Annotated in this window: 45 protein-coding genes, 2 tRNA genes and 1 pseudogene (1 of these 48 running past the window's edge); 21 read left to right on the top strand and 27 right to left on the bottom strand. The window is 37.7% G+C overall.

Annotation, left to right across the window (positions count from 1 at the left end):
• The 13 genes from OQX64_RS12890 to OQX64_RS12830 all read right to left on the bottom strand — a co-directional run.
• Positions 1–1398, bottom strand: partial view of an ABC transporter ATP-binding protein gene (locus tag OQX64_RS12890; RefSeq protein ID WP_265819080.1) — the 5' portion only. It extends 300 nt beyond the left edge of the window; 1398 of the gene's 1698 nt are visible here — the first part of the coding sequence; it begins with the start codon at positions 1396–1398; its stop codon lies off the left edge, out of view.
• A gap of 17 nt (positions 1399–1415) precedes the next feature.
• Positions 1416–1991, bottom strand: a complete 576-nt coding sequence (locus tag OQX64_RS12885) for a 2OG-Fe(II) oxygenase (RefSeq protein WP_265819079.1) — start codon at positions 1989–1991, stop codon at positions 1416–1418.
• Positions 1992–2034: 43 nt separating this feature from the next.
• Positions 2035–2757 carry a head GIN domain-containing protein gene (locus tag OQX64_RS12880; RefSeq protein WP_265819078.1) on the bottom strand — a complete coding sequence of 241 codons (723 nt, stop codon included), beginning with the start codon at positions 2755–2757 and terminating at the stop codon, positions 2035–2037.
• Between the two features lie 18 nt (positions 2758–2775).
• Entirely contained in the window at positions 2776–3150 is a 375-nt protein-coding gene (gene acpS / locus OQX64_RS12875) for a holo-ACP synthase (protein ID WP_265819077.1), read from the bottom strand.
• Between the two features lie 5 nt (positions 3151–3155).
• Positions 3156–5624 (bottom strand): TonB-dependent receptor domain-containing protein, encoded by a 2469-nt coding sequence (locus tag OQX64_RS12870; protein ID WP_265819076.1) that lies wholly within the window; start codon positions 5622–5624, stop codon positions 3156–3158.
• A 21-nt stretch (positions 5625–5645) separates the two neighbouring features.
• Positions 5646–5915: a hypothetical protein gene (locus OQX64_RS12865; RefSeq protein ID WP_265819075.1), complete on the bottom strand. Its 270-nt coding sequence runs from the start codon at positions 5913–5915 to the stop codon at positions 5646–5648.
• Positions 5916–5931: 16 nt separating this feature from the next.
• On the bottom strand, positions 5932–6744 hold the full coding sequence (locus OQX64_RS12860; protein ID WP_265819074.1) for a cupin-like domain-containing protein: 813 nt from the start codon (positions 6742–6744) through the stop codon (positions 5932–5934).
• On the bottom strand, positions 6734–8656 hold the full coding sequence (locus OQX64_RS12855; protein WP_265819073.1) for a S8 family serine peptidase: 1923 nt from the start codon (positions 8654–8656) through the stop codon (positions 6734–6736). Before OQX64_RS12855 ends, OQX64_RS12860 begins: the two co-directional genes overlap by 11 nt.
• Before the next feature lie 9 nt (positions 8657–8665).
• Entirely contained in the window at positions 8666–9541 is an 876-nt protein-coding gene (locus OQX64_RS12850) for a hypothetical protein (protein WP_265819072.1), read from the bottom strand.
• A 33-nt stretch (positions 9542–9574) separates the two neighbouring features.
• Entirely contained in the window at positions 9575–11038 is a 1464-nt protein-coding gene (locus tag OQX64_RS12845) for a radical SAM/SPASM domain-containing protein (RefSeq protein ID WP_265819071.1), read from the bottom strand.
• Between the two features lie 90 nt (positions 11039–11128).
• A complete protein-coding gene (locus OQX64_RS12840; protein ID WP_265819070.1) occupies positions 11129–11317 on the bottom strand; it encodes a hypothetical protein in 189 nt (62 codons plus the stop codon).
• Positions 11318–11855: 538 nt separating this feature from the next.
• The gene (locus tag OQX64_RS12835; protein WP_265819069.1) at positions 11856–12548 is read right to left on the bottom strand and encodes a glycosyltransferase family 32 protein; all 693 of its coding nucleotides are present in this window, start codon (positions 12546–12548) and stop codon (positions 11856–11858) included.
• A 4-nt stretch (positions 12549–12552) separates the two neighbouring features.
• Positions 12553–13950, bottom strand: coding sequence for a condensation domain-containing protein (locus tag OQX64_RS12830; protein ID WP_265819068.1), 1398 nt, complete (start codon positions 13948–13950; stop codon positions 12553–12555).
• Between the two features lie 229 nt (positions 13951–14179).
• Between OQX64_RS12830 and OQX64_RS12825 the strand changes: the two genes are divergently transcribed.
• Positions 14180–14956 carry a glycosyltransferase gene (locus OQX64_RS12825; protein WP_265819067.1) on the top strand — a complete coding sequence of 259 codons (777 nt, stop codon included), beginning with the start codon at positions 14180–14182 and terminating at the stop codon, positions 14954–14956.
• Positions 14957–14992: 36 nt separating this feature from the next.
• Positions 14993–16177, top strand: a complete 1185-nt coding sequence (locus OQX64_RS12820; RefSeq protein ID WP_265819066.1) for a glycosyltransferase — start codon at positions 14993–14995, stop codon at positions 16175–16177.
• Between the two features lie 276 nt (positions 16178–16453).
• Here the strand turns inward: OQX64_RS12820 and OQX64_RS12815 are convergent, their stop codons facing one another.
• Positions 16454–17353: a glycosyltransferase family 10 domain-containing protein gene (locus OQX64_RS12815; RefSeq protein WP_265819065.1), complete on the bottom strand. Its 900-nt coding sequence runs from the start codon at positions 17351–17353 to the stop codon at positions 16454–16456.
• 779 nt (positions 17354–18132) lie between these two features.
• Between OQX64_RS12815 and OQX64_RS12810 the strand changes: the two genes are divergently transcribed.
• The gene (locus tag OQX64_RS12810; protein ID WP_265819064.1) at positions 18133–18585 is read left to right on the top strand and encodes a hypothetical protein; all 453 of its coding nucleotides are present in this window, start codon (positions 18133–18135) and stop codon (positions 18583–18585) included.
• 273 nt (positions 18586–18858) lie between these two features.
• Positions 18859–19119 (top strand): helix-turn-helix domain-containing protein, encoded by a 261-nt coding sequence (locus OQX64_RS12805; RefSeq protein WP_265819063.1) that lies wholly within the window; start codon positions 18859–18861, stop codon positions 19117–19119.
• A gap of 1051 nt (positions 19120–20170) precedes the next feature.
• On the opposite strand, the gene OQX64_RS12800 is transcribed toward OQX64_RS12805, so the two are convergent.
• The 4 genes from OQX64_RS12800 to OQX64_RS12785 all read right to left on the bottom strand — a co-directional run bounded on the left by OQX64_RS12800 (position 20171) and on the right by OQX64_RS12785 (position 22883).
• Positions 20171–20244: transfer RNA gene (locus OQX64_RS12800), tRNA-Asp, on the bottom strand.
• A gap of 163 nt (positions 20245–20407) precedes the next feature.
• Positions 20408–20492, bottom strand: a tRNA-Ser gene (locus tag OQX64_RS12795).
• Positions 20493–20882: 390 nt separating this feature from the next.
• Positions 20883–22313, bottom strand: a complete 1431-nt coding sequence (gene pyk, locus OQX64_RS12790) for a pyruvate kinase (protein ID WP_088299560.1) — start codon at positions 22311–22313, stop codon at positions 20883–20885.
• A gap of 150 nt (positions 22314–22463) precedes the next feature.
• Positions 22464–22883, bottom strand: coding sequence for an IPExxxVDY family protein (locus tag OQX64_RS12785; RefSeq protein ID WP_088299559.1), 420 nt, complete (start codon positions 22881–22883; stop codon positions 22464–22466).
• A 157-nt stretch (positions 22884–23040) separates the two neighbouring features.
• On the opposite strand from OQX64_RS12785, the gene OQX64_RS12780 reads away from it, so the two are divergent.
• The 3 genes from OQX64_RS12780 to rnc all read left to right on the top strand — a co-directional run bounded on the left by OQX64_RS12780 (position 23041) and on the right by rnc (position 25375).
• Positions 23041–23277 (top strand): acyl carrier protein, encoded by a 237-nt coding sequence (locus OQX64_RS12780; protein WP_008508386.1) that lies wholly within the window; start codon positions 23041–23043, stop codon positions 23275–23277.
• A 21-nt stretch (positions 23278–23298) separates the two neighbouring features.
• Positions 23299–24552, top strand: a complete 1254-nt coding sequence (gene fabF, locus OQX64_RS12775; RefSeq protein ID WP_088299558.1) for a beta-ketoacyl-ACP synthase II — start codon at positions 23299–23301, stop codon at positions 24550–24552.
• A gap of 94 nt (positions 24553–24646) precedes the next feature.
• Positions 24647–25375 carry a ribonuclease III gene (gene rnc / locus OQX64_RS12770; protein WP_088299557.1) on the top strand — a complete coding sequence of 243 codons (729 nt, stop codon included), beginning with the start codon at positions 24647–24649 and terminating at the stop codon, positions 25373–25375.
• Here the strand turns inward: rnc and OQX64_RS12765 are convergent, their stop codons facing one another.
• A complete protein-coding gene (locus OQX64_RS12765; RefSeq protein WP_140418618.1) occupies positions 25376–26098 on the bottom strand; it encodes a hypothetical protein in 723 nt (240 codons plus the stop codon).
• Positions 26099–26471: 373 nt separating this feature from the next.
• On the opposite strand from OQX64_RS12765, the gene OQX64_RS12760 reads away from it, so the two are divergent.
• The 4 genes and pseudogenes from OQX64_RS12760 to nadD all read left to right on the top strand — a co-directional run bounded on the left by OQX64_RS12760 (position 26472) and on the right by nadD (position 28958).
• Positions 26472–27335, top strand: coding sequence for a YicC/YloC family endoribonuclease (locus OQX64_RS12760; protein WP_265819062.1), 864 nt, complete (start codon positions 26472–26474; stop codon positions 27333–27335).
• Positions 27336–27393: 58 nt separating this feature from the next.
• The gene (gene gmk / locus OQX64_RS12755; protein WP_088299554.1) at positions 27394–27960 is read left to right on the top strand and encodes a guanylate kinase; all 567 of its coding nucleotides are present in this window, start codon (positions 27394–27396) and stop codon (positions 27958–27960) included.
• Positions 27961–28088: 128 nt separating this feature from the next.
• Positions 28089–28223: pseudogene (locus OQX64_RS22565) on the top strand (four helix bundle protein); the annotation flags it as partial.
• 141 nt (positions 28224–28364) lie between these two features.
• Complete coding sequence (nadD, locus tag OQX64_RS12750) at positions 28365–28958, top strand: nicotinate (nicotinamide) nucleotide adenylyltransferase (protein ID WP_265819061.1); 594 nt, start codon at positions 28365–28367, stop codon at positions 28956–28958.
• Between the two features lie 72 nt (positions 28959–29030).
• On the opposite strand, the gene OQX64_RS12745 is transcribed toward nadD, so the two are convergent.
• The 4 genes from OQX64_RS12745 to dapF form a co-directional block, all read right to left on the bottom strand.
• Positions 29031–30431: an efflux transporter outer membrane subunit gene (locus OQX64_RS12745; RefSeq protein ID WP_088299552.1), complete on the bottom strand. Its 1401-nt coding sequence runs from the start codon at positions 30429–30431 to the stop codon at positions 29031–29033.
• 14 nt (positions 30432–30445) lie between these two features.
• Positions 30446–33628, bottom strand: a complete 3183-nt coding sequence (locus tag OQX64_RS12740; RefSeq protein WP_088299551.1) for an efflux RND transporter permease subunit — start codon at positions 33626–33628, stop codon at positions 30446–30448.
• Between the two features lie 52 nt (positions 33629–33680).
• The gene (locus tag OQX64_RS12735; RefSeq protein ID WP_253248934.1) at positions 33681–34976 is read right to left on the bottom strand and encodes an efflux RND transporter periplasmic adaptor subunit; all 1296 of its coding nucleotides are present in this window, start codon (positions 34974–34976) and stop codon (positions 33681–33683) included.
• Positions 34977–35293: 317 nt separating this feature from the next.
• Entirely contained in the window at positions 35294–36085 is a 792-nt protein-coding gene (gene dapF / locus OQX64_RS12730; protein WP_265819060.1) for a diaminopimelate epimerase, read from the bottom strand.
• A 397-nt stretch (positions 36086–36482) separates the two neighbouring features.
• Between dapF and OQX64_RS12725 the strand changes: the two genes are divergently transcribed.
• A complete protein-coding gene (locus OQX64_RS12725; RefSeq protein ID WP_265819059.1) occupies positions 36483–38033 on the top strand; it encodes a trypsin-like peptidase domain-containing protein in 1551 nt (516 codons plus the stop codon).
• A gap of 113 nt (positions 38034–38146) precedes the next feature.
• On the opposite strand, the gene OQX64_RS12720 is transcribed toward OQX64_RS12725, so the two are convergent.
• Positions 38147–39436 (bottom strand): aminopeptidase P family protein, encoded by a 1290-nt coding sequence (locus OQX64_RS12720; RefSeq protein ID WP_265819058.1) that lies wholly within the window; start codon positions 39434–39436, stop codon positions 38147–38149.
• Between the two features lie 171 nt (positions 39437–39607).
• Here OQX64_RS12720 and OQX64_RS12715 point away from each other — a divergent pair, with 171 nt between their 5' ends.
• From OQX64_RS12715 to OQX64_RS12685, 8 genes are all read left to right on the top strand, one after another.
• Positions 39608–40957: an OmpA family protein gene (locus OQX64_RS12715; protein ID WP_088299547.1), complete on the top strand. Its 1350-nt coding sequence runs from the start codon at positions 39608–39610 to the stop codon at positions 40955–40957.
• Between the two features lie 100 nt (positions 40958–41057).
• Positions 41058–41195 carry a DUF6728 family protein gene (locus OQX64_RS22450; protein ID WP_308424134.1) on the top strand — a complete coding sequence of 46 codons (138 nt, stop codon included), beginning with the start codon at positions 41058–41060 and terminating at the stop codon, positions 41193–41195.
• Between the two features lie 9 nt (positions 41196–41204).
• A complete protein-coding gene (locus OQX64_RS12710) occupies positions 41205–41585 on the top strand; it encodes a RidA family protein (protein ID WP_088299546.1) in 381 nt (126 codons plus the stop codon).
• Positions 41586–42488, top strand: coding sequence for an EamA family transporter (locus tag OQX64_RS12705; RefSeq protein ID WP_265819057.1), 903 nt, complete (start codon positions 41586–41588; stop codon positions 42486–42488). It abuts the gene before it with no gap.
• A gap of 5 nt (positions 42489–42493) precedes the next feature.
• On the top strand, positions 42494–44599 hold the full coding sequence (gene recG, locus OQX64_RS12700) for an ATP-dependent DNA helicase RecG (RefSeq protein ID WP_265819056.1): 2106 nt from the start codon (positions 42494–42496) through the stop codon (positions 44597–44599).
• Between the two features lie 429 nt (positions 44600–45028).
• Positions 45029–48304 carry a SusC/RagA family TonB-linked outer membrane protein gene (locus tag OQX64_RS12695; protein ID WP_265819055.1) on the top strand — a complete coding sequence of 1092 codons (3276 nt, stop codon included), beginning with the start codon at positions 45029–45031 and terminating at the stop codon, positions 48302–48304.
• 34 nt (positions 48305–48338) lie between these two features.
• A complete protein-coding gene (locus OQX64_RS12690) occupies positions 48339–50207 on the top strand; it encodes a RagB/SusD family nutrient uptake outer membrane protein (RefSeq protein WP_265819054.1) in 1869 nt (622 codons plus the stop codon).
• Between the two features lie 224 nt (positions 50208–50431).
• Positions 50432–51718 (top strand): MFS transporter, encoded by a 1287-nt coding sequence (locus tag OQX64_RS12685; RefSeq protein WP_088299926.1) that lies wholly within the window; start codon positions 50432–50434, stop codon positions 51716–51718.
• Between the two features lie 179 nt (positions 51719–51897).
• Here OQX64_RS12685 and OQX64_RS12680 read toward each other — a convergent pair whose 3' ends face one another.
• From OQX64_RS12680 to OQX64_RS12670, 3 genes are all read right to left on the bottom strand, one after another.
• On the bottom strand, positions 51898–52113 hold the full coding sequence (locus OQX64_RS12680; protein ID WP_088299542.1) for a PLDc N-terminal domain-containing protein: 216 nt from the start codon (positions 52111–52113) through the stop codon (positions 51898–51900).
• A 14-nt stretch (positions 52114–52127) separates the two neighbouring features.
• Positions 52128–53879, bottom strand: a complete 1752-nt coding sequence (locus OQX64_RS12675) for an ABC transporter ATP-binding protein (protein WP_088299541.1) — start codon at positions 53877–53879, stop codon at positions 52128–52130.
• 104 nt (positions 53880–53983) lie between these two features.
• Complete coding sequence (locus OQX64_RS12670) at positions 53984–57139, bottom strand: TonB-dependent receptor (protein ID WP_265819053.1); 3156 nt, start codon at positions 57137–57139, stop codon at positions 53984–53986.
• A 241-nt stretch (positions 57140–57380) separates the two neighbouring features.
• Here OQX64_RS12670 and OQX64_RS12665 point away from each other — a divergent pair.
• A partial coding sequence (locus OQX64_RS12665) for an FAD-dependent oxidoreductase (RefSeq protein WP_322974956.1) occupies positions 57381–57671 on the top strand: 291 nt, incomplete at its 3' end.

The following is a 57671-nucleotide window of genomic DNA, read 5'->3' as shown; positions in this document are numbered from 1 at the left end:
CTGAGTCGCTCCGCCATGTGGGATTTTTTCAATAACAGGCGTGAGCATCGCATGGGTACTGGCCATTTCTAAATCAGAAAGCTCCATTTCAAAGCTCCCATACCTAACGTTTGCAAAAATAGAGTCATTGAAAAGTTGGTTTTCTTTTTCGATAAGGCCTAAAAAGCTTTTCCAGTTCTTTATCTCCTCAATTGCAACCCCCTGATTTACGACTATTTCTCCAGAGTCCGGCTTGAGGAAACCACAAATTAAATTTATTATAGAGCTTTTACCAGATCCGCTTTCACCCTTTAAAGCATAAATTTTTCCCTTTTTAAATTCCATATTAACGCTATGCAGAATGGGTATCTGGTCTATTGACAAAGAGACATCTTTTAACTTCAGCAGATTGACAGATCCCACATCCCTAAAATTGTTAGTGGTCTCGCTTTTATCGGTATAAATATAATTTATGACCCTTTCCATCGAAACCACCGATTTAAGAAGCTCATTGTAGTTATTCATTACATTAATCACTGGAGCATAGAGCCTGTTTAGATATTGAATGAATGCGATAAGGGAACCAATAGTGATTGCTTTGGAAAAGACATCATGTCCCCCAAATATAAGCGCTATTACTGGCCCGATAGCCGCAAGAAAAGTAATTATGTTCGAGTTGAGAGAAGTTAAGATTGCATTGGTCTTATATAGCCGAATAAGATTTGATGAGATGGATTTTAATTTCTCCTGTTCGAATCGATTGGTATCATAACTTTTCACCACCCTGATATTACGAAGTTTTTCCAAGAAAAAACCGCTAAGACTACCTTCCTCTTCCTGAACAAACCTAAAATTTCTCTGTATAAGCGGGGTAAACCATTTGATTGAAAAAATAATAAAGGGAATTATTGTCAAACTATATAGCGTGAGCTTTAAGTTCAAAATGGATAGCATTACAACAATGCCGATGATTGTAAAGCTGTCATTAAGGAAGTTCAGAAATACTCCTGAGAGTGCATTATGTATTACATGGACGTCATTTGTTAGTGTATATATAATGTCCCCATGCTTTGCATGCTTGAAAAACCCAATAGGTTTATCTAGAATATTTGATAACATGTCCTTACGGATATCAGAAACGATTTTTTGGCTAACTGTAGAGTTTAGTATCTGGGAAAGCATAGCAAAAAAAATCCTTAATATATATATACCAAGCAACCCTAACAAGATATGGATTAGATCCTTAAAGTTTCCAGACGGAAAGATATCGTCAATAATGATTTTTAAGACGTAGGGAGTAGCAAGAGACCCCACAGAGCCTAGGACCATAAGAACGAGCAGCGATAGCTGGCTCCATATATATGGAGCAAAATAACGCGAAAATTTACTTATCAAAATCAGTGGCCCGAATACTTTCATCTATGTACAGGTGACTATTAAGCGGTTAAATTTTGTGCTACAGCTCCCTTTAACCTATATTTAAGTGCGAATGAAAACCTAGATGTAGTACATTCCCTAGTGGGAATCGACCCCATATGCTCTATATTACCGTGAAATAAAACAAATCTCCCTGGTTTTGGAAGTACAAGAACCCTGGGATCCTTCTCGGAATAAAATATGGTTTCCCCTCCCCAAATGTAATCCCAGATTTCATTTACATAATAAACAATTGTAAGATCATTTTCTTCATCAGAACAGTCTTTGTGAGGGTACTCCATATCCCCATAATGGGTCATATTGATATACGATCTATACAGACGGTAGTCCAGATCTGGATAGAAGCGATTGATTAGCTCTCTTGATTTCAACCCGACCGCGGTCTTGCCATCGACTTTGTCAGGGATAAAATCTACACTAAAAATCGGATACTGGTCATTTTCATGATCTTTCTCCGTCCTAGTGAAGGATAACCCTTTAACAAGGGTATAAAAATTTTTTATCTCCTCATCGCTTAAACATTTATCTACAATAAATATCTTTCGGCCATCAATATCATCTGTTCTTATTATCATGATTGTCTATTTTTAGATTTTCCTCACCCATAACGAATACAGGTTATTGATTTATTGGACTTATAGTTCCTTTATTGCCTTTGGATTTATTTACCACAGCACTACCGCTTATAAACAAGCTTGAGCCAGCCTTTAGATCAACGGATACCGAATCGCTATAGTTCGCTTTTATCACAACACTTCCAGATGAGCTTATATCACCACTCTTTGCTTTAAGGTTAGAGGCATCAACTAAACCGCTACCTTTGGAATCGATGTATAGTTTCTTGCTTTCCCCAGAGAGAGTAACAGATGATGAACCCGATTTCTCGATTTTTAAGACATCTGAATGGGTAAATATTGTTATGCTACCCGATCCGGCCGAACGGATCGAAAGGTTTTTATCCATTAGTTCTAAATCCCCAGAGCGGATATGGCCACTCCCAATGTTTGAAATTATGTTCAATTGCTCAACCGGAACATAGATCTCCAAAGGCCCCTTTAAATTAAACCAAACATTATTTTTCGTTCCAATAACCAACGTGTTGTTTTTTGTTTCACAGCTGATCTGGGAAGTAAAATTTTTATCTCCTACGATCTTGATCGTATGGCCGCCTTTGGCGAGTATGACAGTCGCAGCTCCACCAACCTCGATAGCTGAAAAGCTGGCAACCTTAACAGCCACTGTATCTGACTGCCCGGAAGGATTGATGGCCTGGCAAAGGGCACTATTGTAGATAAATAAAATAGCTGGCAGAATTTTAAGAGTTGAAAATAATCGTATCATTTTTTTGAATTTTAAGGATTAGCTGGAGAACATTACAGATGCAATGGCATATGATTTGGAATGTGATAACGAAATGCTGTGGGTTTTAAAACCCTGTTCGTTGAAAATCTGGAGTGCCCTCCCAGAAAGAATCAATAAGGGATTGCCTTGAACGGTGTTAAAGACTTCAATATTTTTCCATTGCACCCCTTCATTCCATCCAGTACCAAGTGCTTTGAAACCCGCCTCCTTTGCTGCCATTCTAGCAGCCAGGTGGATAACCCTATGGGGCTTTTTATTGCAATACTCAATTTCATCTTGAGAAAAAAGCCTGTTTACGAGTCTTTGTCCACCACGCTCTAACAGGAGTCTAAACCCCTCTATTTCAACAAGATCTATACCATTTCTTAACATAACTATTATAATCTTCTGTTTTCTTCTTCTGAACCTACATTTCGCTCTCTAGCCTTCTTCACCCCGCTTTTACCGAATTTATAATAGAATCCAATTTTAAGGATCCGAGTTTCGGGAGTTTGTGTACTGTATATCGCAAGATTCTTAAAATTACTGAAACTCGACAGTTTCATCTTGTGGAATACATCAGAATAGTTAACGCTTATCCTTCCATGATCTCCGAATATTTTCTTTTGTAGGCCAAGGCTAATCTGGCTTATGCTCTTGTTTACAAAAGTCCCAAAGACTTCAGGACTCCGGTAGAAAAAAGACACCTCCGAGGAAATAGTCGGGCTAATCTTAAAAGTATTCTGCCCATTCCACATAAATGTAATTTTTGAATTTGAAAGATCGGCTTGGTTAACCAAGCCTTCATAGTTTGCCCTGTAAGTATTGATACCTGTGTATAAGCTCCACCATTTAGCAATCTTTATATTACTGGAAACACTTAGACCGATATTAGTCCCTGAGGCAATATTCTGAGGAATGTATGTGATCTTATTTCTATCAACCGAATCCATTATTAGGGCGACAACATCATTAGTCTTTAAATAGTTGACAGAGGCGATCAAATACTGTTTGAACGAATATGACAATTGGAAACTATGGGACATCTGAGGTTTTAAAAACGGATTTCCTCTGCTAAAGGTCAACTCATCAAGCCTGGCTTCAAACGGGTTAAGTGACAGGTAATCCGGTCTTTGAATACGACGACTGTAAGATAAGCTAAAAGCATGATCATCATCTAATTTATACGAAGCGGAAGCGCTTGGAAAAAAATTCAGGTATGTATTGTCAACCACTCTGCTATCAACGGTGGTTTTAGCATCCAGATTACCTTTGGAGATGGTTTGTTCGGCTCTCACGCCTACCTGATAGCTCCACCTTTTAAAGTCTTTACTGAAATTCACATAACCAGCAATGATATTCTCGTCATAATCAAACGAATTTGTTCTCTCATCATCAGGTATATAAATGTTACCATAGACGTTGTAAAAATCAAATTTATTTGCAGAATTCACAAAAGATGCCTTACTGCCGACACTGAAAGTTCCACCAAATAATGGACTGGTATAGTCAATTTTTGCAACCCCTATCTTAACATCTGAGGGGGAAGTATTATAATAGGTATTATTGGTCTGCAACTGGGTACCGCCTAAGCTGAGGTAAACATTCGGCTGGTAGCTGTTTTCTTGTCTACGAAAATCGATATAACTGAGATCTATGCTTAGTTCCCTTCCCAAAGTATCCGCAAATTTGTAGTTTAAATTCAATGTTTTACTATGCCTATCACGATCTGTCGTATTTTCAGATCTCAATACCGAATCAATAACACCAGTCATTCCAGAAATATCTGTACTGGAAACTATGAGGTTTTGGTTATCAGAATCAAATCCATTAAAAAGAAAACCCAAGGTATTCTCTTTATTGATCAGCCAATCAATACCAGCCTTATACGACCTGGTTTTACGAAGGTCGTTCTCTGTTGAGCTCTGGTTATAACTGATGGGAGAGGTTTGGAAGACAGTTCTGTCAATTGTCCTCAGTGTTTCATAATCATCATAGCTATAACCGTAGTTTCCATAAACATTCAATTTGCCAGATCTATAATTGATGTCCCCTTGTCCATTGAATTTTCCATTTTTACCATAAAGACCGTTTGCGGAAATGGAACTGTTCAATCCATTATTGGGATTTCTTTTTATCTTGATGTTTATTACCCCAGCAGTACCACTGGCATCGTATTGCGCAGAGGGACTTCCAATTATTTCAATCGCAGAAATATTGGAGGCGGAAATTGATTTTAAATAACTATTTAAATCGGCACCCGACAATTGAGTATTTCGCCCATTAATCAGTATCTGGACCCCACCATTCCCTTTGAGACTGATACTTTCATCTACACCTACGGATACACCGGGTGCTTTCCTAAGTGCTTCCAGAGCATTATCTCCGACAGAAGATATGGAGTTCTCAACATTAAAAATAATCTTGTCATTTTTTAGTTCAATGACTTTCTTTTCAGCAACTATATGTATATCATTTAGTACAATGGTCTCAGGTTTAAGTTTGATTAGGGGTAAAACCTTAACAGTGTCACCATTTTTTATTTCAAAAAAAACTGTATCAGCCTGATAACCTGTCGACCTTGCGATGATTTTTAAACTGCCAATCAGGACATTTTCAAATCTATATGATCCATTTTGCTCTGTGACTGCAGTTTTTAACACTTTATTTTCTGGAAGCGAAAACAGAATAATCGTAGCACCAGCAATTGGATTTGATTGAGCGTTATTTACACTTCCCACTAAGGAAACATTCGAAGCAGTTATCACTGCTTTTTCCTGTGCCACTAAAATATTGTAAAGGGAAGAAATAATCAAAAATGCTATTGTAGAAAATATAATTAGAAGTGTCCTTTTTTTCTTTGTCATAGGTTAAAGTCTCGCGATAAGTTATTGGCTCTTGTTGGTTATGTTTACATTTAGCCTTTCGATCATGGTATTAATATCGATAAAAAAATCAAGGTCGATATCATCGTCATCAAGTTCTATGTCGAATTCATCTTCTACAGTGGTTACAAATTCAAGAGCTTGACTAGATTCACTGATAATAATATTCATTTTATCCGCAATGGACATTTCATTAAAGTTAAGACCCGGGTCCCGGCTTAGTATTTCGTTGATAATCGAATCGATCTTTTGCTGGATTTCACTCTTATTCATAATATGTTCAATTGGATTAGCTGTTGTTTTCTATCAATTTTTGAATTGTTTTATAGCTTGGCGGACTTAAATTTTTAAAGTACTCCAGGACACGAGTGGAATTGGTATTATTAATAAAATTTTCTGTAATAGAAAAACCTCTTTCTAAATTTAAAACCGCGTGCCACCATCCGCTAGGTGTAAATACCATTTCACCTTTACTCTGAAAACATACCTCGGGCCTCGCTTTGTCAAATAAGGGGTAGGTACTGAAGTCAGGATTAAAAGGGTTCACTCTTCCATTGTAAAGATACCTATATTGGTCAGGCGAAAAAAACATCCACAATTTCTCCCCGTTTATCACCCCATTCCAAGCACTGGTCCCCCAAAGATCTAAATGCAAGGGAGAAATAGAGTACTTTGGAGCAATATAGATCCATGATAATGTCGATTTTCTCTCTTCCTGTTTAATTTTTTTATACCAGCAACTAAAGACTTCAGGCTCTTGGTAATCCTCTTCGAGACTAGTCCCTAAATGAAGCTGACAGTCAGTCAGATAAAAAGGAATTTCGTCAGACTCATCCTTAAGGTAGATAAAATATTCTTGAAGGGAGAACTTTTTGATTTCTTTCATACCGTTGATATACCGTTTTGCTAAAATTTCCTCTTGGCTGAAAAGTGATAAAAAATAGTCCTCATTCCATAAATCCATTGCTTTCCATTCCTCCATTGAATCCAATATCTTCAAAGGCTTATCCAGTGCCATGGTGACTTTGCTGGTGTCATCAAATTTTTTGAGGTTGATTTCTTTGACTACACCATATTCTTTATAAATACTATCAACTTTCATAGTTCAACGATTTCTCAACAGAAAAAAACTGTTCTATGGTTTCAAGTATCATTGGAGAATTTTCAGGGTCCATTATATCAATTACAGGAATGCCAAGTTCTTCAGAAAACTTTTCCATAACTGGCTGCATTTCCTCTGGGCTGAGATTTCTGAATTTTTTAAGATTCCCTTTTGGAGTTTCCTGAAACTCCCTTATTGAAGGAGTCATCATGAATAAAATACAAGGGCATTTGCAATAATTAAAAACTGTTTGAATAGTTTGTTTGATGTGCTGGATACTGTCATCCGGGTTAATTGTGCACAAAACTGCATCTGGTTTTACTCCTGAAAGAAAATGCATAGACGCAAAGACCGATTGACTTCTAGGTGTCCTGATTGCGCCACTTCTGGGCAGGATGCCACCCTGAATCCCGGTCAGTATTATTGACGGTTTGTTAAAGTATTCTATCCCTCTCATAATGATATCCAATTTATTTTCCCATTCACTTAACGTTATTGCAACATTTGAATTGTAGCCATAAGGGAAGGTAAATGCGGCCCGAAAAAGCATACCCTGCGGTTCTGTAGATAATAGAGTCACTTTATGCCCGGCATTTTCCAATATATTTTGCAGCCGTATTTGGGTTGTAAACTTCCCCTGCTTACTTCCTGTTCCTACTACAGCTAATACCGGGGAAGAAACAGGGGGTAAATGTAGAAATGAGCTTAAGCGAGAAGCTAACTTTCTTTCAACAGAAGTAAATTTCACTTTTCCAGTATAACTCGGATGATTTTCAAGCTTTTTTTTCACCACATGAAATACATCATTGTCAAATATGACCATATTTTTATTGCGGCTAATGCAATTTTCAATAAGCCGTTGACCAAATATTATGTTTGACTCTATTGGGGTATCCATGAAATAGCCGACTACAAAAGTGTCAAAAAGATCATATTCCAGTTCGGAAGGCTCTCTTGCAATAACACTTCTTTCAAATGATTGTGCCCGTTTAAGAATGTTTGCAAAATTCCTAGGATAATCAATTACCAATTTGAGGCTGACAGTGCTTTCCTTTTGAAGCTCTACAATCGTGTTAATTTCCTTATCCGAAGCAGGAAATACTGCTATGCTGCTAGACCCTAAAAATCTGTCTGGTTTAAAAATTTCTTTTCCTAGAGCCAGGTTAGAGTCCCGATCTACAACCTCGGATGTGGAGCCTATTAACTTATAATCCCGCTGTATGTATATAAATTCGGCAACAGTGGGATTGAATTTTTGTTTAATCAAATCTTGCCCTTGGTCATACGAAACGTTGTCAATCAACATATAGCGTCGTAAAATAGCAGAAAAGTGTGCAGTAGCGAAGCTTGTCCCTGAAGCAATCTTGAAAGTACCATTTTTCCAAGCTATACGTTGAGTACATCCCTTTGCTAAAATTTTATTACCATCATAACCAAATTCTAACTTGGTGCTAACTAATCCGCAGCCAACAGAGATTACTGAGGGTAAATCAGATGGAAAGCATGAAAGATTGCCAAAGTTGTGACTGGCAGCAACAACAAATATCTTTCTGCTATGAAGGTCCAGACAGGCACTCTCCAAGTCATAGGAAGCCCGATCATTAGCAATTCCCATGCTAATATTCACCAAAGAAATATTTTCTAATGTGGCACAGAAACGAATAGCTGCACAAAGTAGCGGCTCGGTTATCACCCCTTTGGTAGATGTCAATTTTACGGACATAATCTCTTCATCCGGTATAATCCTATGAATAATTGATGCTATCGCTGTCCCGTGGCCGGAGTCGTCGGTGAAATCACTCGACCCAACAGTAATTACACCTTCATCTTCAGCTATCGTCACGCCTAAAAGAGAACAGTTTTTCAGTTTTGGATGCGATTTCTCAACACCTTGGTCTATAATTGCAATCATATAAAAACATTATTCCGGTAAGACAAAGGCATGGTTTTTTTCCCGGTGATATACATCATCAAGAATGTCCATTAGTAATAAATATCGTTTGTAATTCTTGAATCCTTGAGAAAGTGTAGTGTTCTTAGCGACATGGTAAGAGTAATCTCCCGAATTTGACATATTCAAGGCACTAGATCCCATATCTACAAAGTGCTCGACAGTCCTAATGACAGCCTCATTACTGGGACTTTCTACAGTATCATAATTAAAAAAGACGCTGAACAATGGATATTCTTCTGTAGAAACAGTCTCAAAAGGCAGCTCTTTCTTAGCAACCTCTATACGCTCAACGAATTTAAATACATCTGGATTCTCGGCAAAATAATTAAAGAGTGAAGATAACATATTAGATGAATCTGATTCCGAGGAATAATTATTCAACCTAACAAAGGCTCTGAAAGGTTTGGGTATATTTTTGAATGCGTAAGGTATTACCTCATATTTAGGGCTTTTAAGCTTAAACAATAGTAAAGGATCTAACTTCTCCAATACTGCTATGGATTCCTTTGCAAAGTCATAGGTCAAAAAGGAATTTCCATTGGCTATTGCATTACCCCACTTTTCTAAAACAACTTCGATCGATTCAACCCTTGAATAGTCATGATGAGTATTGTTTCTAATGTCAGCTAAGCATATCTTCATAAAAGCACAGAGATTATAGCTAGCGATATTAAGGAAATTAAGGTCTTTCTTTTTTTTTGCAATCAGAGGAGAAAGATCTATGCTTTTATTTACCAGTTCTATCGTATAATTATTTTGATAGGTAGGGTGAAACAACCCCTGATAATATTTCAGTGCCTGAATATTCTTCTGCTGAATAATATTTGTTATCGAACCTTTCATCTAACTATGTACCTTGTAATCTGATAATAAATTCTATTTATTAGAATGTCCGGTATTTTCTGCTGTAAGATGATTAGGCGCTACAATGAGCTCTGGATTATGCTTGAGTAACAAGTACTGAGCAACAAGACTGTCCTCTGTTTTTGTCTTCCACCATGTACATTCGGGTTTGCCTTCTTTCTCCGCTTGGTGAGAGCAGGATAGTTTTTCGCAAACTGGCATGTACTTGCATGAGACACAAATATCATTTAATTCAACCCGATCATATTTCATGAATTTCCGGTGCTTTTCCAGATCAAAACCTTCTGACACATGACTTATCGCCTCTGAGCTCTCATGGATGGTTTCCCAGCATTTGTGGACATTCCCATCCGGATCAACTACTAAACTGTAAGGTGAAACCCAGGTTGCACATTCATCCTGCAATTCTGGCAATTTCCAGTTTAGCTTGCCGAGCGACAAGCCATTTTCCTCTGCAAATTTATTGTATATTTTGACTTGCTTGATCCTGAAGTCTTGCTGAAATTGAAAAAATTCATCGACGTCAAATCTCATCGAAGTATCTTCTTCATTTGCCTCTTCGTAAGTCCTGAGCCACGCAGGGTTAAAACTTATCTGTTTATATAAATTTGGCCATAACTGGTATACCTGAAAATCTAAAAGCATTTGATCGATTGAATCTGAAACCTCTCTATCCGTATTTATCCGAACCGACACCTTTATGGTGCTAGGGATATTTTGAAGGTTCTCGAGTATTTGAAAATAGTTAGGCTTTTCTTTGTTTTTTCCTTTTAGAGGCCGGTTTTTATCGTGGGTTTTTTGTGGCCCATCAATTGTAATTTGGACATTTTGGACACCGCAATCAGCTAGAAGTTGCCAATTATCGTTCTTTAACAATATACCATTCGTTATAATGTTGGCATTATATACCATCCCATTTCTCTCACATAGTGATCTCAATAATGGCGTAAGGTTTAATATAGCTCTTTTATTAATTAGGGGCTCTCCCCCATACCATGTTACGTTAACCGATCTCCATTTTTTAACTGGAGACTTCTTAATCATATCTTCTAAATAATAGATGATTGCATGCAGGTTTTCAACGCTGTTAAGCGATTTGTTCGGTTTCACAAATTCAAAACAATAAGGACACCCCATATTACACACTATGGTTGTACCAATTGTGAGGTTAATACTAGCCTCATCCCTATCATATAGCTTATCCTGTTTCGCTAAATATTTAACATGATACTCGTTTTGTTCGTTCCGCACGGAGTCAACTACAAACCCCTTATCATACAAATAATTCACTAGGCTTTCTTCTTGTTCAGAAAGTTCTTCATAATCGATAAGTCCATTATTTAGTTGTTCAAAAAATTGACCTTGCGCATAATTGAGAATCTCTAATCCTCCATATAATACATTATAGATAAGATACTCTTTTTCTTCCTCAACGGGAGCTATAACGTTATAGAAACTGGGTTTGATATTTTTCATGGAATTCTGGCTAGATGAGTAAAAGGCAGCTGTACCGCCCTATAAAAAATCTAGGCGTACCCGGACAAACCCAGGTACGCCTGTCTTTGATTAGAAGAGCAGACTGTCTTCATTAGGATTTATTGATGAATTTCCTATCCGGCAGTCGGTCCCGGATCCAAATTCGGAACATAACGCTTCAACTTCTGCGTTTGCAGCAAATACATCTTCTGCTCTACGTGGCTTAATCAGCTCTTTGGCCTGATTTAACAGCTCAGTTTGATTTTCTTTGTTTTTCATAATTGTTTTAATTAAATAAATAAAAGTGGTTGATTATATAAGCTTTTATACTTATTCATTAAGTGGCACTGTTTTCAAGTAGTTGTTAAAAAAGGATATCTTGATAATAAGCGCAACAATATTAATTACTAGGAAGAGTCAGAACTTAATCGAACTATACGTGAGCTAAAAATAAATTGCTCGAATAGTAAATCGATTAATCCAAGGTAGAAATAAAAAATGATATTGAAAAGGAAAAAGACAATTAAGAGATACTAAATGGTAACAATTATAATACTTTTGTTTTTTGTTAGATACATGATTAGCTGGAAGTCAGATGCTGTTTATAGTGTGAATGATATGAATGAACAATAGCTTTCGAAAAAGATTCAATATAGCACAATAGTTATAAGGGAGTAATGTCTTATCGCTTTTGGTGATAAATCTATTGAAAGATAAACGATTAACTTCGCTAAAATATTACTCCATCTTGCTAAATCGTTAAAATTCCTGCACCGATATAAATCTAAAAAATGAAAATATTATCTGATTATAAGAATTATGTGCTTTTTGGATTCCACCATGTTCCAAAGAAATAATGGAGAGCAAAAGCTTTTTTGATCTTTTCATTCAGCAACAGATTGCTAGGTTCTTTTTCCAAGATGATTAGTTCATCCTTTGTGAGCGGAAAAAAGAAATCGGAGTCAAAAACCATAATCTTACTTTTTTCTTTAAATTTTTGGTAAATTTTCGTTAACATGAAAGGACCAGTTGATTCCAATACCTCTGTGTTCGCGTCCTGATAAACCGGCCTCTTGACATTCATACCTTGATATAATTCCTTAAAAAAGAGATTGCGGGATGTGCACCCCATTATTGCATTGCTCACAATCTGTGATTTATTATGTAGCAAAGCATGCTGTACGGGTTCTTGTCCGAAGAAGCATTCGCAATCATGAAGTATAGGTTCAATATTTCTATAACATTCGAAATCTAAATCTATAAATACACCACCATAGACGAACAGAATCAAATATCGAACGGCATCAACCTTTTGAATATTGGAATAGGAACGATATTGATCCAAAAAGTCAGGAAATTGTTTAGAAATAAATTCTTCATTCATCTTATCTGTCCATAACTTAAAACTCCAGTTAGGATGTTTAGCCCTCCATGTTTCTGACAACAATCTGAGGTCCGTGGGCAATTCAGAAGTCTTCCATGTTTGATGGATTATTTTAGGGATTCTCATATGATTAAGAATTTTGCTTACTAGCTTCATGTAGTTTTGAACGAAGGCCAGAGATAGAGGTTTCTGATTCGCCAGTTACATTTTCCAAGAAACCATTCTGATAGTGTGTTAATGAAATAATTTCAGCGTCAGAGAACACCTGACAATTATATTGCCATTTAAAGGATATTGCATCGCTATATTCTGATACTATGCAATTAAGTGGATAATAAAGATCATCCTCTGTGCCAAAACCATTACCAGCCGTGCTTGCCCTAATGGATTGCGTTTGATTTCTATTTGAGAAATTGACAAAAACATCGGAGCTTAAACGCAAATCCATGCCATCCGTTAAGATATATTTATGACTATAGATCAGGTAACGCGTTGACTTAAGCAATTCAAAATATACTTCACGGATGAAATTTTCTAATGTCGTACCATCCAGCATTTGTTTGGATAGATATATTGAACCTACTAGACACCCAACAATAGACCGGTCGCCAGCATTTGTACGATCTGCAATTGGGGTCGCAAGCAGAATTTTATCCTTATTAAAAATTGCGTAAATACTAAACAGAAAGCTAGCATAAACAATTGAATTTACAGAAGAATTAAGGCGGGTAGCAGCAAGCACCAATTTTTCTAATTTACCTTCCGCAAAATTCCACGTAAAGGATTTATTCTCTCCCGAACTGAGTATTTTTAAATATGAATCTCTTATTGAGGCGTTGCTAGATTCTTCAATACCCATTCTTAATTGTATAGATTGAGTAATTGCAACAGGATCGTTCAACCAGTTGAGTCTTGATGCCCAGAATCTGACAAATTTCTCTTCCTTTTTATTAAAAGCTCGTATTATGTCTCTTGTGTAGTCACTTAGCTGTCTGCTGAGAATTGGGAGTTTTGGCTCGTCCCCCTTTTGTATTGCCTCATAGCATAAAAAAAGTTCTCTTTTCAATATCTGAATTGACCAGGCATCTGAAATTATGTGATGTATTAGAAGATAAAAGTGATAACCGTTATTCCGCTTAAAAAATAAAAATCTGGCTAGCGGAATTTGATCCAACCTGTAAAGCTCCATCCGCTTTTTGTTAAATATCTCTGAAATCAGCCCCGTGTTGTTATCAGAACTAATATCAAAATAGTCTATTTTTACCATTGAACGATCATATCGGCAGACAACCTGCTTTAGTGAATTATCGATATACTGAAATTTTGTTCTTAAACTGTCATGTCTCTCGACTAGTTGTTCTAAGGAAATTTGGAAAGAATTCATGTTCAAGGATCCAAGACTAAACTGGAGGGAAAGAACACTGCAGTTTTCCGGGGAAGCCGACTTATTCATCTCCCAGGCATCTAGTTGTGCTTGGGACGTTTCACAGACTTTTTCTATAATAAAACCATGATTACAAAGGCTCATATAACTGAATTAAACTACTGTAAACCACCTAAAATATTGACAAATTAAAAAAAAATAAATACATTGTATCATATTTTATAATACCCCCGTTAAATAACTATACAATTAGGTTATTGAAAAAGTTGGGGATTTCTTGCAAATTTTATAAACGTAACAAAATTGGCACATAACTAAAAAGTTCAAATCATAAGCATCTCAATTTGTTTTATGTATAACCAAACAGATACTAATGAGTAATAATAAAAATTTAACCACATACAGCAATAGGTTCCCGCTCATCTCGTGCTTATGCGTTACGCATCGAAAACCACATTTTTTGCTAAGAGCGATCAATTGTTTTGAGCAACAGGATTACCCAAATAAAGAACTCATTATAGTCTATGAGGCGGACGACCAAGCTACTTCAGGATTTTTGCAGGGATTACGTCCAACTTTCCATATTCATCTAGTCTGTATCAGCAAACACAAGAAATTAACTTTAGGAGAACTAAGAAATATCTCGATTGCCAATGCGAATGGTGCATTTCTTTGTCAATGGGATGATGATGACTGGTATAGCCCTATCAGGCTTTCAGTTCAGTACGATGTAATTGTACGTTCTGGCAAGAAAGGAAGTATTCTAACTAAATGGCTGTTATTCAATTACGATAATAACTTTGCATATATCTCAAATAATCGCCCTTGGGAAGGAAGTCTTCTTTGTGAAAAGCAATCGATGAAGCAAATCGGCTACATAAGTGCAAACAAGGGGGAGGACACACCGATGATTGATGGCCTGATAGCAATGAAAATTCTTAATTTTATTCCGGACAGACCTGAATTATATGTTTATACCTATAACGGATATAACACTTGGGACGAAAAACATTTCAGTTCAATATTTGCGTGTAGCCAAAAACTTGGAATTAAAGATTCTGAAATCATAAAAGATATAATGATTAATGGCAAAAATAAGGAAATAGAGCTTTCCGTATTGCCCGAAACTATTCATAACCAAAAAGTTTAACATGATTTAGTCAACAATAAAAAACCCATTGAACCTATGTATATAATCAATATACTAATATTCCTAATCTGTCTCAAAGCACTGGTGTTTATTTTATTAGTAAACAGAAAGACATCTCCAAAAAAAACTTTACGAGGACTTTCAACATCATATACTGTTGAGATTATCATAGCAATGTATAATGAGGAAAAAGTAATTGCCAATACACTTAGGAATATTAGTCTGATAACATCTGAAAACTTAAAGATAACTGTAGTTGATGATGGATCAACAGATAATAGCCATAAAATCTGTAAAGCTGAGTTCGGGAATGATCCACGGATCAGCATTCTAAAGCAAAAAAACAATGGTAAAGCATCGGCGTTAAACAGGGCGATCAAGTCCTCAACCTCTGACATTTTGATTTCAATAGATGCAGACACTTTGGTTAAGCCTGATATAATAGAAAAGATATTACCTTATTTCAGTAATTGCAATGTGGCCGCAGTTTCTGGCAACATAAAAGTCGCAAATAGAGTGAATCTAATTACATATGTTCAACACATAGAATATATAACAAACCCAAATTATGAAAGAAAAATCTTTGAAACTGTAAACGGAATCATGGTTGTGCCTGGCGCAATTGGTGCTTTTAGAAGATCGGCTTTACTGCAAATCGGTGGCTACACAAATGATACCCTCACCGAGGATACAGATATTACTATGAAAATACTTTGTCATGGTTTGGAAATAAGAAATGCCCCTGATGTTGTAGGCTATACTGAAGCACCAGAAAGCGCCGAAGCATTTTTAAAGCAACGGGTTCGCTGGAAGGTTGGAACCATACAAGTTCTTTGCAAGTACCTGAAAGAGATTTTTAATCATGACAACAAGCTTCTGTCTATGATAGTGGTTCCCTACAACTGGATTTTTGGCATACTACTTCCCCTAATAACACCTTGCTTGGATTATATAGCATTGTTTTACTTACTGAGTGGTGGAGAGTTGACTACACTCAAGAATTACGTTGTTTTCCTTCTGCTGGACTCTATTCTTTGTGGAATAATCTTAATTAAAAATGGTGAACCAATGAAATTTATTTTTTTAATATTAATACAAAGATTCCTGTTAAGGCAATTAATTTTCTTTAGTTATCTTAAAATAATTGGAAAATTTTTCAGTGGTTCAATATTTAAATGGGAGACTTCAGTAAGATATGGAACTTCTAAGGTCCAAGATTGATGATATTTTTCGCTAACTCTTAGAGAAAGTTTGAATCTGTCCAGTAATCTATGTAGTTTTTTTAATATACTTTCGCCAAAAGTGACGAAGAACCACTTTCACTGAAATACATAACTTATACCTCGACGGATGATTAAACGAGAACTGAACAAGCAGGCTCGTGCCAGAGATACATGCCAAGTGTCTCTATTTTGCTCGTATTATTTCTATCTGATAATACCATTTTCCTTTTTTATTACAATAACCCTGCTGTTAACATTGGATAAAAAATTCATCTTAGTTATATTTACTGCTCTTTTTCTTGATTATTTCGCAAAGCCTTGGGAGAAAATCATTTGACACAATTGATAATTTTTCTTCAAAGTTATCCTTGAATGGAAGGTCCCTCCATTTTTGAAATTCATGATATTCTGCTTCATTCTCATTTAAGAAGATTAGGTAATTAGCTAGCGATTTAACCGAATCGAAGGAATTAACATTGATATAAGAGTTATTGCCCGGAGCAAATTCTTCGATATTAGGTGCACCAAGATATACTGGAACAGATCCAGCCATTAATGGTTGGAAAAATTTTTCGGTAACATAATCTTTTGATATAGCATTTTCAAAAGCTAAAGAAAATTTATATTTGGAAATAGTATTTAGTTTTGAAGGTTCGCCTTCGTCATCTTTTAATTGCTTATTGTTCAATATCTTACCGTAAGAATCCACATCTATATAGTTCATTAGATCTTTTAGATATTCGTTTCTGCTACTAAGATTAAAGTCACTAGAAATGAATGCATTTACGAATTGTGTTTTCGAAACGATTTTTGGTTTAAGTGACTCTCGATGTCCACTGTATAAATACGGCACCGGGACATCTGAATCAAATTTGTAGGTAGCGAAGATATCAAACAAGTCAAGTATTTTTTTTTGAGACTGCCACTCATAATTCAGTTCGCACTCCATCGACCAAAATATCCAAAGCTGATTCTTTTTTTTCCGACTTTGATCAAGTATTACATCATCAGCGGATAATGTAGGCATATGAAAAATGATCGCAATAGCTTTATCCATGTACTGACGCCGGGTAGTTATTTCAAACTCATCACCAATTTGTACACTGTACTCTTTTTCGGGTTTCATTCTCCAAGTTTTGTTATACAAGACTACTTTGTTTTTTTTTGATTCCATGTTATTTTAAGATGACAAAATTTTCTTCCTCTTGTTTAAAAAGTAAAATCATATTTTATTTTTAAAGATATTACGAAATAAAATACATTACAAAATCTAATTATTAATGGAGATGATTTCTTAGGTTTTAAATATTAATTGATCTTAACATATGTGAAAAAGTGCATCAATTCGGCTGAATTTTGTAATTTATGGCAATACTAAACTCTTATAATCTCAACTACCTTTGAATAGGTACTCTGCCGGTGATTTATAATTATAAGGATATATTTAGGCCATTTTGCTTTAATCAACGTTTCTATTATAGTTTGTCCTGTTTCAAAACGGTTACCTCAAGAATGCAAAAGTTTAAATCTTGGTATAAATCCATTCGTGGAAACTTAGAACAGCTCAGAGTTTTTATGAGCTGTATAATACGTAGAAAAATAAATCCATCATCCAAAATATTATATTTGAATAAATCGATACATTATGAGCATCATTTATTTCAAGCCCTGTGATCGCTTTGATTTTTCTGCCAATACTTTGGATATTGGAAACCCAATAACCTGGAGCCGATCACATTTTTTAAAGCATGTTTTCAAAAGAATCTTTGCCTTACCATCGTTGAGATTTCAGGAATTTTACCAACATCATCTGTATTATTACCTAAAAAACACTGATAATAGTAATGAAGAATTATTCTTCAAAAATTTCTTCGAAATAATTGATCGACAACTGAGGGTGTTAAACGGTAGGGATGTGTTTACGCAAAAAACCATGTCAAAACGCAGCGTGAAATGGTTCATCTTACAAAGCTAAGAAATCTATTGATATCGTTTGACAACTGGAATGTACATAAATCATATGACAACATCGTTGCCAATCAGGAATCCGATATCTACGCACTTCGGCAACAAATAGAAACGCTTAAGGCAGAACTTAAGAAGGCAACCGCACTAGAAACCACGCAATTTATCGATATTCCTAAAGGAGTGTTCCTGAGTTTTGTAGATTTGATTATCCAAATGCAAGAGATGAAATTGCCCTCTGATAAAGAGCTGGTTTTCTCAGAGTTTCAGATTGTGTGGGTAAAAATGATCTGCAAATATTTTCGCGAAGACCACAAGGAAATTGACTTTGACCGGGTTCGCCGCTATTTCCCTAAAGACAGGCGCAATCCAGGTAACCGCTCCTCATCTGTCCCCTCAGATCAACATCTTTTTGAGATCAGGGAAATTAAAAGAAAATAGCAATAGCTTGCCATTTCCAAAAGCATCCAAAAGCTAGAATAAATATCATTTGATATTTATTCAGTCCATGCACAATACATTTTAGTTCTAACCAATCCATTACCATGCAATTCTGTATGGTAGCGAAAAACTCTTGCCCTTATCTTTCTTTGTGCCAGATCAAATACTACCAAAAGCACTGTGTTACTTTTTAGCCTTCTAAGGTAGAAGGGACACATGACATTAGGAATGGGTAAAATAATTTTATGGTAAACTTAAATCAAGGAAAGAAAGATGAATGTAGAACTAATCACCAAGGAAGACCTGAGAAACCTTAAGACCGAATTGCTGAGCGAGATAAAACAGCTTATAAAACCTGGAGAGTCAGAAAACAGGCAGTGGCTCAAGAGTGCTGATGTGCGAAAGCTCCTCAATATTTCACCAGGCACCCTGCAGCACCTTCGCGTAAACGGAACACTGAGGTATACTAAGATTGGCGGTATGATGTATTATAAGATGGAGGATATAACCACGCTGCTTGAGGGAAATCCATGATTAGCGAAGAAACCACAACAAAGAAAGGTTTCAGCGTTTCGAAGATCGTACGATTGGAATCGGACAGCAGATTGTTATCTACCCACATCAGTATCCTAACCGCAATATTTATATGCTGGCAACATAAACAGTTTCGGGAGCCATTTTCAGTTACAAGGAGAAAACTGATGGCCTTCTCAAAGGTAGCCTCAATTGCCACTTATCATAAATGCATGCGGGAACTGATTGCTTTTGGATATATCACCTACCAGCCCTCTATTTAGTAAAAAACAAATTAGTGTACTCCCAGCGTTAAACATTGAAACTATAGTAAAGTTAGCAAAATACTTCCAATGTCCATTCGACTGACTTTAAAGCATTTTAAGACTCTATTATGTCTTCTGTACTATTGAGTTATATCAGTATTGAAAATAAATCCTAACTCTTTTAAGGACTTAAAAGGAGAGGTCTTTTATGATTACATCTATATATATCTGGGTCTGCAACTGCTTTGGATGTGATTCTGTGTTTTCACGAAGCAAAAGGGGTGTTATTTGCAACTTTGGATTTTGGATTATACTGCTTTAAGTTCCAGTGGACAGAAGGTTCTAAATAAAAAAGCCTGGTTGGGCTGGATAGTTTGAAGCGAAACGGAGTGGATACTTTCACTTAATACACGAATAAGTGAATTGCATCTCGTCTTTTACTTCATAACCTTAAAGAATTGAATTATGAAAAAAAGAAAAGCAACAAAAATCCAAAACGTAAACCACGGCAATTCGGACGAAGCAAAGCGCCGGCACAAATACCCGAGCTCAGCGATGCAGAAATAGCATTTTTTGAATTGATCGCAAAAATACTTGTGAGAATATCATTCGAAGAATTTTATAAGAACAGGTAGTTCAATGATGGGAAGGAGTGAACAGGACTCGAACCAAAAACAAACACAGTAAACACTGAAACAGGTAGTTACGTATTTTTTGAGATTTACCTGATGAAAGAACAATTGAGATAAAAAAAAGAACAACCTGCTAAAAATCAATGATTTAGCAGGTTGTATTTTGTCTTCTTGCGGAATGGACGGGACTCGAACCCGCGACCTCCTGCGTGACAGGCAGGCATTCTAACCAGCTGAACTACCACTCCGTTTTGGCATTTATTTCCCTATCGGGGATGCAAACATAGAAACTATATCTCGTTTATCCGCATAACTAACCGTTTTTTTAGTTATATTTCTATAACTCCCTGATTGTTATTACAAATAGTTTCAAAAGAACAAAAGGCCAGATTAAAACTGACCGTTTTTATGCGGAGAGGGCGGGATTCGAACCCGCGGTACCTTGCAGTACACACGCTTTCCAAGCGTGCTCGATCGACCACTCTGACACCTCTCCGTGTCTGTCGGACTGCAAAAGTAATTTTTTTATTCATATCTCCACAAAAATTAATGACAATAAATTCGATCTGATGAACTTATTCTTCTCTAAAGCGATGTTTGTTTAATTGCTTAATTTTTTGGAAAGCTAAAGCCGTATAAATAGTATCGGACATATTATAAACTTATTCCTATATAGAGCATTATAAAAGCTTAACTGTTTTGACGGATTTTAGACGGACTTAAGTCGGGGTTTCGTCGGACTTATGACAATCATATCCGACCAAAGTCCGGCTTAAGTCCCTCTTATAGCTGTAGATAAGGATAAGCAATTCGCAGGATATGTAGAGGATGGGCATAAAAAAAGGTGCTTCATTTAAATGAAGCACCCTGCAGTAAATTAGTTATACTAATCTATAACGGTAATTTTTAACATATTCGTTTTACCTTTTGCATCGATCGGAATCGCAGCCGTATTGATAATGATATCACCCTGTTTAACCAGTTTCTTGCTTTTTAAGAATTCGTTAACCTCAATGATGGTATTATCTGTACTTTCCCATTTATCATAGTAAAAACCTCTAACTCCCCAAAGTAAGCTAACTGCATTTAATAAAGATCTGTTACTGGTGAAAATGAAGGTTAAAGCTTCGGGTCTGTGACTTGAAATTTCAAATGCAGTATAACCGCTTAAAGTCATGGATACAATACCAACGGCATTGGTTTGTTTAGCTAAGAAACAAGCTGAGTCACAAATCGCGTCACTTAAGAAAGATGGAGATTTTGGTTTTAAGAATTTATCCGGATTAAAAGGATAATTGTTTTGTTCAATGTTTTGAATAATTTTCTGCATGGTTTCGATGACGATCAATGGAAATTCTCCAACCGAAGTTTCACCACTTAACATTACCGCATCAGCACCATCCAAAACAGAGTTAGCCACATCATTTACTTCCGCACGGGTAGGGCGGGGAGTCGTAATCATGCTTTCCAACATTTGAGTTGCCACAATTACAGGTTTAGATGCTGCTCTACATTTAGCCACAATCATTTTCTGTAACAATGGCACTTCTTCCATCGGACATTCAACACCCAGGTCGCCACGGGCAACCATAATTCCATCGGTCACTGCAATAATCTCATCAATGTTTGCAATGGCTTCCGGTTTCTCTATTTTAGCAATTACACGCGCGGTTTTACCACGTTCAGCAATGATCTTTTTAAGCTCAATAATATCTTCCGCTTTACGCACAAAAGATAAACCAATCCATTCTACATCATTTTGAAGAACAAATTCAAGGTTTTCCCTGTCTTCTGGTGTTAAAGATGGAATAGAAACTTTTGTATTTGGAAGGTTTACGCCTTTTCTTGAAGTCAGAATACCACCGTGAACAATTTCGCAAACCACTTCATCCTTCAAGTTGGTTGAAATCACTTTCATTTGGAGCTTTCCATCATCTAAAAGGATGATTTCGCCAGCCTGTACATCCTGAGGAAAGTTTTGGTAGGTAATGTAAATTCTTTCTTCATTACCAATACATTCATTAGTTGTAATAACAGTTGTTTTGCCATTAACCAGGTTAATGCCGCCTTCTTTTACTAAACCAATACGGATTTTTGGTCCCTGTAAATCGGCAAGGATTCCTACATTATAGTCATATTTTTTGTTCAGATCTTTGATGGTATCTAAAACAGCCTGGTGATCTGCCTGAGATCCGTGTGAAAAGTTTAAACGGCAAACATCTAAACCTGCGTTAAACATACTATATAATACGTCTGGTTTTGCCGATGCAGGGCCAAGCGTGGCAACAATTTTGGTTCTCGAATGAAAAGGTTTCATTTAATTAATTGATTTTAACAATGCAGTTAATTGTAGCGCTAATTATTATCAAAAATAATTAAACTGCATTAAGTTTTATATATTTTGTTCTTTGTTTCGTCGTTTATAACCCTCAAATATAGTGTATTTAATACACCAAGTATATAATTTTTATATTACCAAATTCTCCTTACTCTTTAATTTGGTTGGATCTATCTTTGCAGCGACCTGAATATCAGGTAGTTTATTGAGGCCGTTTATTAAATAATTCAAATCTTCCTGATCAATAAATTCTTTGATGATGATAAAAAAATCTACATTTCCCATTTCCGGAACCAGCAATCCGTCGCTGCTTCGGTTGCTGATCAGGTAATATTCTATCTCGCCCTGCTCGACAAAAAAGTAATATTTAGAGAAACACCAGGCAGGTTCATCAATGTTAAAAAATATTTCATGGTCTTCGATTTTTTCGAATTGGGTGTTTAACCGCGTATTAATTTTGTGGCACAATACATAGTCTTTAAGCGGTGCGGTAATCGCAATGAGTATGAAATCAAGGTCTAAGGTTAATTTCAGGTAAGTTCTGTTCAAGTCGAAATAAATTATTTACAGAACGAAATTAAAAAACTAATTCTATATTCGCTTGTTATTTCAGAGCCAAATTAGGGTAGAGAAATAAAAACATTTGAAAATTGTAAGAATTTATTTTTCTTTGCACAGAATTATTTAACCATTAAATTATAAAATTATGTCTGATATTGCTTCAAGAGTTAAGGCTATTATCGTAGAAAAACTAGGTGTTGACGAAAGCGAAGTTACGCCAGAGGCTTCATTCACCAACGATTTGGGTGCAGATTCTTTAGATACCGTAGAATTGATTATGGAATTTGAAAAAGAATTTAATGTAGCTATTCCTGATGATCAGGCTGAAACCATCGGTACAGTTGGTCAAGCAATTGCTTATTTGGAAAAAAACGTTAAATAGAATTACGCTTTTTCAGTATAAATGGAATTAAAAAGAGTAGTAGTAACAGGGTTGGGTGCGCTCACTCCTATAGGCAATAATATTCCCGAGTTTTGGGAAGGATTGACTAACGGGGTGAGTGGCGCTGCTCCTATTAAGGGTTTTGATACTGAGAAGTTCAAAACCAAATTCGCATGTGAGGTAAAAAACTTTAATCCGGAAGATTTTCTGGAAAAAAAGGAAGCCCGCAAGCTTGATCCGTTTGTACAATATGCGCTGGTAGCTACAGATGAGGCTGTGAAGGACGGAGGTTTTGATTTTGAAAAATTAGATACCAACCGAATCGGCGTAATCTGGGGTGCAGGCATTGGTGGATTGAAAACTTTCCTGGATGAAATTTCCAACTTCGCTAAAGGAGATGGAACACCGAGATATAATCCATTTTTTATCCCTAAAATGATTGTAGATATCGCTCCAGGGCATATCTCTATTAAATATGGTCTGCGTGGGCCAAATTTTGCAACCGTTTCTGCCTGTGCTTCTTCAACCAACGCCATGATTGATGCCTTCAACTATATCCGCCTGGGTATGGCCGATGTGATTATCAGTGGTGGTTCAGAAGCCATTATTAATGAGGCAGGAATGGGTGGCTTCAATGCCATGCATGCATTATCTACACGTAATGATGATCCGGCAACGGCATCCCGTCCTTTTGATAAGGATCGCGATGGTTTTGTTGCTGGTGAAGGTGCAGGAACCATTATCCTGGAAGAACTTGAACACGCTAAAGCCAGAGGTGCAAAAATTTATGCTGAACTGGTAGGCGGTGGAATGAGTGCTGATGCAAATCACATCACCGCACCACATCCTGAAGGTTTAGGTGCCAGAATGGTAATGACAAATGCGCTTAAAGATGCCGGTTTAACTACAGCAGATATTGATTATATTAATGTGCATGGCACTTCTACACCATTGGGTGATATTAGTGAAACCAAGGCCATTGGTACTTTATTCGGCGAAGATGCTTACCGGTTAAATATCAGCTCTACAAAATCAATGACAGGCCACCTTTTAGGCGCGGCTGGTGCTGTAGAGGCAATTGCTGCAATTCTGGCTGTGAAAAATGATATTGTTCCCCCAACAATCAATCACTTTACAGATGATCCTGCTTTTGATCCGAAATTAAATTTTACTTTCAACAAAGCGCAAAAACGTGAAGTGAGGGCCGCGTTAAGTAATACTTTTGGTTTCGGAGGACATAACGCTTCCGTAATTTTCAAGAAATACGAAGAATAATTAAAACAGCATTGTTATATAATTTTGTATGCTAAGTAAAAATAGATAACTTAGTTAAATATGCTCATTAGCCGTTAATTGTGTTATTTATTTAATGCCGATATTAAAATTATATAAACTTTATCTTTCTCCAGAAAAGGAGTTTGTTAAAAAGCTGCGAAATATTTTAGGCTTTGTACCGGGCAATGTAACGCTTTATAAAATGGCGTTCAGGCATCGTTCTGTTGCGAAAGTTTTAAAGAATGGGAGCAGAAGCAGTAATGAGCGTCTTGAATTTCTGGGGGATGCCGTACTGGGATCGGTGATTGCCGAATTGCTTTTTAAGCACTATCCTTATAAGGAAGAAGGTTTTCTGACTGAAATGCGGTCGAAAATTGTAAACAGGGCAAATCTTAACCAGCTGGCCAAGAAAATAGGCTTTGATAAACTCATTCAGTTTGACCAAAGATCGGTAAGTATTCAAACCAAACATAACTCTATGCTTGGTGATGCCTTTGAAGCAATTGTAGGTGCCATTTATATGGATAAGGGCTATAATTTTACAAAGGAATTTTTGCTGCGTAGAATTGTTAAACCACATATCGATATCCATACCTTAGAACTTACCGAAACGAATTTCAAAAGTAAACTCATCGAATGGTGCCAGCGCCATGGTAAAGATGTCATGTTTGAACTGGTTCAGAATGGGGAAGGTGAAAGTGCAAAGCTATTCACCATCAGCGCCTTGGTTGAAGGTGAAAAATTTGGAACAGGTAGGGATTACAATAAGAAAAACGCTGAAAAATTAGCCGCAGAAAAAGCCTGCGAAGCCTTATCAATCTAATTAAGGTTTTAAATCATTTGCTTTTACCGGGTTTTCTTTAAATTTCTTTGCAGATTCCTTAATGTATTTAATGTAATCGTACACGTTCCAGTGTTGCGCTTTTTCATAATCGGGACGATAATTCAGCATAAAGGTTTCGAGGTCTTTTCCCCTTAAATCGGTATTGTTTTGAATGATGGTACCATTAAAATATTGGTCAATCTGCGTCTGCTTTAATTCATTATCTGCATAACGGTTAAACCTTCGCGCATTTTTTGGATCTTTACCAATTAAGTTATACAATCCATTTAAAGGATTAAAAACAGCTGATAAAACTGATGATTTACCACCGTTATAAACGCCTTTATTTCTAAAGTCACGCTTGAGGTCTTCTAAATCTTGTTTCTTGGTGCTTCCAACAATCGTCACTTCTTCAAGCATAGTGCTGTTTCTTACCAAATAGATGAGAATATCCTGAGTGCCCTTCACCACAATCTGCTGGTCAATAAGATTTCGTTTGGTAATTAACAATGTATCACCAATATTTGCCCTGATCTGAAAAAAACCAAGGTCATTGCTGCCAACGCCCAATTGGGTTCGCTGGTTGGTAATTTCGGCCAGTGCTACACGTAAATTAGTTCCCTTTTCAAAAACTACACCCTTAATGATCAGTTCTTGTGCTTTCAGTATATTCCCGGTAAAAAGGAACAATAATAGAAATAAGAATAATTTTAAAATTTTCATTAAGGTTAATTTATTATGTTTAATGTATCGGTATAAAACAATTGGTTTTGCAGTGGCATGATACATTATGGGTATGTTGTGTTATTTTCGGCTGCTGTAAAACATATTTCCTTTATTCTTCTGGTTTAACAGCTAATCAGTTATCTTGTTTGTTATAATCACTCAAGCAGTGCATTTTATAAATTACAATGATGATTTAAAAAACAGATTGTAAAATTAGCATTTATTAACCTTTTTAGTTGTTAAATAAAGTTAAGATAAGGTCAGGATATGCTTTGAAACATCATATTTGATGTAATTTGTAAATGGTAAACCTAAAAGGCAGTCTGCAAACTGTAAACTAATTTTTCTATCTTTGCGCATGATAAAATCCATGACAGGATACGGCCTGGCAACAGCCGATTATGCGAATGCAAAGTATAGTGTCGAAATCAAATCGCTTAACAGTAAATTTCTTGAGCTCAATTTAAAATATCCAAAAGCTTTTTCTGATAAGGAATTGATTTTACGTAATGTTTGCAGTAAAGATATTGAGCGCGGAAAAGTTAGCCTCAGCATTAATATAGAGCGCACAGGCGGAGAAGTAACCGGTGCTACCATCAATACCACTTTGCTTAGTCATTACTATAACCAGCTGGTGGCTGTCAATCATGAACTCAATGCCGGGAGTAGCAATTTACTTCAGACGGCATTAACTTTTCCGGAAGTCGTCAGCTATAAGGAAGAAAGCGTAAGTGAAGATGAGTGGAATCATTTATATCAGATATTTACCACTGCCCTGGCTAATTTTAATAGATTCAGAATAGATGAAGGCGCTGTTTTAAAAGCAGATCTTGAACTCCGGATTAAAAATATCTTAGGGTACTTCAAATCTGTTGAAGAATTAGAACCTAAAAGGATTACGGCCATCCGTGATAAGTTTGCACAATTTCTGGATGATGCAGTAGGTAAGGTCAATATCGATCAGAACCGTTTTGAGCAGGAATTGATTTATTACATCGATAAAATTGATATTACAGAAGAAAAAACCAGGTTAAAAAGTCACTGTGATTATTTTCTTCAAACATTGGGCAGTAAAGAGGCCAACGGTAAAAAGCTGGGTTTTATCTCTCAGGAAATTGGAAGAGAAATTAATACCATGGGTGCTAAAGCCAATGATGCACAAATGCAACAATTTGTAGTGGGCATGAAAGAAGAATTAGAAAAGATAAAAGAACAATTACTGAACGTGTTGTAGCGTTAGGCGGAAAGCGCCAATCGCTTAACGCCTAATGCCAATCGCAAAACTTTTAAAAATGCAAGGCAAATTAATCATATTTTCGGCACCGTCGGGAGCTGGCAAAACTACAATTGTACACCACCTCCTCAAAAAGTTTCCTGAGCTAAGCTTTTCCATTTCTGCCACCACCAGAGAACTCAGAGGCGATGAAACGCATGAAAATGACTATTACTTTATCACGAAAGAAGAGTTTTTACATAAAGTTGCCCACCAGGAATTTGTAGAGTTTGAAGAAGTTTACAACGGCACATTCTATGGTACCTTGCGTTCGGAAATTGAACGTATCTGGGAAAATAATCAGCATGTTATTTTTGATATCGATGTAGAAGGCGGCATTCGTTTAAAACGAAAATATGAAGAAGATGCTTTGGCTATTTTTGTTCAGCCACCATCTTTAGAGGTGTTAAAAGAGCGCTTAAGTGGTAGAGGAACAGATAGTCCGGAAAAACTTCAGGAACGCTTTATCAAAGCAGAAAAGGAATTGCTTTACGCAGATAAGTTTGATGTGATCCTAAAAAACTTTGATTTGGCAACAGCTTGCGCTGAGGCTGAAAGATTGGTGCAGGAGTTTCTGAATCATTAGCAGTTAGCAATTTGTAGCTTTCAGTTTTGAACGTAAATAGCTAACTGTATATTATTCTGATAAGATAATTTAAGCTATAAATATATGGGTGATTTCTATAACTTACTGGTTTATAAAAATCGTTTGAATTATCTATGTTTATATTTGAGTTGAGCACATCTTATGCCCGAGATGAAATGTACTCTCTTACCAATCAAATCAGGAGAGCTTCAAGGTCAACAAATATTTGTTTAGTTGAAGCCCTGCAGAAAGCGAAGGTATAAAGCACATTTTATTCGTAAAATTCTGATCGTGATATGGAAAATAGGGAGACAAAAGGCTGGCTAAATTATTAAATCATATGATGAATCATCCTGAGAAATACGGATCTATCTAAAATTGCATATTAAACTGTTAACTGAAAAATGTCAACTGAAAACCGTCAACTGAAAACAGGTCTTTTCTTTGGCTCTTACAACCCTATCCATACCGGGCATTTAGTTATTGCCAACTATATGGCCAATCATACCGAACTTGATGAGGTGTGGTTAGTGGTTTCACCTCACAATCCGCTAAAAGAAAAAAGTGGCCTAGCCAACATGTACGATCGGCTAGAGATGGCCAATCTGGCTACCGAGAATTCGGAAAATATTCGCGTAAGCGATATTGAGTTTACGCTTCCTAAACCATCCTATACTATTGATACATTGACTTATCTTCACGAAAGGTTTCCATCAAAAGATTTTGCTTTGATCATGGGAGCAGATAACCTGGTCTCTTTCAAAAAATGGAAAAACTATGAGGTGCTTTTGAAGAATTATCAGATTTATGTTTATCCGCGACCCGGCGCTGATATCAGTGAATGGAAAGATCATCCGTCCATCATGTTTACAGATACGCCGCTAATGGAAATCTCTTCCACATTTATTCGTAAATCTATCAAAGAAAAGAAAAACGTACAGTTTTTTCTCCCGGATAAGGTGATCAGTTTCATCGATAGCAAAGGAATGTATCAGTAAAATAATTAAAATAAATGCAAAAAGCATCCTGATTTTCAGGATGCTTTTTGCGTAACTAAATATTAAAATAAGTTATTTCCACCCGCCGCCTAAAGCACGGTACAAATTTACAACTGACTGTAGCTTTTGTAGTCTGTCATTAATTCCACTCAATTGAGCAGTTAATAAACTTTGCTCTGAAGTCAATACATCAGTATAATTCGTGGCTGAACTATAACGTAATAGTTCTTTTGTAAAATCTACGGCCTTAGTTAAGGAAGCAATTTGCTTGGCTCTTGTTGCTTCTTTTTCTTCTGCAGTCTGATAGGCATACAATGCATTTGAAACCTCTTGTCCGCCGGTTAAAAGGGCTTGTTGAAAGGTGTAAAATGCAATTTGCTGATTTGCCTGTGCAGTAGTTAAACGGGCTTTATTTGCCCCTTTGGCAAAGATGGGTTGTGTTAAACCACCAACCAGGTTGTAGAAAATGGAATTATCAAAGAAGTTACTCAACTGTAAACTGGTTAAGCCACCTGCCGCAGTTAAGGTTAAGGCAGGGTAGAAGTATGTTTTGGCAACATTGGTATTCTCAAATGCGGCTCTGAAACCAAATTCAGCGGCAATAACATCAGGCCGGTTTTGCAACAACTGAGCGGAAACTCCGGTTTGTAAATTTGAAAATGCAACTTGTTGGTCTAATGTTGTACGGTTTACTGTTCCGGGTGCCTGCGCCAGCGCAATGTTTAATGCATTTTCTGCTTCTTTGATGCTGCGCTTCAAATCTGGTAAGGTTACCTGGGCGGCATATAGATTGGCCTCACTTTGTACCACAGCCGCACCATTTACAACTGCACCTTCTTTCAGTGCTTTCATGGTTTCTACATCCTGTGCCCTGATTTTGATGGTTTGTTCGGTAATGGCCAATTGTTTATCTAAAGCCAGTAAAGTGTAATAACTGTTCGCAATGGTAGCAATTAGCTGTGTTTGAACAGCTCTTTTTGCAGCATCACTTTGTAGTAAAGTGGCGAATGCTGATCGCTTGGCACTACTTAGTTTCCCCCAAATATCTGCTTCCCAGGCTGTACTTAACTGTGCCCTGTAGGTTTGTGTTTCTAAATTGATGTTAATCCCGGCTGGAAAATTCAATGCAGCAGCGGCTTGTTTAGCATCAGTAACCGAAACATCAGCCTGTAAGCTTGGCAGAAATGCGGCACGGCTTTGTCTTAATGTTGCTTCTGAAATTCTAATGCGCTCGATAGCTTGTTTTAAATCTAAATTTTGATTTATTCCTTGCTGAATCAAAGATTGCAAAGTGGTATCAGAGAACAATGTCTTCCACGGCAAATCTGCCATTGTGGTGGTATCAGTTGTATTTTGATCCCGGTATAATCCTTCACTTTTAACCTGAGGCCGCTCATATTTTTTAGTCACACAAGCGCTTAAGGTTAAGATGGTGAAGCCGATTAAAATGGAATACTTATATCTAAGTTTCATATTTTTCTTAAAAATTAATGTTTGTTTTGACTGGTCGCCAATTCGTATTCTTCTGGTGTTTGCTCCTTTTCAATTCCTTCTTCAAAGGGAGATTTATCGCTGATTCGTTCCTGTAAGCTTTGGAAAACAATAAATAATGCCGGGATGACAAATACGCCGAATAATGTTCCGATCAGCATACCGCCTACCGCGCCGGTACCGATTGATTTGTTACCGGATGCACCAACGCCTGAAGAAAGCATCAATGGTAATAAACCCAGGATAAATGCAAAAGAGGTCATCAAAATCGGGCGTAAACGGGCGGTAGCACCATCTATAGCCGCATTAACAATACTCATGCCTTTTTTCCGTCTATCCACTGCATACTCCACAATCAGAATGGCGTTCTTGGCTAATAAACCAACCAGCATGATGAGGGTGATTTGTGTATAGATGTTATTATCTACACCGAAAATCTTATCAAAAATAAATACACCAGCTAAACCGATAGGAAGAGAAATTAGTACCGCTAAAGGTAAAATATAACTTTCATATTGGGCCGCCAACAGGAAGTAAACGAAGATAATACAAAGTAAGAAGATAAATACCGTCTGGCTTCCACCACTAATTTCCTCGCGTGACAGACCTGAAAATTCATATCCATAGCCAGCAGGTAATGTTTGCGCTGCAACTTCCTGTACTGCTTTTAAGGCATCTCCGGAACTAAAACCAGCATTTGGATTACCCGTAACTGAAATCGAAGTGAATAAGTTGAAACGTGAAATGGCTTGTGGGCCATATACCTTAGTTAGCGTAATAAATTCAGATACTGGCGCCATTTGTCCGCTTCCATTACGGACGAAGATTCGGGTCAAGGTTTGCTCATTGGAACGATACTGCGCATCTGCCTGATACATTACCCTGAATTGTTTACCAAACTTATTAAAGTTAGAGGCATAAACCCCTCCGTAATAACCTTGCATCACACCCAGAACATCGGCAACGGTTAAGCCGGCTTGTTTCACTTTTGCCACATTTACATCAATTTGATATTGAGGAAAATTAGGGTTGAATGACGTTGAAGCATATTGAACTTCTGGTCTTTTACTTAAAGCTGCCAGGAATCCATTACCAATATCATTGAATTTTTTGATGTCTCCACCGGTTTTATCCTGCAGCTGGAATTCAAAACCACCACTTGTTCCGAAACCTTGAATGGTTGGCGGGGCAAAGAAGATAATTTTTGCACCTTTAATATTCGCAGTTTTGGCAAATAGCTCGCCAATAATCACTTTTACATCGCGGCCTTTACGTTCATCCCATGGAGATAATCTGGAAATTACCATACCATAAGAACTACCAGAACCACTGATCATACTCCGGCCAACAACCCTTAATGTATTTTTGATTTCAGGAATTCCATGTGCAATGCTGTCAATTTTTGCAATTACAACATTGGTTTCCTCCTGCGATGTACCTGCAGGTAGAGAGATATCAGACATGATCGTTCCCAAATCTTCATTCGGTACGAAACCTTTTGGTGTGGTATTCATGGTCCAAACCAAAATTCCTGTAAATAATAAAATACCTAAACCTACAATCCATTTTTTATGGGAAAGGAAGCTAACAGATTTTTTATACTTATTGGTTACGGCATCAAATGAAGTGTTAAATGCGGCATAAAAACGCTCTAAAAAGTTTTTCTTTTTTCCGTGGTCATCCGCATGGGGTTTTAAAAACAACGCACATAACGCCGGACTTAAGGTTAATGCATTGATTGCAGATAAGATAATTGAGATCGCAAGTGTTAAACCGAACTGTTTATAAAATACACCTGAAGATCCCTGGATAAAACTTACCGGGATAAATACCGCGGCCATAACTAAAGTGATCGAAATAATCGCACCACTGATGTCGTCCATCGCATCTATGGTTGCTTTTTTGGCATCGGTATAACCCTCATCCAGTTTAGCATGCACCGCTTCCACTACCACAATCGCATCATCCACCACAATACCAATGGCGAGTACGAGGGCAAATAAGGTTAATAAGTTAATCGTAAAACCGAATAGACTTAAGAAAAAGAAGGTACCAATAATTGCTACCGGAACACTGATTGCCGGTATTAAGGTTGAACGGAAATCCTGTAAGAAAATAAATACAACCAGGAATACGAGGATAAATGCTTCGATTAAAGTATGAATAACCTTTTCGATTGATGCATCTAAGAAGTCATTAACGTTTACCAGTGTTGAATAATGAACGCCTTTTGGAAAAGATTTTTGGGCTTCATCCAGCGTTTTAATAGAGTTTTCGATTACTTCTTTTGCATTTGAACCTGCCGTTTGATTAATGGCGATACCCAACGCTGGCTTACCATTAAAATTCACCGCACTGGCATAGCTTTGTGCACCCAACTCAATTCGGGCAATATCTTTTAACCGAAGGATTTGTCCGTTAGCTGCTGTTTTGATAATGATGTTACCAAACTGTGCTTCATCTTTTAACCTACCGGTATATTTTAAGGTATATTGAAATGCCTGATCGCCCTGCTCTCCAAACTGACCTGGAGCAGCCTCCACGTTCTGATCTGCAAGGGCCGTATTCACGTCACTTGGCACTAAACCATAAGTAGCCATCACATCAGGCTTTAACCAAAGGCGCATGGTATAATCAAGTGTTCCGAAGGCACTTGCATCACCTACACCATTAATACGTTTAATTTGCGGGATGATATTGATGTTGGCATAATTTTGCAAGAATTTTTGATCATAAGATGGGTCATCACTATAAAGACCAAAGATCAATACGTTACTGGCCTGTCTTTTGGCCGTAATTACACCAGATTTTGTAACCTCTGCAGGTAGTAAACTGGTGGCGCGCGCCACCCTGTTTTGAACGTTTACTGCAGCCAGATCGGGGTTGGTTCCCAGTTTAAAGTTGATGGTTATGGCTGCTGTTCCATCATTACTTGCGGTCGAAGTCATGTAAGTCATGTCTTCCACACCATTGATTTGTTCTTCCAGCGGCACAACCACGCTGTTCATCACCACGTCGGCATTTGCGCCCTGATATGACGTGGAAACCTGCACCGTTGGTGGCGCAATTTCGGGATATTGTGAAACCGGTAGGGTAGCTAAACCTAAAACACCGAGAATAACGATGATAATGGATATAACCGTTGATAAAACCGGCCTTTCTATGAATTTCTTAAACATAATTAATATTGATTACACTGATGATCGTGTGATTGCACTGATGATATTACTATTACTTAATCTCCGCGTAAACTGAATCGGCACTTGTTTCCTGTGGTTTAATTTTAACGCCGTCTTTTAACGATTGGAAACCTTCCAGTACGATTTTATCGCCGGCCTTTAGTCCTTTGGTTACCACATAAAATTTATCTTTCGCTAAATCCATGATCTGAATTTCGGTGCTGACAATTTTAGCTGAATCGCCTAAAACATACACGAATTTTTTACCCTGCAAATCAATAGTTGATTTCTGAGGAACTAAAATGGCATTTTCTACTTTCTGAGGAATCCTTACCGATGCACTTCCACCGGATTTTAATAAAGCGATCGGGTTGGGGAAAGTTGCTCTTAAGCTGGCCGAACCTGTATTGGTATTAATCTGACTATTAATGGATTCAATTTTACCATTTTGAGCGTAAACCGTTCCATCAGCCAATACCAGGCTTACTGCCGGGATATTCGCCATTTGTTGGGCCAGGGTATTTCCCTTATAAGTTTTAGAGAAATCTAATAGCTGTTTCTCATTTAAAGAAAAGTAGGCATACACTTTGGATGTGTTGGCAATGGTTGTCAAGGGTTCTGTGCTGGAGCTGCTTACTAAGCTTCCATTTCTAAATGGAATGCTACCTACGATCCCATTAACAGGACTGGTAATGGATGTATAGCCTAAGTTTACCTGTGCGTTTGCTAAGGTAGCTCTTGCCTGTGCTAAAGCTGCTTTTCTGCTTTGAAGTGTCAGTTGAGCAGCATCTAGGTCATATTTACTGATGATATCTTTTTCGACCAGCGGTTTAGTTTTGTTCACCTGCAATTGAGCGGCATGTACATCCGCTTCTGCACTGCTGATGGCAGCTCTCGCTGTTCTAACTTCCTGTTCATATTGTGGTGCCATGATCGTAAAAAGCAACTGTCCCTTTTTAACCACAGCGCCTTCATCAACCAATATTTTATCAATAAAACCATCAACCTTAGGGCGGATATCAATATTCTGAATGCCTTCGATTGTTGCGGGGTAATCAGAGTTTAATTCTGTAGTTTGCGATTTAACGGCAAAAACAGGATAGGCCTGAGGGCCGGCCGCTGCAGCCGCAGCTGCTTTTTTGGCATCATCATTATTTCCGCAGGATGCCAAAAGCATTCCCATGCTCAAACTGAAGAAGAGAGTTGTTCCTTTTCTCATGGAGTATTCGTGTGTGTGTTTAATATTAAATTTCCGGGTTGAAGCTTTGTCAAAATATAGATTTTGAATTTGCAACTGATGCCCAAAAATAGCGCCTAAAAAAGAATAAATCTGTCCAATTTCTGTCATTTAATCAATCGATTGATTTATTTTTGAGGCTAAATCTGTTTCTGATTGGCCTAAATCGCTGTCAGAAGCCTGTTTAAGTCATTATTTGAACTTAAATAAATGCTGTGTAATTATGTTGAGACAGATGTTAAATAGTGTATATTTTATGATTTCTCAGCGAATCATGTAGCTGAATTGGCCACCAATATACACTACAATAGTGTATATTGTACACACTTATTTATTCATGTAATAATTTGATTATTTATGGTCAATCCGGTAAAAGAATAAGGTACTGATCTGACCACCTCAGCAACATCAGTTTAAAAGTAATTAATTTATATTGATTGATCTGTTTCTCCTTCAAAAACCAATTTTGCCGGACCACATAAAAATACGTTCGTAAATTTTTGTCCATCATAATCGAAGTCGATTTTAATATCTCCACCTAAAACTTTAATGTTGGTTTCAATATGTCCGCGCTGATTTTTATGTTTGGCCATAGCCATGGCTACGGCAGTTACACCAGTGCCACAGGCATACGTTTCATCTTCTACGCCACGCTCATAAGTACGAACAAACAAATAATTGCCAAAATCTTCTACAAAATTTATATTGATGCCCTTCTCGCTATAAATTTCATTGTAGCGAATATTTCTACCTTCATTAAATACATCGAAATTTTTTAGATCTTCCTGTATTTTCACAAAATGTGGGGATCCGGTATTCAAAACATAGGCATCACCATCACGCGTGATCATCTCTACATCAATCATTTGAAGATCAATCCACGCGCCGCTTTCTGAAATTCTGGCATAATGCGGACCATCCACTGCCAAAAAGTTAGTTTCCTTACTGATGATCCCCAGGTGTTTAGCAAAAGCAACAATACATCTTCCGCCATTGCCACACATACTTCCCAATTGGCCATCCGCATTGAAGTAGTGCATTTCAAAATCATAATCTTCGTGCTTTGTTATAAACATTAACCCATCTGCCCCAATACCAAATCTGCGGTGGCAAAGCTGTTTAATCAGGTCGTTATCAATATTTTTTAAAGGACTGTCCGTATGGTTAATTAAAATAAAATCGTTTCCGGCACCCTGATATTTAAAGAAATTAATTTTCATTGGATCTTCATTTTTTAATGCAATATTTGAGTTGCAGATACTAAAAGTAATCTGGTGTAAATCATTTTAACATTTTTTAACACCGATGTCAATGCTTTAGTGATGCAAATATCGTTGATATGGTATTAAATTTGAATAAACTTACAAAAGAAAATTTAGGCAGATAAATAACTGCTGGAGCGTTCTGCTTAAACAAAGAAAATACAGCGCTCTTGTCAAACATTTAAGCACAAGTGGTTATAGGTAAACCAAACAATTTGCCGGCAATGGAACTTATAATCAGTTGTGAGGAGTAAGAAACAATATACACACTCATGAAACCATTAAAAGCTTTTGGATAGGATTCAGAAGGCGGCTTTTAATAGCTTCATGGCCATTAAAAACAATATATAAACACATGAAAAAAATATTAGGCATTACCGTGTTAGCTGCTTTTATAGGTGGGGCAGCAGCAATTGGAGGTTATAAGCTATTTGAGCGTAACCAAACCGGAAATACGATTTCAGAAAAACAGAATCTATATTTTGCAAACAACCCGCTTAAGGTTACTTCGGCCGGTGCTACTGATTTTACGCAGGCTGCCGCAGCGGTTGCTCCGGGTGTGGTTCACATTAAGACTACTTATTCAGCCTCCGGCAAAAGTGAGGGAAGTTCTTCGCCATTTGATATGATGGAAGATTTCTTTGGCGGTGGTGGCCGTCAGATGCAGCGTCAACCCAGAGCCGCTTCAGGATCAGGTGTAATTATCAGTCAGGACGGTTACATCGTTACGAACAATCACGTGGTTGAAAATGCAGAGAAAGTGGAGGTGGTTTTAACCGATCGGCGTAAAGTTGAGGCAAAGGTGATTGGTCGCGATCCGAATACAGATTTAGCATTAATCAAGGTAAACGCTACTGGTTTACCTGTTGTTAAAATGGGTAATTCTGATAATGTTCAGGTGGGTGAGTGGGTTTTGGCCGTTGGTTTCCCACTGGATTTACAGACTACAGTAACAGCCGGTATTGTAAGTGCAAAAAACCGTAGTATTGGTATCATAGGAAGAGAACAACAGGGAAACGAGATTACTGAAGAAGAATACAGGGAATATCAGCGTACAGGTAAAAGGCCAGAACGTCCGGCAAACACCAGTATTGAGTCCTTTATTCAAACTGATGCAGCCATTAATCCGGGTAACAGTGGAGGGGCATTGGTGAATACTAATGGTGAACTGGTAGGTATCAATTCTGCAATTGCCTCTCAAAGTGGTTACAACCAGGGTTATGGTTTTGCTATTCCGGTTAACCTGGCACGTAAAATTGTAGATGATTTTATGAAGTATGGTTCGGTTAAACGGGGTTATATAGGTGTAAACTTCGTTCCGCTTAGCGGTGATGATAAACCAGAAGGTATCAAAACGAGCGAAGTTAGCGGCCTATATGTAAACGATGTGGTAGCAAAAGGTGCTGCAGAGGCTGCTGGTTTAAAACCTGGTGATGTAATTAAAAAGGTTGATGGTATTGTAATCAATGATTCTCCTGATTTACAGGAAAGGGTTGGTCGTCTGAATCCGGGTGATAAAGTTAAATTAACGGTATTGAGAGATGGTTCACTAAAAGACTATACGGTAACCTTAAAAGGGGAGTCGAGTATAAACCCTAATGCCAATACTGCTGCAACAAAATCTGTAGAGATATCAAAACTGGGCGCAACGTTTGCACCTGCAACTCCGGCTCAGAAATCCAAACTGGGCATTAATAGCGGGGTAGTTGTTACTTCGGTTACTACGGGAAAAGCATTTGATAACATTGGTGTAGAGAAAGGCTTAATCATTACTAAAGTAAACGGACAAGCTGTAAACAGCGTGACCGATGTTCAGAAAGCCTTGCCTCAAACCAGAAATGGAATGGTTTACATGTCGGGTGTAACCGGTCAGAGTACATTTAACTTTAGCTTTCCGGCACAGTAGTTAGAACTTAATTAGCATAAAAAAAAGATCCTGATTCGCGTCAGGATCTTTTTTTTGCTTTTTAATTTTTAATCTCGTTGGACAGCTTCATGAGTCATATTGGATATACCAGCTTAACTGTTCATGATATCTTCAATTTCTTCCGCTTCCAGCGGGATGTCAGCCATTAAGTCAATATTGCCATTTGCTGTTATTAAGATGTTATTTTCCAGACGAATGCCTAATCCTTCTTCAGGAATATAGATTCCGGGTTCAACAGTTAAAATGTTTCCTTCAGCAAATGGGGTGTATCTGCCAGCAAAATCATGAACATCTATACCCAGGTGATGAGAGGTGCCATGCATAAAATATTTTTTGTAGGCCGGGTAAGCGGGATTTTGATTTTTAACATCACCGGCAGAGATTAATTTTAAATTAATTAATTGTTCTGTCATCAGTTCGCCCACTTCTTCATGATAGGTATTCCATACGGTGCCGGCAGTTAATAAGTTGGTAGCTGCTTTCATCACCTGTAATACCGCATTGTAAACTTCTTTCTGCCGCGCTGTGAAACGTCCGCTAACCGGAATTGACCGGCTCATATCTGCGTTATAGTTGGCGTACTCCGCACCAAAATCAAAAAGAATGACATCGCCTGCATTGCAGGTTTGGTTATTATCATTATAGTGCAGGATGTTGGCATTATGTCCCGATGCAATAATAGGCGTATAGGCATGTCCTGTTGCTCCCTGGCGAATAAATTCATGAATGATTTCTGCTTCTATTTCATATTCTTTTACGCCGGGCTTCGTAAACTTTAATACTTTAATAAAGGCATCCCTTGTTATGGCACAGGCCTTTTTAGTCAGTTCAATTTCCACATCAGATTTAACGGCTCGTAAATGACGCATAATCGGTGCAGATCGTTCGTAGCGATGTAAAGGATATTTAGAACGCATTTGATCAATAAACCTCAGGTCACGATGTGGCACCGTATGGGCATAGCGATCATTTTCATTAGAATTAAGATAAATATGGTCTGCATAATGTACAATGCTGTGCAATATATTATCAAAATCTTCCAGCCAGTAAATATTGGTGATGCCCGATGCCGATTTAGCCTGTTCTTTGGTATATTTATAGCCTTCCCAAACTTTGATGTGATCGTTGGTCTGTCTTAAAAACAGGACTTCTCTATACAAAGGATTAGGACAATCAGGATAAATGAGTAGTATAGTTTGCTCCTGATCGATTCCTGATAAATAAAATAAGTCGGGATTTTGTTTAAAGATAAAGTTCTGATCGCCACTTCTGGGGAATTCATCATTGGCATTAAATATAGCTAATGAATTGTCTTTTAGTTGTTTGATGAAGTTTTTCCTGTTTAAAATGAAAAGCGACTGATCAATTTGTGGATATTTCATAAATGGTGCATTAAGAATTGTAAAGAGATCAAATGTAATAAAATCCCTATTTCTCCTGAAGTTTGGAACGGAGTTTGTGTAAATGTTTGAAAATTTAAAAATTTGTTTAATTTTGCGATTACAAAAAATTAATCAATTAAATTGTTTAACCCTTAAAAAAGAAAAAAGATTATGAATTATTCTACTTTAAAGAAAAGTGTTGCACTTTCTTTAGTGGCATTAACAGGAGTTGCTTCTCTTGCTGTCGCTCAGGATGCTCCTGCAACTACTTCTTCTACCAAGGTATTTGGTGGAAGAGGACAGTACAGAACTTGGTCAATTGGTGTTAACGCTGGTGTATTAGCTCCGGTTGTTGCCATTGGTGGTTCGAATGACTTTAACAAATGGGACGTTAACTTAGGTTATGGTTTAAATATCCGTAAACAATTAGGTCACTCTTTCGCATTAGAATTAGCTGGTGTACGTGGTAAAGTTTCTGGTTCAAATGATGCAACTGCAGGTCCAGTAGCTTCAACTGCTAGTGATTTTGAAACTCAGTTACAATATGCTGTTGATTTACGTGGTGTAGTTAACTTAGGTTCTATCGATTTCTTACGTCGTGAGAATTCAGTAGGTTTCTTCTTAACAGCTGGTGCTGGTTATTTAGCTTATGCTCCAAAAGTAACTACAGGTGGTCAAACTATTGACTGGAAAGGTAATGCTATCGGTCCAGTAGGTGACAGACACGAAGCCAAAGACTATGTAAAAGGTTTCTACATTCCAGTTGGTGCTGGTGTTAAATTCAAAGTTTCTGAGCGTGTTAACTTTAACTTAGGTTACACAATGAACTTTGTTGACGCTGATAACTTTGATGGAGTTTATGCAAAAGGTACTACTAAAGATAAATTCTCTTACGGTTATGCTGGTTTAGAGTTCTCTTTAGGTTCTTCTGCAAAACCAAGCTTAGAGTGGTCTAACCCATTAGCTACAATGTATGATGAATTAAAAGATCCAACTTTACGTCAAGAAGTTGAAGCATTGAAAAACCGTGTATCTAACGTAGAAAAATCTGTTGAAGATTTGAAAAAAGATACTGATGGTGATGGTGTTGCTGATCAATTCGACAAATGCCCAGGAACTCCTGCAGGTACTGCTGTTGATGGTTCAGGATGTCCACTTCCTAAATTCACTGCTGATTCAACTAACACTAACGTAACAGGTTTTGAAAAAATCGGTTTCGATTTTAACTCATCTGTATTAAAAACTGAATCTTATCCAACTTTAGATAAATTATCTTCAGTGTTACGTGAAAACGGTGGTAAAGTAACTGTAAACGGTTACGCTTCAAGCGAAGGTACTGCTGCATATAACATGAAGTTATCTAAAGACAGAGCAAATTCTGTTAAAACTTACTTAGTAAACTCTGGTGTTAACGCTAGTCAAGTTGCTACTAAAGGTTTAGGAGAAGCTAATCCAATTGCTTCTAACGATACTGAAGAAGGTCGTATCCAAAACCGTCGTGTTGAAACAGCTAGAAACTAGTCTTTCAATATAAAGTTTTAAAAAAAAGTCCCGATGCAAATCGGGACTTTTTTTGTGCCTTTTAGTTTTTGATGTTAGGCTTTTTAATTAAGTTTGTGTCATGTACTTCTTCCGGAAAAAAGATCCAAATCGACCTGATAATATTAACATCAGGATTATGCATTTTATTAATGCATTGGCCATTATCATCTTTCTTGCAGGGATCATCTACAAGCTTATACAATGGCTTGCTAAATAAATCTATTTTATGAAACAAATTATTACCACAACTAATGCGCCTGCACCAATCGGGCCATACAGCCAGGCCGTAAAAGCAGGAAACTTTCTCTTTGTTTCTGGCCAGGTTGCCATTAACCCTGAAAACGGTGAATTAAACATTGGAAATATGGAGGAGGAAACCCATCAGGTCATGCGGAATCTTAAAGCTGTTTTATTAGAAGCAGGATTAACTTTCGATCATGTTGTTAAATCAACCATCTTCTTAAGTGATATGGGTACCTTTGCACAGGTGAACGAAATTTATGGTCAATATTTTACAGCAGATTTTCCTGCGCGTGAAACGGTACAGGTATCGGTATTGCCTAAAAATGTAAATGTAGAAATCTCAGTCATTGCCATCGCAGGATAATTGGAAAAAGGCAAAAGCAGATTTTTTATAGCAGGTATTGTTCCTTATATCATATGGGGAACAATGTCTATTCCACTTCGCAACCTGAAAGCATTTCCTCCGCAGGAAATCTTATACTACAGGATATTTGTATCTGTCATTGTAGTATGGGCAAGTATTTTACTTTTTAGACGAGAAAACCTGCAAAAAGATTACTTGCATTTCAAAGCGCTGCCATCTGCTAAAAAACGCAGATTATTACTCTTGACCGTTCTTTCTGCTGTACTCATTACCGGTAATTGGTTTACTTATATTTATGCAGTAAACAGCGTAAGCTTAAAGGCAGCCGCATTTGCCTATATGGTTTGCCCGCTTATTACAGCACTTTGTGGATTTATCCTGCTAAAGGAGCAACTCAGCAGAATTAAGGTAATTGCACTGGGAGTTGCGCTGATCAGCATCATCCTGCTGGCAACAGGCTCTGTTCATGAAGTTTTATGGGCCATATTAATTGCCTCATTTTATGTCTTTTATATTATCCTGCTGAAAGTGATTAAGGATGTAGATAAGTTTAATTTATTAGGCATCCAGCTGATCTTATCAGGTCTGATCATTTTACCGCTATATTTCACAAGTTCAGCTCCCTTTCCGGTTGCAACATCTTTTTGGTTACATATCTTTCTTATTGCAATCGTATTTACCATTATCCCGCTGTTTTTGAATGCCTATGCACTTGTTGGGATGCCATCGTCTGCACTTGGTATTTTAATCTATCTTAATCCCATCGTTGCGTTTGCTGTGGCATTTGCTTATTTTAAAGAAGATATTGATGTTCACCAGCTCTTTGCCTATTTGCTTTTACTCTTATCGATTGTTATTTTTAATGCACATTTGTTAAAGGGCATGATGGCTAAAAAAGTATAAAAGTTTTGTCGAATCCGATTTTAGATACACCTGTTGAGTTTATAAAAGGCGTAGGGCCTGGTCGGGCGGATGTTTTGAAAAAAGACCTGGGTCTGTTTACTTTTCGGGACATGCTGTCGCACTATCCTTTTCGCTACATTGACCGTACCAAGTATTTTAAAATCAATCAGCTTAGCCCCGACTCATCCTATATTCAGATTATTGGTCGGGTGATTCATAAAAAGGTAATTGGTGATAAACGGGCCAAACGGATTGTGGCAGCCTTTAAAGATGAAACCGGGATTATGGAACTGGTTTGGTTTCAGAGTTTAAAATGGGTAGATGAAAATATTATAGTGGGTACAGCTTATGTTGCTTTCGGCAAGCCAACTCTCTTCAATGGAACATTCAGCATTTCGCATCCCGAAATGGAGCTGTATCAGCATAAACCTGCCGGAAGAGGCAATCTGACTTTACAACCCGTTTATCACTCTACGGAAAAGCTCAAAAAATTCACACTTGACTCTAAAGGTATCCAAAGGCTGATTGCCGGACTGCTGGATCAGGTGATCCCTCAGGTTCAGGAAAACTTACCGGCATATATCATCGATAAATATCAACTGACTGATAAAAAAAGGGCATTGCTGAATATCCATTTCCCCAAAAACCAGCAGGAATTAAATGATGCGGAAAGGCGGTTAAAGTTTGAGGAATTATTTTTTATCCAGCTCCAGTTATTGCATAATAAGCAACTTCGGCAGTTGAAATTTAAGGGTGCCCGTTTTGATAAAGTTGGAGAAAAGGTAAACCGGTTTTATAAAGAGTTTTTGCCTTTTGAACTTACCAATGCGCAAAAAAGAGTAGTTAAAGAGATTCGCTTAGATACGCAAAGGGCCGTTCAGATGAACCGGCTTGTTCAGGGCGATGTGGGCAGCGGAAAAACCGCTGTTGCACTGATGAGCATGCTTCTGGCAAATGATAATGGTTATCAGGCCTGTATGATGGCGCCAACAGAAATCCTCGCCCGTCAGCATTATGCATCTGTTACCGAACTGGTAACAGATGATCTGGTTAAGGTGGCTATCCTCACCGGAAATACCAGAAAGAAAGAGCGAACCATTCTACATGAGCAGCTGGAAAATGGCGAAATTGATATCTTAATTGGTACACATGCTTTAATTGAAGACAAGGTTAAGTTTAGTAATTTAGGCTTAGTGGTGATTGATGAGCAGCATCGTTTCGGGGTAGAACAACGTGCTAAACTTTGGCGTAAGAATGTTATCCCACCACATATTTTAGTGATGACGGCTACGCCTATACCGCGTACGCTGGCCATGACCTTATACGGCGACCTGGATGTTTCGATTATTGACGAGCTTCCGGCGGGTAGAAAACCTATAGAAACAAGGCATTTGTTTGAAGGGCAGCGGCTCCGCATGTTTGGATTTATGAAGCAGGAGATTGCCAAGGGCCGGCAGGTATATATTGTTTACCCCCTGATTAAAGAAAGTGAAAAACTTGATTTGTTACATCTGGAAGCCGGGATCGAACAGTTAAGTTATCAGTTTCCGCGTCCGGATTACCAGATTAGCATTGTACACGGGCAAATGCCCAATGCCGACAAGCAATTTGAGATGCAGCAATTTATTGAGGGTAAAAGTCAGATCATGGTCGCTACTACAGTTATCGAAGTAGGCGTGAATGTACCAAATGCATCGGTTATGGTAATTGAAAATGCGGAGCGCTTCGGGCTTTCTCAGTTGCATCAGTTGCGTGGCCGTGTAGGACGCGGTGCGGAGCAATCTTTCTGTATTTTAATGAGTGGTAATAAACTCAGTAAAGAAGGTAAGGTCAGGTTGGAAACCATGGTGAGAACCAATAATGGTTTCGAAATTTCAGAAATTGATTTACAACTTCGGGGACCTGGTGATATTACCGGTACGCAGCAGAGTGGCGTACTCGATCTGAAACTGGCTGATCTGGCAACCGATCAAGTTATATTAGCCGAAGCCAGAAATACCGTAATCGAAATTTTTGAAGCTGATCCAAAACTGGAAAAGCCAGAAAATGCTATTCTGAAAACTCACCTGAATAAGTTGGAAAAGGGCATTTCTTTTGATAAGATTAGTTGATCAGTTATTAATACTTATCATCATTTCTTAAGGCTTTATACATAATTAAAAGTCTGTGTATGATTAGTTTGGCAGTTGAATGAAAGTATCTTTCAATCTCATTTTTTTCGCAAAATAGTTACGCTTACTTTTCCGATTTAATATATAATATGTTTACCTTGCGTTAAAACCAGATATGAACTATTAGTCGGGAATATGATACAGTTGCTTCGGTATGTATCAGTTTTTCTACCCAAATACAGTGTAAAGCTGTCTGCAAATAAATCATATGGTTGAATGATGATTGATATAATTCTATAAGGGGGCTTATTTTTTGGTGGTGTGGTGTAAGTAATTATATCAATTAGTCATGAATGGCATTTGCTTATTAACAAATCATTCATATTAGATTGCATTGTAACTATTCCCTAACCAAATAAATCAAATCCCATGAAAAAAAATCTATGGAAGAATTTTGCCAGAAAAAGCATGTTTCTTGCGTATGGTAGCTGTTTCGTTTTTTCACCATTTATGACTTTTTCTGCTGAGACATTACCGGAAAAAAAACGTCTCTACCTTTACAAGCCTTTACTACAGGATATTGTAGTGAAAGGGCAGGTGAATGATGCCAAAGGACCTATCCCAGGTGTAAGTGTCAAACTGAAGGGAGGTACAGCAGCTACGGTAACAGATGGCACCGGTAAATTTAGTATAAAAGTTCCTGAAGATGCTACCTTGATCTTTAGCTACGTAGGTTATACCGATCAGGAAGTGCAGGTTAAAAATCAAACCAGTATTACCGTTCGTTTACTGGAAAATAATCAGAACTTATCAGAAGTAATTGTAGTAGGTTACGGCACACAAAAGAAAGCTGTTGTTTCCGGTGCTGTGGCATCCGTAAAAGGTACAGAACTGGCCAAATCATCGTCTGTAAATTTATCTAATTCATTGGCCGGACGTTTACCCGGTGTAACGGCCCTGCAAGGCAGTGGTGAGCCTGGTTACGACGGATCCACGATCCGGATTCGTGGTACAAACTCGCTTGGAAACAATAACGCATTGATCGTAATTGATGGGATACCAAACCGTGCGGGCGGTATAGAACGCTTAAATCCAAACGATATTGAAAGTGTATCCGTGTTGAAGGATGCATCTGCTGCCATCTACGGCTCGCAAGCGGCTAATGGGGTAATCTTAATTACAACCAAACTGGGTAAATCTGGCAAGCCTCAGTTTTCTTATGACTTTAGCTATGGCCTGCAACAGCCTACGCGGATTCCAAAAATGACTAATTCGGTACAATATGCTGAAATTCTGAATGAACTCAATATCTTTGGTTCTGATCTTAATCCAAATGAATGGGCGGCCGCATGGAACAGTTTTAAATCTACTGGTGCCTATACTTCTACAGGAGGAAAAACAATTAATGCTGCTTATAAAGCTGATGAAATCCGAAAATTTGGTGATGGTTCAGATCCGTTACGTTACCCAAATACCGATTGGTTTAAAACCACTTTTCAAAACTGGTCGCCTCAGCAAAGGCATAATGTTCAGATCAATGGGGGCAGTGAAAATGTAAAGTACCTGGTTTCCTTAGGATATCTGGATCAGGATGGCTATTATAAAAATTCTGCCACAGGCTATAAACAATATGACATGCGTTTCAACCTGGAAGCAAAATTAAGTAAATATATTACCACCACTTTAGGCGTAACGGCGAGAGAGGAGAACCGTAATTTCCCAACAGTTGGTGCAGGAGATATTTTTAGATTTTTAATGCGGGGAAGGCCAACTGAAATTGCCATATGGCCAAACGGATTACCGGGCAGAGATATTGAGTATGGCTATAACCCGGTGGTTTCTACTACCGATTTAACCGGTTACAACAAGGATGTGAGAGATTACTTCCAGACTACCGGTAAGGTGGAGGTTAAAATACCTGGAGTGGAGGGCTTAAAAGTAACCGGAACGGCTGCCATTGATAAATATTCCGGAAGGCAGAAAAACTGGCAATTGCCATGGACCCTTTATGACTGGGATAAAAAAACATTCGAGGCGGATGGGGTAACACCGGTTTTAACCGGATCAGTGCGTTCACAATATACCGATCCCAGGCTAAGGGAAACTGCCGGTGGGCAACTGGCTATCAACCTGACCGGAATGATTAATTATGATAAAAAAATTGGTGATCATAATATTGGTTTAATGGCTGGCGTAACTCGTGAAAAAGTTGCAAATGATGGATTTACAGCTTTTAGGAGATACTTTATTTCAAGGTCTGTTCAGGAATTACTGGCAGGTGATGAACGCGAACAATCGTTAGGTAATTTAGATGATCCAAATGATCCCAATCGTCTTTTCAATAGAGCACGGTTAAGTTATTTCGGGAGGGCTGGATATAACTATAAAGAAAAATACCTGGCAGAATTTCTTTGGCGTGTAGATGGATCATACATTTTTCCAACCAACAGGCGGTTTGGTTTCTTCCCTGGTGTATCAGTGGGCTGGCGTTTATCTGAAGAGTCTTTTTTCAAAGACAATGTTAAGTTCATCAATAATTTAAAACTGAGGGCATCTTATGGTCAGATGGGTGCGGAGGCCTATTTCGGGGATGTACTGCAAGAATATCAATACCTCAGCTTAATGAATTTTGGCACCTATATCTTTAATGATCTTGTTACTAAAACGCTAACAGAAGGTAAAGTGCCAAACTTCAACTTTGGATGGGAAGTGGCCAATAATACCAACGTAGGTTTGGATGCATCGTTTCTAAATAACAAACTATCTCTTGAATTGGATTATTTCTATAATAAACGGACCAATATTCTGATTAGCAGGGGGAGTTCAGTACCTGAAAGCTCTGGCATTACCGACCGATTACCACCTGTTAACTTAGGAAAGGTAAACAATAAAGGTTTCGAGTTTAAGTTGAGTTATAACGATAGGGTTGGCGATTTAGATTTTGGCGTGAGCGTAAATGGCGGTTATGCGAAAAACAAAATTATTTTCTGGGATGAAACACCAGGTGCTCCGGAATGGCAGCGCACTACGGGTAGGGTAACCAATGCCTGGCTGGTATATGATTATGACGGTGTATTTAGAGATCAGGCGGAAATTAATGCGAATACGCTTAATTATAGTGCATTAACCAATAATCTGCGTCCGGGTGATATGAAGTTTAAAGATATTAATGGTGACGGGAAAATTAATGCTGATGATAAAATACGTTTGGATAAAAACGGAACGCCAACCTTTACTGGTGGCTTTAACTTAAACCTACAATATAAAGGTTTCGACTTATCTGTGCTCATCCAAGGTGCAACCGGAGGCATGCAGATTGTAGGAATCACAGAATCTGGAGATATTGGTAATTTCTTAGAGTGGTCGTACAAAAATCGTTGGAGCATTGAGAATCCAAGTTCGGTAGATCCACGTTTATCAAATCGTGGAGCTACTTATTACACTGATAGCAACAATGCACTGAACAATACCTATTGGTTGCGGAGCAATAATTACATCAGGCTTAAAAATGTGGAGTTAGGTTATACCATTCCAAATAAGCTGGTCGAAAAAGTAGGTCTGAATAGCGTAAGGGTTTATGCGAACGGATTAAACCTGGCTACGCTGGATAAAATCAAGATCTGGGATCCCGAATCAACTAATTCTAGCGGACAATATTATCCACAGGCCAGGGTAATCAATTTTGGCATTAAGGCCGCTTTTTAAAATGTAATCAAGTTTAACCGTTACAATCAAGAATATGAAAGCAATAAATAAAAATATAAAGTTCTACATATTAATTTTCACGACTATTTTTGCAGTCTCCTGTAAAAAAGATTTTTTAAATGTAGAATCACCTGGCCAGGTGCCGGCAGAATCAGTATGGAAAGATCCGGCAACTGCCCAAGCATTTGTTAATGATATCTACAATGGTTTAAGTAATGGTGGCTTTTCTGAGCAAATGCTGGCATCTGTATCAGATGAAGCCCTGTTTACACACCCCACCCGTGGTATTGATCTGGTTAATAATGCAACCATTAACCCCTCTACATTGGGATGGGTTGATGATACCTGGGGATATAAACAAATGTACAATAGAATAAGGGCCTGCAATATCACCATTGAAAGAATTACTGGCGGAGATAACGGGTTGAGCAGCCAAAGTTTAAAAGACCAATTATTAGGAGAAGCCTATTTTTTAAGGGCTTATTTTTACCAGCAACTCTTACGTTATTATGGATCGGTAGCCATTATCACTAAAACCTATGGCTTAAATGATGATTTTAAGATTAAGCGTAATACTTATGAAGAGTGTGTTAACTTTATTGTTAAAGATTGTGATGAAGCCAGTAAATTACTTACCGGCAAAACATTAGATAAGGGCCGTACAAATGCTTTAGCCGCGCTGGCACTAAAATCGAGGGTGTTGATTTATGCAGCAAGTGATCTTCATGACCGGGCAAAAATTACAGCAAAAATCAGCGGAATACCAGCACAGAAATTAGATTTTCTGTCTTATGCTTCCGGTAATCAAACAGAGCGTTATCGTTTGGCTCAAACAGCTGCCAAAGCAGTGTTGGATGCGGGTACAGGTTATAAGCTAACACTTTCTGCACCGGCTGCTGACGGGCAATTAAACTTTAAAAGTATCGCCATGGGCGGAGGTAGTAAGGCACCAGGTATTGATGCATCAGCCGCTTCAGAGTTGATTTTTGGAAGATATTTCATCACCCTGAGCAATAACAGGCATGCACAGCAGAATGGCCCCAACGGTTACCATAACTGGGCCGGTAATACCCCGATTGGTCTGCTGGTTGATGATTATGAAATGAGCGACGGAAGTAAATTCAGCTGGAACAATGCGGCACAGAAGGCAAACCCTTATCAAAACAGGGATCCACGCTTTTATGCCACCATTTTATATGATGGTGCTGGCTGGAAACCACGCGATAAAGCATCAGGTAATGTAGATCCGGCCAATCAGATTCAAACCGGCGTATATGATTTGGTGAGCAACGGCAGCGTCATCGATTTTAAAGGTTTAGATACCAGGACCAGTTCAATTGAAAACTGGAATGGCAGCTGGACAGGTTATTACTACCATAAATTTATTGATCCGGATCCGAATATCGTAGATGCCTCTGCACCTCAAACCATTCCATGGCCATTTTTCAGGTACACCGAAGCCGTGTTTAATTATATTGAAGCGAGTATAGAACTTGGAGAATTAACCAATGCTACTACCTGGTTAAATAGAATCCGTTTCAGGGCAGGGATGCCGGCTGTAACTGCAACCAGTCAGGCAGATCTTCGCACAGCTTACCGTCACGAACGCCGTATTGAGATGGCTTATGAGGAACAACGTTATCACGATACCCGCCGTTGGTTAATTGCAGAAGAAACATTAGGCAGAAAAGTTACTTATATTAAGGTTACCGGTAAATTTAAGGCAGGTAAAACCATGTCGGCGCCTTACCATTATGATGCTACGGTATACGACTATACTTATACCCCAATTACTGAAAATGCACAGGAAAGTCGCAGTTGGGACAATAAGCTTTATTTCAGGCCATTTAGCCGTGATGAGGTGAATAAAAATAATTTACTGGAACAAAATCCTGGATACTAAGATTCTCATCTAAAATTCGACCCGATGGATAGTTGTAAGACTATTCATCGGGTTTTTCATTTAGGTAAGGCGGGAATTTAGGAAGGTTGCATGTTTAGGCATTTAATTTACCGGCTAACCTGTGCTACGCCTCACCAACTTATCTGCAAAATAATCTATTTTCAGTATTTATCTATTCCAATAATTCCATTTCAAAGCTTAATTTTGCAGATAAACTCTTCTCCGTGTCAGATTCAAATTCTAACTCCGTAATCGTTAAACCAGATCCATTCGCCGCATTGCGTTATAAAGAATTTCGGTCCTTTCTGGGGATGCGATTTTTTTTTACACTGGCTTACCAGATGCAGGCAGTTGTTATCGGTTATCATATTTATGATTTAACTCATGATCCGCTAAAGTTGGGGTTGGTAGGACTATGTGAAGCTATTCCTGCTATCGGAATTGCACTTTATGGCGGTTACATTGCTGATAAAAGTGAAAAGCGTGGCTTACTGATTAAAATTTTCTCTGGTGTTTGGCTGGCTTCGGTTTTAATGCTGATCATTACCAGCCGGTATCTTCACCTTAAAGAAGATTTGATCGTACTCGTGATGTATAGCCTAGTATTTTGTATTGGTATTGCACGTGGTTTTTTTGGTCCGGCAACATTCTCATTAATGGCCGAAATTGTACCTAAGGAATTATACCCCAATTCCAGTACCTGGAGCAGTAGTACCTGGCAGTTAGCCACCATTATCGGCCCTTTAACAGGAGGTCTGGTCAATTGGTTATGGGGTATTACTGCAGCTTATAGTGTGATTGTTATCCTGGTTTCTATCTCCTTAATTTGCATCTTCACATTAAAAAAACACCCTTCAAAATATGTTCCAAAGGAAAATATCTTTCATAGTTTAAAAGAAGGAATTCAATTTGTATTTAAAACCAAGATGATGGTCTGGGCAATGAGCCTTGACCTCTTCTCTGTATTTTTTGGTGGTGCTGTAGCACTATTGCCCATCTTTGCAAAAGATGTATTTCATTTGGGATCATTTGGTTTAGGGATGATGCGTGGTGCGGCATCTTCAGGTGCTGTAATCACCATGCTGCTGATGACCAGATTTTCGCCTATGGGAAAACCCTGGCGTAATTTATTAATTGCAGTTACCGGATTTGGGCTCAGTATTATTTGTTATGGGCTTTCAAGAAACTTTTACTTCACCCTATTCTTCTTGTTTTTGGAAGGATCATTTGATAGCGTTAGTGTGATCATCCGTCAAACCATCATGCAATTGCTTACACCTGATGAAATGCGTGGGCGGGTTTCTGCCGTAAACAGTATGTTTATTGGTTCATCTAATGAAATTGGAGAGTTTGAATCAGGTTTGTCTGCTAAATTATTAACCCTGGTTCCAGCAGTTGTTTTTGGTGGCAGCATGACGATTGGAATTGCATTTGTTACCTGGTTAAAAACTAAATCATTAACGAAGCTAAGCTTGCAGGATATTAATGAACAAACTGCGAATGCGGTTTAGTTTTTGAAAGGCTGTATTATATCTAGACTTGTCATGTTGAGGGATAATTTATTCAGCAATTACGTCAATGATAGCTTGTCAGAATACTGTTAAAGACGTTTTTCATATGTCCTTCAACAGGCCCGGTATAACATTTCAATTAATAATACCAGCCTCTTAAAATCAATTGCAAAAAAAGTTTAAAACTTTCTATTCTTACCCCAAACCAAATAAGCGATTGATCCTATAAACGGGGCGAACAGGATAATAATAAACCAAAGTGCTTTAACCGGAAAAAGCATATTGGTATTTCTTGATAAGTGATATAAGGTTATGATTATAAATGCCAGCCATAGTATTGCGGCAATAATGATAATGATCGCAATTTGATTGCTTTCTACTTGTGCTAATAACATATGACGAAGATTTATTAAGCTTCAACAATCCTTTCGCCAATTTGTTGGCGCCACATGGCCTGATACAAACCATTTTGTGCAATTAAGGCTTCATGTTTGCCTTGTTCAATAATATGGCCTTTCTCTAAAACGTAAATCACATCAGCATGTTTAATGGTTGATAAACGGTGTGCAATTAAAATAGTGATGTGATCAGTTAAATTCGAAACGGAACGAATGGTTTTGGTTATTTCTTCTTCTGTAATAGAATCCAATGAAGAAGTGGCTTCATCAAAGACTAAAATATCGGGTTGGCGCAACAATGCCCTGGCAATTGATAAACGTTGTTTTTCACCACCGGAAACCTTCACACCACCTTCACCAATTAATGAATCTAAGCCTTTGTCAGCCCTGGCCAGTAAAGTTTGACAAGCTGCCTGATTCAATACCTGAAAACATTGCTCGTCGGTTGCATTCGGATTTACAAAAAGTAAGTTCTCCCTGATGGTGCCTGAGAACAGTTGTGTGTCTTGCGTTACAAAACCGATTTTCTCACGCAAAGCGTCAAGATCAATCTCTTTGCTTGGTATTCCGTTATATAAAATTTCTCCTTCTTTGGGCTGATATAAACCTACTAAAAGTTTTACTAAAGTTGTTTTTCCCGAACCCGAAGGACCAACAAAGGCTATGGTTTGACCGTTATGGGTTTTGAAGGAAATATTTTCCAAAGCATTTCTATTAGCCGTTTGATGTTTAAAACCGACAGTGCTAAATGTTAAATCTTTAATTTTTTGAATGGAGATCGGGTTTTCAGGTTTTTTATCAATTGGCGTGCTCAGAATTTTTTTAAAGTTTCCTAAAGACACTTCCGCCTCGCGCCAGGCTAAAATCACATTTCCGAGCTCCTGCAGTGGTCCGAAAAGGAAGAAAGAGTAAAAAAGGAATGTTAAATACTGGCCAGCAGTGATAGCATTATCGAAAATAAGTAGTAGCAGGACCAAAATCATGGTGCTTCTAACCAGGTTAACTGTGGTACCCTGAACAAAACTCATACTGCGGACATATTTCACTTTTTTGAGTTCAAGGCCTAAAATTTTATAAGTGGTTTTGTTTAACCGTTCAATTTCCTGGTTGGCCAGGCCCAAACTTTTAACCAGTTCAATATTTCTTAATGATTCTGTAGTAGAACCTGCCAAAGCGGTTGTTTCACCAACAATAGAACGTTGAATGGTTTTAATTTTCCGACTTAAAAACCAGCTGACAAAACTAATAATTGGGATAGCTGTAAAATAAACCAAAGTAACCTTATAACTGATAGAAACGGAATAAACGATTACAAAGATCATCCCGATTAAGCTTACAAATAAGATACTGATGAAAGAGGTGATAAACTTTTCAGAATCTAAGCGGACTTTCTGTAAAATGCCCAAAGTTTCGCCACTGCGCTGATCTTCAAAAACCTGGTAAGGTAATTTTAAAGAGTGCTGCAAACCGTCAGCATACATTTTAGCACCCACTTTCTGTACAATTACGCTTGTAAAGTAATCCTGAAAGTTCTTGGCTATCCGTGAAACCATGGCTGCACCAATGGCTAAACCAATTAAGCCCAGTGAGCCCCAAAGGTATTGGGCATAGGTTAATTTGTCTTTTTGATTAATGAAACGGTCCAGAATTCTTCCGGTGATATATGGATCTAAAAGTGAAAAGCCAATATTGAAACCCGCCAGCAATAAAGCCAAAGCCACAATCCACTTGTGGTTTTTCAGGTAGTCTAATAATAATCCCATTAAAGTTTTGTTGTTTATTGTACAAACATAAAAAAAGGGAACGGATTAAAATCCATTCCCTTTTTTTATGACTTTTTGGAAAGATACAGGGTATCTTTCAGTGACTAAAATCCGTATCTTAAACCGATTTGCGCCTGCCAAGGGTTACCCGATGGGGTTACAATACCGGTGTTATTTACCCTGTATGAATATGCTTTTGCAGCATTGTCAAATCCTGTTACAGCATATAAAGCTTGGGATCCTAAAGTTTCGTTAACACCCCATTTCTTGTTTAATAAATTTCCAAAGTTGAAGATATCTCCGGAAATTTCAATATTATGTGTTTTATAGATTTTAATTTTCTTGGCTATACGTAAATCAACAATGCCATAGAAACCGTTAACACCACCATTACGCTCCGCAATTTGACCTGAATATTTATTTATATAATCTTTTAAGCTTTGGCTTGCAAGTGGATTATCCAGGAGGGTTTGCAATCCAGTACGAACACTGGCAGGAACATTTGAATTATTTCTGTCAAAAACAAAAGCTAAATCATTTGTAGCTACGAAATCACCATTGATATTTCCACCGGATAATAAACTGTAACGCGTACCGCCAATTCCTGAATAACGTATACCAATAGTTATACCGTAGAATGTAGGTAATGTTCCGTAAACCACTACTTTATTACGAAACTGACCATCTGAGTATGACATCTTACTTAAATCTCTCGGATCATCTTTTACTGGAAGTGAAAGTGTCGCGGTATTAGCTACATTACCGTTATATGAAGTATTATCCTTAGCATCATTATAAGTAAAACTTGCGGAGATTTCTCCATCTCTAAAATAATTCCAGGTAGCATCTAATACAACAGCAAACTGGTTTACTTTCCCTTTGCTGTTCATTTCCAGCACACGACCAAATTGGTTAGTTAAGCGACCTAATTTCCAATCTGCAACACCGTTGCTTGCATTTACGGTTGGTACAAAAACACCTCTGTTTCCTTCATTAGCTAATGTAAAATATGGATTAGCTACCATGTTCCGATCAACATACATATAGTTATTACGGCCTAAAGTTGCATAACCTGTAATCCCAACTTTAAATTTATCAGTAATTAATTTACTGTATGATAAGTTGGCTTTATAAACTACAGGAACCTTTGCATCTTCAGCATATGTGTTGATCGTTGGTAATTGTTGGGAAACTAAAGTTGGGGTTGCAACGGTGCCATTTCTATATCCTATAAAATTAGGAGTTGGAACAAGTTCATTAAATACATCAACTGTAGCGAAGTGCTTACCATCAAAAGTAAGGTTGTTAATAGTCATGTAATTATTAATATCTGATCCAAAGATACCAGCACCAAAACGTACGAAGTCTGTTCTGTTTTCATTAATATCCCAATTAAATTGAATTCTTGGCTGAATTAAGAATTGTTTTAATTTATGATCTGTTCTGATTCCGATTGCATCGAACAATTGTTGATTCAATGGTGATGTAGGGTAAGAACTATAATCAACACGTAAACCACCTACAAATTCTAAGCCTTTAGCTAGGTTAGTTTGCATTTGGCCATATAAAGCTGTGTTCCATATTCCAGCTTTAACCGTAGGATCTGCCATCAATGGCACTTCACGGTAATATCTATTAGGGATTAAGTTATCAAAGTTTTGTAGAGAGCTAATCGTTGTTCCTGTGTTACGGTATTCAAAACGACCATTTACCTCACTACCATAGAGTGATTTTGCATTTGTGTACATCACATCAACACCAAAAGTATATTTGATCTTATCCGTGTTATAATAAAAATTATCTACCAACTGTAAAACGTTATTGGTAAAGCCTTCCTGTCCAAAGCGGTGACCACCTATTTGAATATCAGTTCCAACAGAAGCGCCATTAGAAAGTGTAGACGGTATATTATACACCTGGGCTCTAGGGATTGCACCATTTAATTCGCTATTTTGTGTGCTGGCCTGGTAAGTGTACAAATGTTGAACCTTCAGTTCATTGGTTACCTTACTATTAATGGTTGAACGTAAAGTTGCCAATAAGCTATTATCAACATTTTTATCAGTTCCATAACTTTCAAAGAATGTGATAGCCGTATTATCTGCCAAACCAAGCGGATTTCTATCATTGGTATAGTTATTACGAATGGTTAATAAATTTTTCTCATTAATTTGCCAATCCAAACGTGCGAATGCGGCATCAGAACCACGTTTTTTATCGAAAGTTCCATACTGAGGCGTATTGGCTACACCATATTTTGCACGTGCAATACCAAGAAATTGTTCAAGTGTGCTGTTTGTAATTCTAAACCTAGCTTCATCTTCAGGGCCATTTACATCAGCAATAATTAACGGACGAGCATCTCTCTGGTGATCCCAGCCCACAAAATAATGTAATTTATCTTTGATAATCGGACCGCCTAAAGTAAAACCATATTGGTAAGTAGAGAAGTCGTTATCACGCTTTACACCTCTGATATCATAACGAGAGGATAACCAGTCTGCTCTTCCATACATGAATGCACTTCCGCTTACGGTGTTCGTACCTGATTTAGTTACTGCAGTTACGGTACCCCCACCTGCTCTGCCTAAAGTAACATCATATTGATTAGTGACTACCTTAAACTCACGGACAGCTTCGATAGAGATAGAATATGGCGCACCACTACGGCTTGTTGTGGCCCCTGCTGAAGTTGGGTTTTTAGCATTCATACCATCAATTGTGTAGTTGGTTGATGAACCTAACTGGCCTGAAATATTTCCACCTCGACTCAATGGAGATAAATCCATTAAATTAGAGAAATTGCGACCATTTACAGGTAATTGATTCATGGTTTTAGCTGAAATCTCTGTGGAAGCGCCAAAATTCTGAACCTTATTTCTTAAGCCTGATGCTACAACTTGTACAGCTTCCAAATTTTGTGAGGCTTCTTGCATGGCAACATCAACCTTAACCACATCGCCAAGATTAAGCATATAACCATTTCTGTTTTGCTCTCCAAAACCAACATAAACTGCTTTAACCGTATAAGGTCCGCCTAATGGTAATTCTTTAAATGTATATTCTCCCTGGGCATTAGTAGATGTTCTGGTGGTAAAACCAGTAGAGTTGTTTTTAATTTGTACAGAAACGCCTGGGATTGGTTTCTTTTGTTCATCCGTCACAATTCCGGAAATTGATGCTTGTGTGGTTTGTGCAATTACCGAGTTCGTGGTATAGCATAGAAACAGCATCACTGCAATTAGTAAATTTTTAATCATGATCAGCTTTTGATTTGTTATCTGACCGCAAAGGTGTTATTGTAGTGTTAAGCTGATGATGATTTTATATTATGAAATGGTTTAGAAATTATTCAATTTTTGAATAGATGTTAAATTAAAGATTTCTGATTTATCAATATTTTTGTTGATATCTTATGAACATGTAGGTATATATTTCTGTGGGTGTCTCACGAATGGGGAGTTGGATGTATCGGTTGGTGAGACACCAACCGATAGGGGAATGGCGGCCCAAAACCATACCGGAGAAATTACCATCGGCGATTCGCATGAGTATGGCCTGGTTCATGATCCTTTCGACAAGGATTTTATCAACCAGCTGATTATAAAATATTTGAAAACCTTTACCCATTTTAAAGATAACAGCCTCATCCAAACCTGGAATGGCATGTATCCGAAAATGAAAAACAGCGAAACCGAACTGGTTATGGCAGTAGCACCAGGTGTAACCATCATTAATGGTTTAGGTGGTAACGGCATGACTTTATCTTTTGGATTGTGTGAGCAGGTAATT

The organism is Pedobacter sp. GR22-10, assembly GCF_026239715.1.
Taxonomy (GTDB): Bacteria; Bacteroidota; Bacteroidia; order Sphingobacteriales; family Sphingobacteriaceae; genus Pedobacter.
The sequence above is the reverse complement of the archived record's forward strand: the minus strand, read 5'-3'. Positions and strand labels throughout refer to the sequence as shown.

Bases quoted from the DNA above. Each gene is read 5' to 3' on its own strand.
- OQX64_RS12885 (WP_265819079.1), bottom strand. From the start codon at position 1,991: ATGATAATAAGAACAGATGATATTGATGGCCGAAAGATATTTATTGTA.
- OQX64_RS12880 (WP_265819078.1), bottom strand. From the start codon at position 2,757: ATGATACGATTATTTTCAACTCTTAAAATTCTGCCAGCTATTTTATTT.
- acpS (WP_265819077.1), bottom strand. From the start codon at position 3,150: ATGTTAAGAAATGGTATAGATCTTGTTGAAATAGAGGGGTTTAGACTC.
- OQX64_RS12870 (WP_265819076.1), bottom strand. From the start codon at position 5,624: ATGACAAAGAAAAAAAGGACACTTCTAATTATATTTTCTACAATAGCA.
- OQX64_RS12865 (WP_265819075.1), bottom strand. From the start codon at position 5,915: ATGAATAAGAGTGAAATCCAGCAAAAGATCGATTCGATTATCAACGAA.
- OQX64_RS12860 (WP_265819074.1), bottom strand. From the start codon at position 6,744: ATGAAAGTTGATAGTATTTATAAAGAATATGGTGTAGTCAAAGAAATC.
- OQX64_RS12855 (WP_265819073.1), bottom strand. From the start codon at position 8,656: ATGATTGCAATTATAGACCAAGGTGTTGAGAAATCGCATCCAAAACTG.
- OQX64_RS12850 (WP_265819072.1), bottom strand. From the start codon at position 9,541: ATGAAAGGTTCGATAACAAATATTATTCAGCAGAAGAATATTCAGGCA.
- OQX64_RS12845 (WP_265819071.1), bottom strand. From the start codon at position 11,038: ATGAAAAATATCAAACCCAGTTTCTATAACGTTATAGCTCCCGTTGAG.
- OQX64_RS12840 (WP_265819070.1), bottom strand. From the start codon at position 11,317: ATGAAAAACAAAGAAAATCAAACTGAGCTGTTAAATCAGGCCAAAGAG.
- OQX64_RS12835 (WP_265819069.1), bottom strand. From the start codon at position 12,548: ATGAGAATCCCTAAAATAATCCATCAAACATGGAAGACTTCTGAATTG.
- OQX64_RS12830 (WP_265819068.1), bottom strand. From the start codon at position 13,950: ATGAGCCTTTGTAATCATGGTTTTATTATAGAAAAAGTCTGTGAAACG.
- OQX64_RS12825 (WP_265819067.1), top strand. From the start codon at position 14,180: ATGAGTAATAATAAAAATTTAACCACATACAGCAATAGGTTCCCGCTC.
- OQX64_RS12820 (WP_265819066.1), top strand. From the start codon at position 14,993: ATGTATATAATCAATATACTAATATTCCTAATCTGTCTCAAAGCACTG.
- OQX64_RS12815 (WP_265819065.1), bottom strand. From the start codon at position 17,353: ATGGAATCAAAAAAAAACAAAGTAGTCTTGTATAACAAAACTTGGAGA.
- OQX64_RS12810 (WP_265819064.1), top strand. From the start codon at position 18,133: ATGGTTCATCTTACAAAGCTAAGAAATCTATTGATATCGTTTGACAAC.
- OQX64_RS12805 (WP_265819063.1), top strand. From the start codon at position 18,859: ATGAATGTAGAACTAATCACCAAGGAAGACCTGAGAAACCTTAAGACC.
- pyk (WP_088299560.1), bottom strand. From the start codon at position 22,313: ATGAAACCTTTTCATTCGAGAACCAAAATTGTTGCCACGCTTGGCCCT.
- OQX64_RS12780 (WP_008508386.1), top strand. From the start codon at position 23,041: ATGTCTGATATTGCTTCAAGAGTTAAGGCTATTATCGTAGAAAAACTA.
- fabF (WP_088299558.1), top strand. From the start codon at position 23,299: ATGGAATTAAAAAGAGTAGTAGTAACAGGGTTGGGTGCGCTCACTCCT.
- rnc (WP_088299557.1), top strand. From the start codon at position 24,647: ATGCCGATATTAAAATTATATAAACTTTATCTTTCTCCAGAAAAGGAG.
- OQX64_RS12765 (WP_140418618.1), bottom strand. From the start codon at position 26,098: ATGAAAATTTTAAAATTATTCTTATTTCTATTATTGTTCCTTTTTACC.
- OQX64_RS12760 (WP_265819062.1), top strand. From the start codon at position 26,472: ATGACAGGATACGGCCTGGCAACAGCCGATTATGCGAATGCAAAGTAT.
- gmk (WP_088299554.1), top strand. From the start codon at position 27,394: ATGCAAGGCAAATTAATCATATTTTCGGCACCGTCGGGAGCTGGCAAA.
- nadD (WP_265819061.1), top strand. From the start codon at position 28,365: ATGTCAACTGAAAACCGTCAACTGAAAACAGGTCTTTTCTTTGGCTCT.
- OQX64_RS12745 (WP_088299552.1), bottom strand. From the start codon at position 30,431: ATGAAACTTAGATATAAGTATTCCATTTTAATCGGCTTCACCATCTTA.
- OQX64_RS12740 (WP_088299551.1), bottom strand. From the start codon at position 33,628: ATGTTTAAGAAATTCATAGAAAGGCCGGTTTTATCAACGGTTATATCC.
- OQX64_RS12735 (WP_253248934.1), bottom strand. From the start codon at position 34,976: ATGACAGAAATTGGACAGATTTATTCTTTTTTAGGCGCTATTTTTGGG.
- dapF (WP_265819060.1), bottom strand. From the start codon at position 36,085: ATGAAAATTAATTTCTTTAAATATCAGGGTGCCGGAAACGATTTTATT.
- OQX64_RS12725 (WP_265819059.1), top strand. From the start codon at position 36,483: ATGAAAAAAATATTAGGCATTACCGTGTTAGCTGCTTTTATAGGTGGG.
- OQX64_RS12720 (WP_265819058.1), bottom strand. From the start codon at position 39,436: ATGAAATATCCACAAATTGATCAGTCGCTTTTCATTTTAAACAGGAAA.
- OQX64_RS12715 (WP_088299547.1), top strand. From the start codon at position 39,608: ATGAATTATTCTACTTTAAAGAAAAGTGTTGCACTTTCTTTAGTGGCA.
- OQX64_RS22450 (WP_308424134.1), top strand. From the start codon at position 41,058: ATGTACTTCTTCCGGAAAAAAGATCCAAATCGACCTGATAATATTAAC.
- OQX64_RS12710 (WP_088299546.1), top strand. From the start codon at position 41,205: ATGAAACAAATTATTACCACAACTAATGCGCCTGCACCAATCGGGCCA.
- OQX64_RS12695 (WP_265819055.1), top strand. From the start codon at position 45,029: ATGAAAAAAAATCTATGGAAGAATTTTGCCAGAAAAAGCATGTTTCTT.
- OQX64_RS12690 (WP_265819054.1), top strand. From the start codon at position 48,339: ATGAAAGCAATAAATAAAAATATAAAGTTCTACATATTAATTTTCACG.
- OQX64_RS12680 (WP_088299542.1), bottom strand. From the start codon at position 52,113: ATGTTATTAGCACAAGTAGAAAGCAATCAAATTGCGATCATTATCATT.
- OQX64_RS12675 (WP_088299541.1), bottom strand. From the start codon at position 53,879: ATGGGATTATTATTAGACTACCTGAAAAACCACAAGTGGATTGTGGCT.
- OQX64_RS12670 (WP_265819053.1), bottom strand. From the start codon at position 57,139: ATGATTAAAAATTTACTAATTGCAGTGATGCTGTTTCTATGCTATACC.